Genomic DNA, 50,497 nt, shown 5'->3' with positions numbered 1-50,497 from the left:
CGTGCATGACCGGCAGCAACGGATCAGCCGTGCCGTGCACCACCAGCGTCGGCACGCGCAACTGGTTAAGCAACGCCACGCGGCTCGGTTCAGCGAGGATCGCCATGATCTGCCGCTTCACGCCTTCCGGATTGAACGCGCGGTCATACGACAATGCCGCTTGATGCAGCAATGCCTGGCGGTCATCCGTCACCGTCGGGCTACCCAGCGCCGCCAACAGATCAGCCTGCTGCTCCAGCGCAACTTCGCGATTCGGCGCGCCGCGACGGGATAGCAGTTGCACCAGCGCGGCACTCGGTGCCGGCAGGCCTTCAGCGCCGGAGGTGGTCATGATCAGCGTCAGGCTCTCGACCCGCTGCGGCGCCATCGCCGCCATGTGCTGGGCGATCATCCCGCCCATGCTCGCGCCGAGGACATGAAACTGCTCGACGTGCAGCGCCGACATCAGGCCCAGCGCGTCGTCGGCCATGTCAGTCAGGCTGTACGGCGCCGCCACCGGCAGCCCAAGTTTGTAGCGCAGCACTTCAAAGGTCAGATTGGCCTCAAGCGGGGCCTGGCGCCAAGTCGACAGACCGACATCGCGGTTGTCATAACGAATCACCCGAAAGCCCTGCTGACACAGCGCGACTACCACCTCATCCGGCCAGTGAATCAATTGCCCGCCCAGGCCCATCACCAGCAGCAACGCCGGATCCGACGCGCGACCAATACTCTGATAAGCGATGCTGACTTGTTGCAGATCGACGTGCTCGGTCGGCACGTTGACATCGCAACGCGCTGCCGCCATCGACGGCGCACCGAACAAAAGCGCGGCCAACATGGCCGCGACTGATAAAAACACCTTGTGCATGAAAAACACCGAAACGCAGAACCCCAGTAGAGCGCGAGTCTGATGAAGTTTGTTCAAGCGCGCTGCCACAGTTCCATGACAGTTTGATGAAGAGTGCCGAGCGGTCATATTCGAAACCATGCGATCGTTGATGGTCGGATCGCCGCCCGGAGCATGCGCCGCCAGGCTATGCCAATCGAGTGCGCAACTGTCGTGCAGCGTTCACCATGTGTACCAACGCTGCTTCGGTTTCCGGCCAGCCGCGGGTTTTCAGGCCGCAGTCCGGGTTGACCCACAGGCGCTCGGCTGGAATGCGTTTGGAGGCCTTGCGCAGCAAGTTGGCCATTTCCGATGCATCCGGAATGCGCGGCGAGTGGATGTCGTAGACGCCCGGGCCGATTTCGTTCGGGTAAGCGAAGGCTTCGAAAGCGTCGAGCAACTCCATGTCCGAACGCGACGTTTCGATGGTGATCACGTCGGCATCCATCGCTGCGATGGACTCGATCACATCGTTGAACTCGCTGTAGCACATGTGTGTATGGATCTGCGTTTCGTCACGCACACCGCTGGCGCACAGACGGAACACTTCGGTCGCCCAGTCCAGATAATGCTGCCACTGCGCCTGACGCAACGGCAGACCTTCACGGAACGCCGCTTCATCGATCTGTACGATCTTGATGCCGGCGGCTTCCAGGTCGACCACTTCGTCACGGATTGCCAGCGCCAGTTGTCGAGCCTGCACTTCACGGCTGACATCTTCACGCGGGAACGACCACATCAGCATCGTCACCGGACCGGTCAGCATGCCTTTCATGACCTTGTCGGTCAGGCCCTGGGCGTAGCGGATCCACTCGACGGTCATGGCTTTCGGTCGGCTCAGGTCGCCGAAAATCACTGCCGGTTTCACACAACGCGAACCGTAGCTTTGCACCCAACCGAAACGGGTGAACACGTAGCCGTCGAGTTGCTCGGCGAAGTACTCGACCATATCGTTGCGTTCGGCTTCACCGTGCACCAGCACGTCGAGGCCCAGGCGCTCCTGGATTTCCACCGCGTGGCGGATCTCGCTGTGCATCGCCTCGGTGTATTCAGCGGCGCTCAGCTTGCCTTGCTTGAACGATTGGCGCGCCAGACGAATCGACGCGGTTTGCGGGAAAGAGCCAATGGTGGTCGTGGGAAATGCTGGCAACTGCAGGCGAGCACGCTGTTGTTCAACACGCTGGGCAAACGGTGATTGGCGCCGGCTGTCAGCGGCACTTACCGCCGCAACACGGGCCTGCACGGCAGTTTTGTGAATACGCGGCGACTCGGCACGACTGGCCTCAATGGCATTGCTTTCAGCCAGCGCCGCTCGCACCTTGGGCGCTTGTGGATCGTTAAGCGCGTCACGCAGCACGGCGATCTCGCCACACTTTTGCACGGCAAACGCCAACCAGCTTTTCAGTTCCGGATCGAGTTTGTCTTCGCGGTCCAGATCCACGGGGCTGTGCAGCAGCGAGCAGGAACTGCTGACCCACAGGTTGTCGCCAAAGCGTTCCTGGGCCGGTTGCAATTGCGCCAGCACCGATTCCAGTTCGCAGCGCCACACATTGCGCCCGTTCACCAGGCCCACGGACAGGATCTTGTAGGTCGGCAGGCGATCAAGCACCTGGCCGAGTTGATCCGGCGCACGCACGGCGTCGATGTGCAGGCCTTGCACCGGCAGGCCGACCGCCAGGCCGAGGTTGTCTTGCAGACCACTGAAGTAGGTCGCCAGGAGTTTTTTCAGCGGTGAGTACTGAAGGATGTGGTAGGCGCGTTCGAATGCGCTTTTCCACGCCTGGGGCAGGTCCAGGGTCAGGATCGGTTCGTCGATCTGTACCCATTCCACGCCTTGCTCGGCAAGGCGACTGAGGATTTCGTTGTAGACCGGCAACAGCCGTTCGAGCAGATCGAGCCGGTCGAAGTCGTCGCCCTTGGCCTTGCCCAGCCACAGGTAGGTGAGCGGGCCGATGATCACCGGCTTGACGGTGTGGCCGAGCGCCAAGGCTTCGTCGACCTCGTCGAACAGTTGCTCCCAGCTGAGTTTGAACTGCTGATCGGCGCTGAACTCCGGGACCAGGTAGTGGTAGTTGGTGTCAAACCACTTGGTCAGTTCCTGGGCGTACTGCGCCTGGCCATGCTCATTGCCGCAACAGCTGGCGGTGGCGCCACGGGCCATGGCGAACAGGGTATCGAGGGTCGGCAGGCCGTTCTCGTCCTGGGCGCCGGCAAAACGCTGTGGGATCACGCCGAAGGTCAGGGAATGGGTCAGCACCTGGTCATACCAGGCGAAGTCGCCTACCGGAAGCAAATCGATGCCGGCGTCTTTCTGCAGCTGCCAATGGGTGGCACGCAACTGCCGGCCAACGCTGTGCAGCGCATCCTGGTCGAGGTCGCCCTTCCAATACGATTCAAGGGCTTTTTTCAGTTCGCGGTCTGCGCCGATGCGGGGAAAACCAAGTGTGTGGGCCAACGCCATGGGGAATGCTCTCAATCAAAAGGGGACGTGAAACATGGCGCTATTGTCGACAGACAGGACAACATGAGACAAACTCAACCTTTTCGTGTTGATCACAAGTTTTCCTCATGGAGCTCCCCGGTGCTTGAAATCCGCCATCTGAAAACCCTGCACGCCTTGCGCGAAGCTGACAGCCTGGTCGATGCGGCCGACCGCCTGCACCTGACCCAGTCGGCGCTGTCCCACCAGTTCAAAGAGCTGGAAGAACGCATGGGCATGCCGCTGTTCGTGCGCAAAACCAAGCCTGTGCGCTTCACCAGCGCGGGCTTGCGCCTGCTGCAACTGGCTGATGCGACACTGCCGCTGCTGCGTGGCGCCGAGCGCGACATTGCCCGGCTGGCCGGCGGCACGGCAGGACGCTTGCACATGGCTATCGAATGCCACAGTTGCTTTCAGTGGTTGATGCCGACCATCGACCAGTTCCGCGATGCCTGGCCTGAGGTTGAACTCGATCTGGCCTCGGGCTTCTCCTTCGCCCCGCTGCCAGCCCTGGCGCGCGGAGATCTGGACCTCGTGGTGACTTCGGACCCGCAGGAGCTGGCGGGCATCACCTATGTGCCGCTGTTCACTTACGAGGCAATGCTTGCGGTGGCCAACCAGCATCGTCTGGCGAGCAAGGCGTACATCGTGCCCGAAGACCTGATCAGCGAGACCTTGATCACCTACCCGGTGGAACGCGACCGGCTGGACATCTTCACGCGTTTTCTCGAACCGGCAGATATCGAACCGGCGCAGGTGCGTACATCCGAGCTGACGGTAATGATGATGCAACTGGTCGCCAGCGGTCGTGGCGTGTGTGGCATGCCGCACTGGGCGCTGCACGAATACAGCTCGCGCGGGTACGTGAAGGGCAAGCGGCTAGGGGAAAAAGGTCTGTTCGCCACGCTGTATGCCGGCATTCGCGCGGACATGCTGGATGCGCCGTACATGCGCGATTTCCTGCTGACGGCGAAGGACACCTCGTTCTCGACACTCGATGGTGTCAGTGCCGTGAGGTAGGAGCGAGCTAGGCGCGATGGACGCCAATGATGACGCGGGAAACCTGACACCCCTCGGCGCACTCAGGTTTTTCGCGAGCGAGCTCGCACCTACACGGTTCGGCTGTCATCGATTACGTGGAAAGCTTCACAGCCTGAGCCGTCCCCGGGCTTTTCAGGTTGCCTTACGCTGCTCCAGCATCAAGCGCACCGCCAGCGCCGCCAGCACACCCCCCATGAAGTAACGCTGCATCGCCAACCACGTCGGATTACGCACGAACCACGAAGCGATCCCCGCGGCGAACAATGCGATCAACAGATTGACGGTGAAACTGACGCTGATCTGCGTCAGCCCGAGAATGATGCTTTGGGTGAACACCGAGCCGTGTTCCGGCGTGATGAACTGCGGAAACACCGAGAGATAAAACACCGCGATCTTCGGGTTCAAAGCGCTGGTTAGAAAGCCCATGGTCACCAGTTTGCGCGAAGAATCCGGCGGCAGCTGCTGCGCTTCAAACGGCGAGCGCGCACCGGGTTTCACCGCTTGCCAGGCCAGCCACAACAGGTACAGCGCGCCGGCCCACTTCAACACTTCATACGCCATCGGGACGGCGATGAATACCGCGGTCAAACCCGCTGCCGCCGCGAACATGTGCACAAAAAAACCCGCGACCACGCCAAGCAACGAGGTCACCCCGGCCTTGCGCCCCTGACAGATCGAACGCGAGATCAGGTAGATCATGTTCGGCCCCGGCGTCAGCACCATCAGCAACGCCGCGGCGGCGAATATCAGCAAGTCGTGGAGTGGAATCATGGGCAATCCTTCGTCCGTAAAAGATCAGGCAGTCGCGATGAGCGAAGCTCGATAAAACGGCAGGATCAGGTCCCGTGTCAATGGCGCCAGCAAGACATCGCCCTCGGTGGCCGGGTCGATCCAGATCACCTCCTCGATCTCCGCCGCCGGCGACACGTCAGCCGCAATTGCCAGCTGAAACAGCTCGGCCTGCACGACAAAACCCGGCTCATTGGCGGCCGGGGCGCTGAACTGGCCAAGGTAGGCGGCGTGCGCAGGATCGATCAACAGCCCCAACTCTTCCTCCAGTTCCCGCGCCAGCGCGTGCACCGGCTGCTCCTGGGCTTCGATCTTGCCACCGGGCTGCATGAAGGCGGTAGTACCGCGTTTACGTACCAGCAGCGTGCGCCCGTCCGGGCCGATCAGCAGCGCTGCGGCAATGCGGATAACGCGGGTGGTTGAAGTAACAGCCATGAAGCAAATCCTGCCCTGGATAAAAAACCCAAGGATACAGGTCCGCCTGTCCGTTCCCAATGGATCAGTACAACGCCTATGCCCTCTCCTGCACGTGCGCAACGTTAGCCGACGGGTCCTGCGGGACCTTTACAAAGATGCTGTACTTCGCCCCTCCATGGCTTCAAAGGCGATGAGTTTCTCCACCAGTGCCCCGTTCAACACCTTGCCGGCGTTGAGCAGCAGCATGCCATTATCGGCATTGAGGTTGCGCGCCAGGATCATGCCCGCCGCCACGTCGCGAGTAGTCAGCACCTTGACCGCAGGGTCGGCCAGCGAGACATCGCTCTGGCAGGCGGCGCAGACCTGGATGAAATCTTCTACCATCCCCGGGTCGTAGAGCCGACCCGCATAGTTGCGGATATAGAGCAGAGCTTCATCGCTGTTCATCTGCCGCTCCAGAATCAGCCCGCGTTGCAACTCGATGAAATCCACCGCAAGTTTCAGCAGCCGCGAACCAAAGGGAATGGCCTCGCCCTTGAGCCGGTCGGGAAAGCCGGTGCCGTCCCAACGCTTCCTGATGGTGAAGGATCAGGCGGGCCGCATCCTTCATCGGGTCGAGGGTCATCAGCAACGTCTCGCTTTGTTTCGGATAACCGCGATAACGCTCGCGGTCGTTGTGATGCAGCAAGTCCGCCGGGGCGGTCATCATGCTGTCCGTCCAGCTCAGCTTGCCAATGTTGTAGAGCGCTGCTGCCATGGTCAGGTCGCGACCGGTGGCTTCATCCACCCCATGGCGGTTGCAGTACACCCGCACCAGCTCGATGATCTGGCGATTGGTCTGCTTGGCCGGCGGCAAGCGCAAATTGGCCAGCAGTGAAAACACCTCGGTACCCGTGACGTAGCTGCGCTTGAGCTCTTCGTAGGCCAGGTCGAGCATATCGGCCGTCTGCTGCAATTCGGCAGTGCGCGCGGCCACATGCTTTTCCAGCGTGGCATTGAGTCGCTTCAGCTGCTCGTTCTGCTGATCGGTTTCCTGCACCAGGCGCAGGCGTTCGCGCTCCGAGTGCTGGTAGGCGAGTGATTGGCGCAGGGTGAGCAGCAGCTCCTCATCGTGCCAGGGCTTGCTGATGTAACGATGAATCTGCCCTTCGTTGATCGCCTTGATGATGGCCGCGGGATCGGCGTAGCCGGTAAGCATGATTCGCGTGGTATGGGGATAAAGCTGGTGGACATGCGCCAGGAACGTGGCGCCATCCATATTGGGCATGCGGGCATCGCTCATCACCAGGTCGATGGGCTGCTGCGCCATGATCTCCAGCGCCTGGGCACCACCCGTTGCCAGCAGCACGTCGTAAGGTTGGCCGCGCAGCAGGCGGCGCAGGCTATTGAGAATCGATTCCTCATCATCAACCAGCAGCACTTTGGGTTTATGACTCGAAGTCGTGGGGGGTTGCTCTTCCATGACGTCACCTCGGGTAGTACTGCTGCATTGCCGGGTCCGGGCGGGGTGGACAGCGCCTGAAAGCGGAGTCTGGCCTACAGGCTAGATGAAATTGAGCGCCTTCCGGCAAATGATTTCATTTTGCCAGCGCGAAGCAGTGGCCAGAGGTCTATGCTCAGGTGACTCGGATCCTATATCTGTACGTTCGGCCAGGTGATCAGGGAAAGGATACCCCTCCTATGAGTACACTCCACGAAACCGTTGCCAGCTTCGGCTCGCGTCAATGACGACCCTGCTGGCGCGGACCAACCGGCGCATTCTGATCATCGACGATGCACCGTCGATTCATGCGGATTTCCGCAAGATCCTCGCTCCCGCCATCGACGACGAACGGGCCCTGGCCGACGCCGAGGAAGCCCTGTTCGGCACGCAGCCGGTGGAGCGCCTGACATTCCAGCTCGACTCAGCCTATCAGGGGCAGGAAGCCCTGGCGCGAGTCCAGCAGGCCCTGGTGGAGGGGCGACCTTATGCGATGGCGTTCATCGACATGCGCATGCCACCGGGCTGGGATGGCCTGGAAACCATCGAACACCTGTGGAAGGCCGACCCGCAGCTGCAGATCGCCCTGTGTACGGCCTACTCCGACTACAGCTGGGAAGACATCGCCGAGCGGCTGGAATTCGGCGATCAATTGCTGGTGCTGAAAAAGCCTTTCGACAGCCTGGAAATCCGCCAGATGGCCAGCGCCATGACCTGGAAATGGCAGATGGCCCAGGACGCGGCATTAAAAGTCTTGAGCCTGGAACAGACCATCGAGGCACGGGTGCACGAGCTGCTCAAGGTCTCGCACCTGCTGCAATACGACGTGCTCACCGAATTGCCCAACAGCACGTTGCTGGGGGACCGCTTGAACCAGTCACTGGCCCTGTCCCGGCGTCATGACAAACAACTGGCGGTGATGTTTTTCGGCCTCGATCGCTTCAAGCGCATCAACAACGCGCTCGGCCATCCCGCCGGCGACCAGATGCTCAAACGGGTCGGGCGCAACGTGGTGGCGGCGGTGCGTGCGTCCGACTCGGTGTTCCGCTACGGCTCGGACGAGTTCGTGGTGATCCTCGCCGACATTCGTCATCCCCAGCAGACCAAGGGCATCGCCGAGAAACTCCTGAACGCGATCCGGGCGCCCCAGCACATTGCCGGCCACGAATTGAGCGTCACCGCCAGCCTGGGTATCAGCGTCTATCCGGACGACGGTTTTGATGCGATTTCGCTGATCAAAAAAGCGGAAACCGCGATGCGCAACGTCAAGGAGACCGGCCCGGACAGCTACCGCTTTTTCATCGAAGAAATGAACCAGCGCGCCTGGGACCAGCAAAGCATGGAGACCGGCATCCGCCTGGCGCTGGCTCGCAACGAATTTGTCCTGCACTACCAACCCAAGCTGGACCTTCGCAGTGGCCAGGTGGTCGGCGCCGAGGCGTTGATCCGCTGGCACAAGCCCGGCCACGGCATGGTCTTTCCATCGGCATTCATCGCAGTGGCCGAAGACAGCGGCCTGATCGTGCCGCTGAGCAAATGGGTCCTGGCCGAAGCCTGTCGACAGAGCTGCGCGTGGCGGGCAGCCGGGCTGCCGCCGATCTGCATGGCAGTGAATATGTCAGCCATCGATTTCCGTCAGGCGGATTTTGTCGATGGCATCGAGCAGATCCTCGCGCAAACCGGCATGGAGCCGGCCCTTCTGGAGCTGGAGATCACCGAAAGCGTGTTGATGCAAAACATCGAGTCCACCGTTACCTCCCTGCAACGGATCAAGGCACTGGGGGTGCGCCTGGCCATCGACGACTTCGGCACCGGTTACTCCAGCCTGAGTTACTTGCGGCGCTTTCCCATCGACGTCCTGAAAATCGACCAGTCATTCATTCGCGGCTTGGGCAGCGACAGCAACGACGCAGCACTGGTCAGTGCCATCATCAGCCTGGGGCGCAGCCTCAAGCTGACCATCATTGCCGAGGGGGTGGAAACCGCTGAGCAACTGGACTTCCTCAAGGCCCGGCACTGTGAGGAAGGCCAGGGCCACTACTTCAGCAAAGCGGTGGAGCCCGAGGTATTCGTTCGCTATGTGGAGTCGCTCAGGCCCTCCTTGTCGACCCTCTCGTGAACCCGACCCAACGACACCCAGGCCAAGCGCTAAGGAAACATCAGATGTGGTTCCGCTTTAACTACCGGCTGCTGGTACCCGTGCTCGGGGTATGCCTGGGCGTCGAAGCCGCGCCGCTGGACGAACCCCTCAAACCCCTGCCTGCGGTGCCCCAACAGGATGCGCAACGCGTAGCGCTGGGTCGCCAGTTGTTCAACGAAACCCGTTTGTCGGTCAATGATTCACTGTCCTGTGCCAGCTGTCACCAACTGGCCGGGGGCGGCGCCGACAACAAGGCCTTTTCGATTGGCTTTACCGGTCTTCCGGTTGCGGTCAACACCCCCAGCGTACTCAACGCCAGCCTGAATTTCCGGCAGTTCTGGAACGGTCGCGCAGACTCCCTGGAAGCCCAGATCGGCGAAGTCGTACAGAGCCCCAGTGAGATGGGCAGCAACTGGCAACACGTGGTACAGACCCTGTCCGCCGATACGGCCTACCGCACTTCATTTGCCAACGCCTACCCCGACGGGGTGACCAGGGACAACGTGCAGAACGCCCTAGCCAGCTACGAGCGCACGCTGATCAGCGCCAACTCGCGGTTCGACCAGTACCTGCTGGGCGACACCCAGATACTCAGTCGCGAGGAAAAGTACGGCTATCAGCGTTTCAAGGAATACGGCTGCATTGCCTGCCACCAGGGGGTGAACATCGGCGGCAACATGTACCAGAAGTTCGGCGTCCTGGGCGATTACTTCCAGGAGCGGGGCCACCCTACGGAGTCCGACCTGGGGCGTTACCTGGTAACCGGGGACGAAGAGGATCGCCACGTGTTCAAGGTGCCCAGCCTGCGCAACGTCGCAGTCACCGCGCCGTATTTTCACGACGGCTCGGCCGCGACGCTCGAAGAGGCGGTGGACGTGATGTTCAAGTTCCAGCTCGGCCGTATTCCTTCGGCCGAAGATAAGACCCTGATCATCAAGTTTCTCAAGACCCTGACCGGTGAATGGGAGGGTAAACCCTTATGACACTGTCCTACCGACGCAACATGACGCTGTTGGGCATCGTCGCCCTGATGCTGGCCTCGACGCTGCTGTTCCTGTACCTCAAATCCAGCGCGGACCAGACCACGACCTACGCCGAATCCCGGGACTTGATCGGTCGCATCAAACAGCTGAATGCGCAGTGGGAAACCGAAATCCTCAAGGCCAGGATCGCCATCAGCCACAATTACGACCCACTGGTCTCGCCACTCACCGAGATGACCCGGCTCTGGCAACGATTTGATTCGATGGAGTCAAGCCACGACCGCAATGCCTCGGCCGCCTGGCGCACCAGTCATGATGCCTTCCTCGCCGCCCTCAAGGAAAAAACCCGCCTGGTCGAACAATTCAAGTCGCACAACGCCGTGTTGCGTAATTCACTGGCATTTCTGCCCACCGCCGAGGATGACATCCAGGCGCAACTGGCCGAACTGGTGGACGGCGACAAATTGCAGTTGCAGAACATCGCCACTGACACCTATGACTTGCTGCTCAGCAGCCTGGAGTTCGCCCAGGTCACATCCGATGGCAAGGCTGCCGACATTCTGCTCGGTTTGAACAAGCTGAAGGTCAACAAAGAGCGCCTGCCCGAACAGTTCCACAGCCCGATCGACATTGTCAGCAGCCACATCTCATTGATCCTGCGCGAACAACCACTGGTCAACCGGCTGCTGGAAAACATCGAGGCCATCCCCGTGGCCGAACGCCTGGACGACATTACCGACCTGCTCAACACTGACCAGCACAGGACCGAAGCCGTCGACCAGCGCTACCACTTTTCCATGCTGATATTTTCAGTGTTGCTGGTGCTGTGCCTGGTGTACCTGACCATTCACCTGATGCGCAGTTTCAGGGTGATCCAGCGAGTCAACCAAGCCCTGGAAGCCGCCAATGACGACCTCGAATTGCGGGTAGAAGAACGCACCCGTGAACTGCGCGATACCCAGAGTGAACTGCTCGACACTGCACGCCAGGCCGGGATGGCCGAGATAGCGACCAACGTGCTGCACAATGTCGGCAACGTACTCAACAGCGTCAACATTTCAGCCGATCTGGTGACACGTAAACTGCGCGCCAGCAAGGCCCAGGGCCTGGCCAAGGCGATGCAGCTGATTAACGATCATCCAGGCGATGTGGGCACCTTCCTGACCCAGGACCCGAAAGGCAAACTGCTTCCCGGTTACCTCAATCAACTGGTGGAAGCGATAGCCCTGGAGCAGCAGGGCATGAGCGAGGAACTGGCGCAGTTGAGCAAGAGCGTCGATCACATCAAGGACATCGTCGCCACCCAGCAATCCTATGCGGGCGCCAACAGCCTCATGGAGCCGTTGTACATCAGCGAATTGCTCGAAGACGCCCTGCGCATGAACGCGGGCGCCCTGACCCGACATCAGGTGACGGTGGTCAAGGATTACAGCGCATTGCCGCAAGTCATGGGTGACAAGCACCGGCTGCTGCTGATCCTGATCAACCTGATCAGCAACGCCAAATACGCGATGTCGGATTTGAATAATCGTGCGCGGCAAATGACCCTGGCGGTGAAAATCATCGATGACACAACCCTGCAAGTCAGCGTCAAGGACGACGGCGAAGGCATTGCCGAGGAAAACATCACGCGGATCTTTGCCCACGGTTTTACCACCCGCAAGGAAGGTCACGGCTTCGGTCTGCATAGCTGCGCCCTCGCCGCCATCGAGATGAACGGCCACCTCACCGCCCACAGCGACGGCCCGGGCAAAGGCGCCCTGTTCACCTTGCGGATCCCGCTGCACCTCGTACCGGAGCCAGCATGAGCGAGGGTTTCAATCGGCGCATCCTGCTGATCGACGACACTCCGTCCATTCATGCGGATTTTCGCAAGATCCTCATGCCTCCCCCGGTGCAGACGCAGGAGATGGATGCGATGGAAGCGACCCTGTTCGGCAGCGAGACCGCACCGACCCGCGTGACGGTTGAGCTGGATTCGGCCTACGGAGGGCAGGAAGGTCTGGGTAAACTGAAGTGGGCGCTGGACCAACAGCGACCCTATGCCCTGGCCTTCGTCGATATGCGCATGCCCGAAGGCTGGGACGGCGCCCAGACCATCGAACACCTGTGGCAGGCAGACCCGCGCTTGCAAGTGGTGGTGTGTACCGCCTACTCCGATTATTCCTGGGATGAACTGCTCGACCGCCTGCAGGCCCATGACCGGGTACTGATTCTGAAAAAGCCGTTCGACAATGTGGAAGTGCAGCAAATGGCCAATACCCTGTTGGCCAAATGGGACATGACAGAACGGGCCAGCTTGCAGATGAATCATCTTGAGCATCTGGTGCAGCGGGAAGTCGACGAGCGCAAACAGCTTGAATCACAACTGGTGCAATCGGAAAAACTGGCGTCGCTGGGGCAGCTCGCCGCTGGCGTTGCCCATGAGATCAACAATCCCATCGGCTTCATCTCATCCAACCTCGGCACGCTCGATGGCTACTTCCAGCAACTGCAGGAAATGCTCGATGCCTATGGGCAGGCTGCGACCTTGATCCAGGCCGGTGAGTGGGCCGAACGCCTGCAGCAGCTGCGCGAACGGATTGAACTGGACTTCCTGCGCGAGGACATTCCGCTGCTGATCAAGGAGTCCAAGGACGGCATCAACCGGGTCGGCCGGATAGTCAGGGACCTCAAGGATTTTTCCCGGGTGGACGCCAATCAGGAATGGCAGTGGATCAACTTGCAGCAGGGCATCGAGTCGACCCTGAACATCGTCGCCAACGAACTCAAGTACAAGGCCGATGTGCTCAAGGAGTATCAGGTGCTACCCGACATCGAGTGCCTGCCCTCACAAATCAATCAGGTGTTCATGAACCTGATCGTCAATGCCTCCCAGGCGATTGGCCCGGAACGCGGCACCCTGACCCTGCGCACCGGGCATGCTGCACAGTCGGTATGGATCGAAGTGCAAGACACCGGCTCCGGCATCGCACCGCAGAACCTGCAGAAAATCTTCGACCCGTTTTTCACTACAAAACCCGTTGGCCAGGGCACAGGCCTGGGATTGTCCTTGTCCTACGGCATCATCAAGAAGCATCGCGGAGAAATCACGGTTCGCAGTGAAGTCGGCGTGGGCACCACATTCCGGGTCGAGTTACCCATTCGCCAGAGCAGCCGAGTCGACTGACGCCCCCGCGAGGCTGGCATCAGTGGGTTCACCAGCGCAAAGTCTTGATCGGCGGTGGTTCCTTGACGACGATAAACCCGTAGTCGCCGATCAGGTATATCCGGTAGTACGGCCTGTCCACCAGCGCTGGATAGGCCAGGTACCCTACGCGCGTGGCATTGCGCCGTTCCTTCTCGGCGACCACGTTGGTGATGCCGACGCTGGGCAGGTTCTCGGCCAGCATGTAGAAGTCGATGTTGAGCAGATAATGCAGCACCGGCATCTGCCTGAACGTACCGGCTGCGCCCGTCAGCCAGTGATCGGAATAGGTCACCGACAGATAGATACGCTTGGCTTCGCGCAGCTCTCGATGGGCGCTGATGTCTTGCGCAAGACTGCCCAGGGCCTGGGTGGCGAAGGCCTTCTGCACGGTCAGCACCCGGCCGTAGGCGTAGGACAGCGACAGCGTCGCCAGCAGCGGTAAGGCCAGCAGCAGCGGCAGGCGCGGGTGAAGCCGCGACAATGCCAGGTGGCCGAGGTAGAACAGCAGCACCAGCAGCACGGCGAAGCCCATCAAGGTTCTGGCGCCTTCGTTGAAGTCGCGAAAGAACAACGCCATGCCCGACACAAGCAAGGTCACCAGCGGCAGGGTCAGCAGGCATACCAGGCCGATGCACAAGCGTTTGGCTGCGCTGTCCGGACGCCTGGAAATCTCGCGCCCCAGCCCTGCGGCGCCCGCTATTGCACACAACATCAGCCCGGCCAGCACCCAGGTAAAGCCGCCATGGAACAGCAACTGCACCTTTTCCAGCACGCGGCCGATATTGATCAGCACCTGCAGCCATGGATCGGCGTCCAGGTTCAATAACAGGGTGCGATTTGACTCGGTAAACGGGTAGGCGGTCACGCCGTAGATCAATGCGCCAAGGGCCGCCTGGGCGATTCTGCAGCCGATCAGATCTCGCCACTTGCGCCATTCCAGCTGGTCATGGGCGCCCTTCAGCACTTCAAGGCAGCACAATCCCAGGAACACATTAAAACTGATCTGATACAAGCCCAAACCCAACGCGACAAGACCGGCAGGCACCAGCCACTGCAGGATGCGCGAGGTGTGGTGAAAACTGATTGCGTAGATGACTGCCACCACGCTCAATGCCATGGCGGGGCCGTCGTATTGATAAGACAGGTTCTGCAGGAAAAACGGGTTGTACCACAGCGGCAACACCACCAGGCAGTTGGAGACCCTGGGCTCGCGCCAGTAGTGAAACGTCAGGCTGGTCAGGGCCGATGCCATGGCCAGCGTGGCGATCAACAGCGGCAACGGAAAAATGTTCGGCGCGCCAGGGCTCAAGGTCAGGGCCTTGTACATCAGCTCGGCGAACAACCGTCCCTGACCTGCCCATTCCATGCCGCCCGACAACGCGCGCCAGTTGTCATCGATATAGCGGTAGTCGGCAAGGATCAGCGGCAACACATACACCAGCGTCGCCAGCACAAACAGCCGCCAGGCCTGGCGCCGCCCCAGCTCACGGGTCAGAGCGTCACCCAGTCGGCCCATGTTAAAGATCGCGCCCCTGCCTGGCGCCGACGATGTCCTTTATCACGTAACGCGGTCGATGCTTGGCCTCGATGTAGATGCGGCCGACGTACTCGCCGAGAATGCCGATGCCGATCAGTTGAACACCGCCGAGAAACAGAATGGCGGTCATCAGCGAGGGGTACCCAGGGACGCTGTTACCGAAGAAAATCTTGTCCAGCACCATGTACACCGCATACAGCACGGCAAAGACTGAAATGGCACCACCGATGTAGGTCCACAGGCGCAAAGGCACCGTGCTGAACGAGGTCACGCCCTCCAACGCCAGGTTCCACAGTTTCCAGCCGTTGAATTTGCTGTTGCCGGCCACCCGCGAGGCACGCTCGTACTCCACCACCACGGTGTTGAAACCGGCCCAGGACAGCACGCCTTTCATGAACAGCTGATGTTCCGGCAGCGCGCGAATCACGTCGACGACCTTGCGGTCCATCAGCCGGAAATCACCGACATTTTCTTCGATGCGGGTGTAGGAAATGCGATTGAGCAGGTGGTAGAAAAGTGATGCACTGTGGCGCTTCATGTAGCTGTCGGCGCTGCGATCACGGCGCTTGGCAAGCACCACGTCCGCCCCCTTCAACCACTGCTCGATCAACAACGGGATTACGCTGATCGGGTCCTGCAAGTCGACGTCCATGGGAATCACCGCATCGCCGGTAGCATGTTCAAGGCCGGCGAACAGCGCGGGTTCCTTGCCAAAATTACGCGAAAAATTGATCAGCACGACCTGCTCGTCGACCTGCGCGAGCGCGGCTGCCTGTTCGGCTGTACGGTCCGTGCTGCCGTCGTTGATGAAAACAATTTCGACTTCGGCCTGATCCAGTTTCAGCTCGTTGCGAACGGCCTGGTAAAACAGATTGATGGCCTGCTCTTCATTGAACACCGGCACGATGAGCGAGATTTTCATACCTGATGCTCGCGGAAGACAACGTATTTGGAGAAGAGGAAACCCAGCACCAGGCTCAATGCGGAAAACAGCCCGACCGTGAGCAGGCCATGCAGTCGCCAGACGTCGGCAACATGGCCCACCCCCAGACTCAAGGCGCCCATGGTCACCAGGAATAAAGCATAGTTGGCGACCGACGTTTTGCCGTCGAAGGTGAATTGCGCGTTCATGTAGAAAGAGAACGAGGCGGCCACGCAGAACGCCATGAGGTTACTGACGGCCTGGCTAAAGTCAGCCGCCACGCTGAGCAGGAAAAAATCTGCCAATGGATCAGCGTATTTGCAATCCCGATCACCGTGTAGCTGGACATTCCTTTCCACAAGCGTCTCATGGCGCCCCCTCCGTTGCTGACTACCGTCATCCTCGGCACATAAGGGTTTGAGCCTGGCGACTGTCAGAAATCACAGGCGGGGGTGTTTTTCAGACCGACGGTGAAATCCTGCAACGAAAAAGCCCCGATCGACAGACCGGGGCTTTGGCATTTCACATACGCACAATCAAGGGAGCCGAACGCGCCGCACCCTGCGATACATCCGGTCGGCTGGAGTTTGAACACGTAGAATAACACCGTCAGCAGCACCAGGAAGGCCGGGCCGACATACAGCGCCACGCGGGTGTCGGGGAAGTAGGCCATGAGGCAAACCACCAGCACCAGGAACGCCAGCGCCAGGTACGAGCTGACCGGGAACAGCCACATCTTGTATTTCAGGCCGGCACGTTCGCTGGCGCTCAGGCCTTTGCGGAATTTGAGCTGGGCCAACAGGATCATCACCCACGTCCAGATCGCGCCAAAGGTGGCAATTGCCGTCACCCAGACGAAGACTTTCTCAGGCACCAGGTAGTTGAGCAGCACGCCCAGCAGCAAGGCGCCGATCGACAGCAGCAGTGCGCGACGCGGTACGCCGTTGCTCGAGGTCGTGGCGAAACCGGCCGGGGCCTGGCCATTCTGCGCCAGGCTGTAAAGCATGCGTCCGGTGCTGAAAATGCCGCCGTTGCAGGACGACAGCGCAGCGGTAATCACCACGAAGTTAATGATACCGGCTGCAGTCTTGATGCCCAGACGCTCGAAGGTCATCACGAACGGGCTGCCCTGGGTACCGATTTCGTTCCATGGGTAAATCGACAGAATCACGAACAGTGCGCCGACGTAGAACAGCAGAATCCGCCAGAACACCGAGCCGATCGCATTGGGAATGGTTTTCTGCGGGTTCTTCGCTTCGCCGGCGGTCAGGCCGATCATCTCGACACCGAGGTAGGCGAACATGACCATTTGCAGCGACATCAGCACACCGGTCACACCGTTGGGCATAAAGCCGCCGTGGGCCCACAGGTTGGAAATGCCCAGCGCGACGCCATCGTTGCCGAAACCAAAAGCGATGATGCCGACGCCGCCAATGACCATGGCGATGATGGTGACGATCTTGATCAGCGCAAACCAGAACTCGAACTCACCAAAGGCTTTCACCGCGATCAGGTTGATCGAGCCCATACTGACCAGCGCCGCGAGGGCCCAGATCCAGCGCGGTACATCGGGGAACCAGATGCCCATGTACACGGCCACCGCGGTGATTTCCGCGACGCAGGTCACCAGCCACAGGAACCAGTAGTTCCAGCCAGTGAGAAAACCCGCCAATGGGCCAAGGTAGTCTTGCGCGTAGCGGCCGAACGAACCGGCCACCGGGTTGTGCACGGCCATTTCGCCGAGGGCGCGCATGATCACCAGGATCGCCAGGCCACCCAGAATGTAGGAAATCATGATCGCCGGGCCGGCCATTTCAATGGCTTTGGCCGAACCTAAGAACAGACCGACGCCGATACAGGCACCGAGCGCCATCAGGCGAATATGCCGTTCGCCGAGTTCGCGTTTAAGCGGACCGCCCTGAGCGGTGTCGCCGTGAGGCAGGTGATTGCCGACTGGCATGGGGGTGCAACCTCGTCTTGTTATTGGATATGACCACCGAGTGTCGCAGCGATGGCGGATAAGCCTTGGCTGCCGTGAAACCGCGCCGGCCTCGTGGGCGAACGCGTCTTGTAGGACAAAACCTGCAAGATCAGCGGGGCGTGCAGTATAAAAAGCTTACGACAGGGTTTTTCACTCTATAAACCACAACATTCAGCGACAACTCTCGGCAAAAGCCCGGTTTACGGAGAGGCATTACCTGCGTTTCGTAGGAATTTTCGCAGCTAAAACGGCGCGGAGTATTGCACGCTATTGGTGCGTCGTCATGTCCCTACTTAGGCCTAATTTACGCGTGAACGGCTCTATCTCAAGGCTGCAGGGCAGATACTCGCGATCACTTGAATTCCAACTTGTAGGCGCTGACGAGTGAAACGAGGCTGCGATCTTTTGATCCGTTTTTTTAAACACAAGATAAAAAGATCGCAGCCTCGTTTCACTCGTCAGCTCCTAGGGGCTCCTACAGGCTCCTGCGCACAACAAGTTCACAATTTTTTCACCAGCGCCAACCACCGTCTAAGCTTCAGACAAGTCCGATCAATCTGCGTGAATGGATCAGTCGACTATGGGCGCTTTGTGGCAAACCGATTCGAGTAAAACCGTGGTCCAGACTGAAGCTGTGGATGAAGCGCCGTCACCTGAAAAACCCCGTGGTTCGAAACATGGGTGGAAGGCTTTTTTCCTGTTGCTGTTGATTATCCTCATCGTCGTCGGCTTGGCGGCCGCCAAGGAAATGCGCACCTCGAAATTCCAGTCCAGGGAGGTCAGCAAGTACGCTGCGACGCTCAATTACGACCTGCAACCCGGTCCCAGCGATGCCATTCGCTATCCCGGCGCGGGACCTTTTGACCTGCGCCTGGGCTACAGCTCCCTCGGGGAATTTCTACCACGCCTGATCAAGCGTGATTACGTGGTGAAGTCGCAAACCCGTTTCTCCCAAGCATTGATGGACTACAGCGACAAAGGCTTTTTTGTCCCCTACGCGGAAAAAATCCAGGCCGGGCTGTCAATCACCGACTGCCGGGCGGCCCCCTTGTATCAATACAAATACCCGCAACAGTTGTACGCAAGCTTCGATGCGATTCCGCCAGTGGTGGTCAGCAGCCTGCTGTTCATCGAAAACCGCTTCCTGCTCGACCCGCGCCAGCCCCATGCCAACCCGGCGGTGGACTGGCCACGCTTCGGCATGGCGGCCTGGTCGCAAGTGGCGAAGTTGCTGCATCTGCCCGGCCAGTCGGCGGGCGGCAGCACGCTGGCGACACAACTGGAAAAGTACCGCCACTCGCCTGACGGCCTGACGGTTTCCGGCGCCGAGAAGATCCGCCAGATGATTTCCGCCAGCGTGCGCGCGTACCAGGACGGCCCGGACACCCTGGTCGCCCGGCAAAATGTAGTGCGTGACTACCTCAACAGCGTGCCCCTGTCCGCCGTACCCGGTCATGGTGAAGTGCACGGCATGGCCGAGGGGTTGCGCGTCTGGTACGGAGCCGATTTCAACCAGGCCAACCAACGCCTGGCTAGCACTCAAACGGATCCGCAAAGCCTGGCGGAGAAAGGCCTCGCGCTGCGCGAAATGCTCTCGCTGATGATCGCCCAGCGCCGCCCTTCGCATTACCTGACCAAGGGTCGCGAAGAACTGGCCAGCCTCACCGACAGCCACATTCGCTTACTGGCGCAGAATGGCGTGATCGACGCGCCGCTGTCGGCCGCCGCGCTGGCCAGCAAGGTCACTTATCGCGACTGGCAAACCCAACCGACCATTCAGCCAATCGAAACCAATAAAGGCATCAGCGTCGCCCGTAGCCGCTTGGCAACGATGCTCAACCGCCCGCTGTATGACCTCGACCGCCTCGACCTGTCCGCCACCAGCACCCTGCAAGGCGACCTGCAAATGCAGGCCACCGAGTACCTGAAAAAACTCGCTGACCCGGCCTTCGCAGCGCAGATCGGTTTGATGGGCGAACGTCTGCTGACCCCGACCAGCACCACCCAAGTGCGCTACAGCTTCACCCTGTTCGAGCTGACCCCGGACGGCTCGCGCGTGCGCATCCAGACCGACAGCACCGACCAGCCGTTCGACATCAATGAAGGCAGCAAACTCGAACTCGGCTCCACGGCGAAAATGCGCGTGCTGACCACCTACCTGCAAATCATCTCCGAGCTGCACGATAAATACGCCGGCATGAGCGTGCCGGAACTGAAGAAAGTCGACGTGCCGGATCAGGATCGCCTAAGCCAATGGGTCATTGATTATCTGGTGCAGAACAAGGATCGCGATCTGCGAAAAATGCTCGGCGCTGCGCTCGACCGTAAATACTCGGCCAGCCCCGGCGAAGCGTTTTTCACCGGCGGCGGGCTGCACGTGTTCCACAACTTCCGCAAGGAAGACAACGGCCGCATGCCGAGCCTGCGCGATGCTTTGCGCGAGTCGATCAACCTGCCGTTCATTCGCCTGATGCGCGACGTGGTGCGCTACGTCACCTATTCCGGCCCCAACAGCAGCGCCGAACTGCTCAAGGACGATCGCGATCCACGCCGCCAGGAATACCTGGCCGGTTTCGCCGACCGCGAAGGCACCTCGTTCCTGCTGAAGTTCTGGAAAAAATACAAGAACAAGGACACCCAGGCACGCCTGGAAACCTTCCTCGACAGCATGCGCCCGACCCCGATCCGCATGGCCGCCGTGCACCGTTATCTGTTGCCGGATGCCACTCAGGAAGACTTCAACACTTTCGTGCGCGCGCACCTCAAAGGCGCCAAGCTCACTGAAAAACTCACCGATGATCGGCTGATCCGCCTCTACGACTCCTATGGCCCCGGCAGCTACGACCTGCCCGATCAGGGCTTCATCGCCAAGGTTCACCCGCTCGATCTGTGGCTGATGGGCTACTTGCTGCACAACCCTGACGCGACTTTCAGCCAGATCGTCAAAGCCAGCCAGTTCGAGCGTCAGGAGGTGTATAGCTGGCTGTTCAAGAGCAAGCACAAAGGCGCCCGTGACAGCCGCATTCGCACCATGCTCGAAATCGAAGCATTCCTTGAGATTCATCAACGCTGGCAGAAAGTCGGCTATCCGTTCGACCACCTGGTGCCATCGCTGGCGACCGCGATCGGCAGCTCCGGTGATCGTCCGGCGGCGCTCGCCGAGCTGATCGGCACCATCCTCAACGACGGCGTGCGCATGCCGACACTGCGCATCGACAGCCTGCACTTTGCTGCCGGCACACCGTACGAAACCCGCGTGACCAATGACCCGCATGTCGGCAAACGGGTTATGCCAATCGAAGTTGCCAGGGCCATGCGCGAAGCCCTGTCGCAGGTGGTGGATGCCGGCACGGCCAAACGGGTTTCCGGCAGCTTCACCCTGCCAGACGGCAAGCCGTTGGCCATGGGCGGCAAGACCGGGACCGGCGACAACCGCATCGAAGCCATCGGTTCGGGCGGACGGATACTCAGTTCAAAATCGATCAACCGCACGGCGACGTTCGTGTTTTTCATCGGCGACACCCACTTCGGCACCATGACCGCGTTCGTACCCGGTCGCACGGCTGAAGCGTTCAAGTTCACTTCGGCGCTGCCGGTGCAAGTGCTCAAGGGCATGGCGCCGATTCTGACCCCATACCTGCAACCGGGCAGTCATTCGCAGTGTCAGCCACTGGCGGTTTCCCGGCTTTCGGCGCACTAATCCCGATGGCCTTTGGCAAAACGATCGATCCTGTGCGCGACCGTTATCAACGCCGTCAGGTAATTGAAATACGCCATCTGGCGTTCGACAGGATCGGGGCTGGCGATAGCAATGGCAGTGCCTGCGCCCGTCAGGGCTATGGCCACTTCATCCATCCCGATCAATTGCTGACGCGTCAGTTCTAAAAAGTGAACTCACGCTCCAGATCAAGCCCTTGCATAAAAAGATTGTGGTAGTCGTCTCGCAGGCGAATAGCGAAGTCCAGAGCTCGCTGATAGCTACCTTCAGCAACTGCGGTCTCGTTAAAAAGCGCTTCCTGGGTCTGCTGCATCAGGATGATATCGCTCTCGATTGGCGTGCACCCTGGCGCACGTTTATGCCTTGACAGGCTGCGGGGCAGGCAATTGGCCAGCGAATCCAGACTGCTGGACAACTCACCTACCGTCCGTGGGCGGAAGCCCGGGCCTTCGGCAGGCGGAACTTCCAGGGTTTTGCCTTTGAGATTTTCCGTGTTTATCAATGCCAGCTTGTATTTTGGAGACTTAGGCAGGTTCCATGCGCAATATTGTGCTGCCAGGGACACCGTACCAATGGTGCCGTGCATCGCCGTTGCCAGCAGGTCGATCGAGGGGTAAACAAAAAAGCCGATATTCGGATCATAGAAATAGAAATTGTTCTCCCCAAAAATATCGAACGTGACACCGATCAACATCGAATGTTTTTGCGAGTCCATCGCGAACATACTGTTTTCTTTAAATGTTGATAGATACGTGAGAATTTTTCCAACACTACTGGGCGCTGCGTTCAATTTAGGGATGATGAAATCATTCACATCCAGTTTGCGTATCTGGTCAATCGCCCGAATAATTTCATTGTGCGAGTGATCGGTTTTTGCTGCTGAGCGCATTATATTCATAAAGAAATTTTCAGCACTGTATTCTATGACAGCCACTGCTGCCGCCATTACCAACGGGTAACAACGTCCTCTCCCGTCCGCGGCGCGTCTGCTGCACACAGCCAAAAAGACTGCGGGGCAATGATCTGCCGGTAGCTGCCGTTCTTCAATGGTTTTGCATATTTAGCCGCGACGTAAATGCCCGAATGAATAATCCGATGGGAGCGGGTATTCTCAATTTTACCACTCAGCGCTCCAAGTTGCATCACATCAGCGGTGCCGCACCATTCATTATAGCGAGTTGTCAACACCAGTTCAGAATCGGTTTTTTCACACCGGCGACCTCAAACCCCTGGTGATGTCTTTTAGCAAAATTAAAATCAGCCGCTCTTTTCCCTGAAGCCATCACTTTGGCATGGTGCTCGTAACGCTCGCGCTTGGTATCAAGTTCAGCAAGCTGTTCAAGCGTCAGCACCGATGTATTAAGCCCCACATCGTTCGGACGTAACGCTTTGGTTTGCCGAATAAAGTCATTGAATACCTGGGTAAACCGGGCCGTCAACGCGCCGATTTGAGCAGTCGTCAATATCTCCCAACTTGTATCGTCAATCTCGCCAGGCTCATTGATCACGGCATAATCAAAGTTATTTAATCGAACGGTCCGAGTTACTGAATCATAAACAACCCCTGAGAAATTTACCGCTCTGTAATACACCCCCATATCGCGCAACAGACTCACGAGCCCCTCTACCACAAGGGATCTATCCAGGATACGTACACCCTCCATCGCGGTACGATCATCCTCGGCCAAGATCGCACTGAGTGTTTTCCCCGACGACGATGGCAGCAGAGTCACCACCGGCCCTTCTCCCGGAAAATAAAGGACTTGGGCCTTACCCGTTTCCGGGCCGCCGTATATACGATTGTACGCAAGGCTATTATTACTGGCTTTGCGTATTCGCAGAGACTGGTCTCCGTCGCGTTCCGACCTGAACTCCCGTACCACATAAGAGTCTTGCGAATTACTTAGCTTGTAAACCGTGTAGCCATCCCCTGCCTCGATAACATTTTTTGCATCCAGATAATCCAGATCATCCAGGCACTTATACTCCAACGATCTGATCTGGCGGCGTGTGACCAGCGCGCACAGTCGGTGATCAATGGAATATTGCGTGCGGTTTTCAATGCGTTTCATCACCGGTAGCTTACGGTCCAGTGGGGCCGCCAAGGCCAGGCCCTCTGCAATCACCTCTGGGGGCGTTAATGAACTGTTACGCAAAACGATTATTTTATGAGGTCCGATCAACACTCGAGTGGTTGCCGCCAAAGCCGTCAGTTCTGCCTGCACTTGTGTCGGTAATGTACTGAGTGAATCGCTGGGCAAGGCGTTCAGCGTCGAAATCACCGAGTCTGCAGTCGCATAGGCGTATTGAATATAAGCCCTGATGTGTTTACTCGCACGCATGATGCCTTTGACACACAGCTCTGCCGGCAGCGGGGAGACCACGTCAAAACCGATGTAGGCGGCATACGTAAAGCCTTTTAGCCCCAAGCCTGCAAATTCCGGGTTCGTCATCAACCCCAGCAGTATTTGCCGGGTGACGACCTTAAATGATCGGCCTGCGGCAAGGCCATGCATACCCTCGTTGAGCAGTATCTTGAAGGTGGTGCGGCCGAGCTGAGTCATCACACCGAGGGCCGGCAGTATTGAAAGAACGATCCCTAACACGTCCCACATGATGCCATTGCCGTCGAGTCGGTGATCCGCATCTGCATAGACATCCCGCAGCTCGGTATAAAGCGGCAGAAAGCCGAGTACAACGCCCCAGAAATCATTATCCTTGTGGGCGGTTTTCAGCAGCCCGACCCACTGACTCAAATTCTCTCGCATCACCTCATCAGCGACATTCATTAATGGCTGACCCTGCCTGGGATGCTGGCGCTCCAAATGGTTTCGCTCCCACCACCCCCTGAATTTACGCGGTGCCTTTAATATCGGGTACCCACTTTTGCCAATCAGCGCGTCGGTCTCAAGCCCCATGGGCCGCAGCACATCATCAATCAGTTTCCTGCCCTCCAGCTCCCCTACCGTACCGCGATAAGGGATGGCCATCAGGCTGTGGATTTTACTCAGTACTTGACTGGCGCTAACGGATGACGGCTCAAACAGCTTCACCGTCACGTTGAAATCAAGTCCTGCCAGCGCCAATATCCCACCGTTGGCTAGCGCAATAAACCCTATGGTTCCAGGCACTTCGGTCGGGCCATTGAGCATGTTGTGAAATTTATCGCCCAAGTCCCTGGCGGCGCCGCTATTTAAAAGCTCATCTATTTGAGTGCTGGCATTTGAATAGACAACCAGATCGGCATAAACGATCTTTTCAGCTTGCAGTTGACTAAGGCGATAATCAGTCAAACCTTGATTGGCCATCGCGCCATACGACATTTGCCTGGCGTCGAAATCAATGTACTTTTCCCGATACTGGATAAATTGATCGTAATAATCGACCCATGTTTCAGATTCGCTACTTTTCTTGAAGGTATCAAGGCTCCTGTAACCAGCAGGCCTGTCTTCATAAAGACGCTTGAAGTATTCGGTGGGCGTAGACGCTTCAGCAAAACTGACCGAAAGCGCGTTGGTCCACCTCTTGTACTCCCTGGCCTGGACATCATTGGTCATCATGAAAAACGCCAAAGCACCGGCCTTATTTAAATAGGCCTTGACCTGATCAGAAACACCATCCTCGCGGGAGATCTGATAAAAGCCCATAACTTTATCATCGTCATCCAACGAAGCTACGTCGACCGAAAATTTTTCCAGCACCAATTCAACCGCGATCTTTTTTGCCTCAAATACCGCTTGTGTTTTCGAGTATTTTTTCGCAATGGGCCGAGATTTCTTAACTGTTTGCATATGGCATAACTATCAACCTCCTCGATAAAAGCATTGGCCAGGTGAATTTTACGCATCTCGAGGGTCTCGACATCCACCGTACGTTGCAGCAGTGTTGACCCCGTCTTGTCTCCCTCTTTCAATGATTCATACAGCTTGGCGCCGAGCAACTCCATGCGGAGCTTCAGAACATTAATAAATAAATCCGGCAACGCTTCAAATTGTTTCAAACCAACATATTTATCTATTAGTTCTTCAAATTCACGCTGTTCGACCACCAGTGCGGAACGCCATAGTTTTTGAGTATTTGAAAGGTCGGGGGCTTGCAGATAGTCGGTATCAGATGGCTGTATCCGGGCCTGGCGTTGCTGGAAGTAAGTGTCGGCCTCTCGCTGCTCTATCCTGAACGCCCGATTCAACAAGCTCAGCGTTTCACGTCGCGAATCGTGACGCCAATCCTGCCAATACCTGGTGTTGGCGGTAGAGGAGTGTTGCTGCACCTCCTCTGCGGCAGCGGCCAGGCTGGCCATCCAGACCACGGACTTGTGATACTCCGAATGAATCCCCGCTCCGGCCTTTTTCAGGTTATCCAGAGTGGGCAGAATCAGCGCCACCTGTTGAATCAACGCATGATGAAACTGTGTCAGATACAGGTTCTTCTTTTGCTCAATGTTCAGGCTACTATCGTGATTCAGTGTTATCGAGTTGTGCCATAACCGATTCAACTCGCTGGCCACCAAGTTGTCGTTCTTTGAAAAATCAAGTGCGCGCCGCGCCAACTGCACGACGGGGTCCGAATAGGTCAGGGAGGCCGTCTGCCCATCCTGCGAAACCACAACACGCTTAACCCGCTCGGAGCGCCGGGGAAAGTCGGCCAGAGCGCTGGTGTCGCGGCCCAGGCGTCTGGCCAGCGGTGCCGTTGGCGAGCCTTCGACCACCTCCAGGGCACAGGCCAGCAGCGCATTGACGTAGGGCGTATAAACCGGCAAATCAAAATCCGTCTCGCGCGCGTCACCGGTCTCCATGCACCTGTCCGCTGGCGCTTCGCTGTAAGCCCAGCGATACAGCAGGAACCCGCCCGTTGCCATCGCAGCGAGCCCCAATAGCAGCGAGGCTTTGTGATCCTGCAATCCACGGCCACCCGTCCGCGCTGCGCCGCCCATCAGGCCCGTTTCAGCTTCTGCCAGCGGTGCGCCGGCATTGCCGGCTTCGCGTGCCTGCCACACTGCATAGCCGATAGCCCCCAGCGCCACGGCCTCCAGGCTGATGCCGGCAAGCAATAAACCATGGGAGCCCAGAACGGCAGACAAAGGTTTGAACGGACGGCCCACAGCCCCCGAAGTCGAAACTGCTGCCGCGCCCGGCGGGCCCATTGGGAACTTGCTCATGGCTGCCACCAAGGCATCCGCCAGCCAATGCTCCACCTGCCGGGACAACCGTCGGTGCAAATCCATGGCGCTGCGCTGACTGCTGGCGCTGCTGGCCAGCGCGTTCAGCCACTGACTGCCCCAACCGAGCCAGCTGTCGGCGTTGAGCTGTACACTCACACTGCGCCGCGCCTCCATCAGCAACGGCAACAAGGGCAACAGGTCGATCAGCGGTTCCAACTGCGGGTAGCTCTTGACCACCTGATACTCTTTGAGCTGGCGCGCAAGTTGGCGCAGCCGGTCTTCGGTTTGCAACGGATCGCCACCCGCGCAGGCCTGATACACCTGCCAGACCAGCAGCGCATTCAGATACTGGCCGTAGGCAAGCTGCAGCGCCAGGTCGCCTGCCGGCGCGTGGGCGACGAACCATTGGCAGCTCTGCTCCCAACCAGTATGGGTTTTCAATGCCTCGGCATAACGCACGGTGGCAGCGGCCAGCGGGTGGCCCATCAGCGCGCCCAGGGCATAGGGCCTGGCAATCTCCATGACACTCTGGGCGATGCGCCTGGCCAGACTGGGCCAGCTCTCGTCGGGCGTACCTTGCCGATAGAGCGTTTGCAGCGCTCGCAGCCCCTGCACCGCATAAGCCGGCAAGGTCTGCCCGGCCACCAGATGGGCAACCGGCAACGCGAGCGCGGCCAGTAAATCCTTGAGCAGCAACAGCCCGCCATCCCGGCTCTGCCTCAGACTCAGCAACCGATTCACCAGGCTGAGCGTGGCCGGGTCGGCGCCCAGCACCCCGTGGCATGAGGTCAGCCAGGCGTATGCTTCATCGTCGCCCACGTTGTGCTTGAGCAGGGCAAGCAGACAAAGTGTCTGATCGACCAGCGTACCCTGCACCGGAAACAGGCGCAGCGACTCGACAACCTGGCATAACGAAAAAGTTGTTCCACCCGCAGCCGACTGCCCAGCAAACGCTCCAGAGGCCCCTGCAGAAGATCGCGCAATGCTGGATCACCCAGGGTAACCAACAACCAGACAAGCTTTTCCGGCAGCGTACCCTTATCGGGATACCCCTTGTGCACCTGCCCCAAGCCTCGTCCCAATTGCTGCAGCGAGTCCGCCAGCGCCTCACCCAGCAAAGGATTGCCGGCCAGTAGCTGCACATAATCGCCCAGGCCCGCACTGCCGGGCAGCGCCTGCCAAAGACGTGCGTGCGTCAGGAGCTGATCGATGCTTTCCAGGCGCTGATCAAGCTGTCCCACCAGCCCCTTACCCACCAGCACCTGGAGCTGTGGATCAGTCAGAAAGCGCCGGGCCAGCACTGACAGGTCCGCCGCCTGTTTCAGAAATTCTTGCTGTGCAGTGCACTGCTCGACAAGCAACTCCAGCGTCAGCCACTGTTTACTCAGACTGCTGAGCCAAGGGCCGACCGTGCCCAGACAGGTCCTCAGCTGGCGCCAGTAAGGTGTCAGCCTGCCTGAATAGTTGGCTAGCCTGGATGCGAAGCGCGTCAACTCGACACTGAGTTTGTGCAGTGTTTCCTGCCGGGTAAGATTGCCGTCAAGAATGCACCGACACTCGACATACACCTCCTTGAAGTCGTGCGTGACCGGCTCTGCCTCGAAAAAAGCTGGTCCAGCGCGTCAACCAAGACCCGCCAGGCGATATCGCTTATCAGGCGGTTAAACGCCTGGCCCCCGGACTGGCCCAAGGATAACGAGTGGGTGACTGGCGACGGCTCGCACGGCCCAGGCGCGGCGCTACCGAGTGGCGGTGATGACGGCCGGAGGTGTATCACGCGCCGCTCTTGAGACGGCTCGCTAAGCCCGCCCCCACCGCCTGCCTGGCGGCCATTGCGCCGTCGCAGGGTGCAGCCCGCTGAGAGTTCGATGCCAACCAGCTCGCGGCTTATTAGCCCTTGGCCAGGGCCTTGGCAAGGGCGGTTGGCAACGGCTGGCCTCTGAGAGGCAGCATGAACATCCATAGCTCAAAGGACTTTTGACAGTGGAGGGACACCAGCATAGGCATATCTCGCGCAGTCACCCTTGCACAAAACGCTCAAGCCACGAACCGACGAGCAGCCTTCACCAGCGCCTTCAAATAGTTGAGATACACCACCCGATCTTCCTCTCGGGTACAACCTGGAACGGCTGACATCGCATGAAGGCGCCCACCCAGCTGCTTGCGTGCCCGCCGTCAGCGGCCGCTTGTCGGCCCTTGAGTTTGCTCGCGACCATCGGGCAGTCGCCGCTTAAAAAAAGCTTCCAGAGTCCCTTACCACAGGTACGGTGGTCGTCCTTAAGTGCTCAGCATTGACCGTCGCGCTCGTTTATACCGCGGCATCCCACAGCACCGTGATCGTGCCTGAATACCGGGTGCCCGATTTCATCTTTGCGACCTTGTCTGCTGGTATCTCAAAATGCAGCGTCGATGCTCCATTACCCGCATTCTGATCTGGGTAATACGTCTTCCCTAACAGTGGTGATAGAGGGTCGCGAGAAACTCGCTCGCCAGCGGCATTGGTGATAGCGAGCGCATGAGAGACCAAGGTGACAACCTCGACACTGTCACCCTCCGCACTTTTCAGTGCGCAGTTTTTTATCAGGGAGTATTCACAACGCAGTTTCATCGTAAATGCACCCGAGGCTGACTGAAGAAATTTCAAGTCACGGTACAAGCGCGTGGGGGGCGCCCTTTGTCTGTCCAGGCCTGCCAACCGCCCGCAGGCTCAAGCACCGCTTTGGTGCCATCGAGCAGAACTGCCCGCAGCGCGTGCCTTACGGTGAGCGCGACCTGGACTGAGAATTCAGTTGCACCAATGGGTCGAAGATAGCGTCCCGGGTCGAAGTCACCGGCCCAACGCGTGGTATACACAGCCGCTCCGATGTAGCGACCCTCAGCCATCGTGTAGGGATTGGGTGTATCCAACTCGTAGGAGAAATCGAGAAACTCGTTGCGCAGATGCATGGTTCTCTTCGGCGTTTTACCACAGAGCGCACCTGGCGGCCCATTCCAAAAGTAACGGTACTTGTGTGGAAGCGACGCCATATCCAGATGCCCCTTGTAAAAACTCTTGCACGGCGCGCCTACATCCGCAAACGAACCGTCGTTCCATAGCGCCTCGTGCCCTTCTCTTGAGGTGGCGGCTCCCGTGAGTTCCATCACCGTCAGTGGCTCGGTGTTATAACGAGAACCGACACCTGTTATGCGAAGCGTCACTGGATAACTGTGCCTTCTACTACGCACTTCAAAATGTTTAGCATTGGGTATCCTGAACTGAACCGCGTTCGTTTCAAAGGAGGGGACAGGAAAGTCAGATTTGAAACTGATTCCGACCTGCGCCGTCTGTAAGCGCCCGCCCGCACATATGGACGAGAAGTCCGCGCAGAAACCGGTCGAGGGCGTCACAATGACGAACTTCCTCTGACTCCCATCACCGTCAAATTCTGCTTCGATCTCAACCTCAGCCGCCCAGACCAAACCAACAAGCCCACTGTAAAAAAAACATGCTAACAACCAGCAAAGCCTTTTAAAAATCAAGATAATTGAGATCTCCATAAACTTACCACTCCTAGACACTTCAGCTAAAACAAGTAACCACGCCGCCTATTCTCTGAGAACCTGTCGTCGACACTTTAAATACCAGGCCGATACGCAGTGGCGGACGTGGGGCTCGCTTGTTCTCAAGCAAGAAATTATAAACGCTCGCAATCCACCCCGCTCGAAAAAAACCAAGTAAAAAATATCTTTATATAATGTAGGACATATACTACAAGAAACCAGGCAATTATAAATAGCCGTAAGAATAGGACTACAAAACAACTTTTTTGAAGAAGACGCACAATAGACAAGTCCTGCGCCCCAGGAAATATAGCGCTATTTCACTGATAGCCTTCAACCAACGTTATCGGGCATCTCACCCGACCGATAACACTCCGGCTTCGGGCGATGTTAATCGCGTCTTACCCAGGCGACCGTTTGTCGACCGCCATTGCCTCTCCATAAGATATATCTTACGCTCTATCTAAACACGACAGAGAGAAGAAAAATGAGAGAGCCTCATTCCCCCCACCGCGAACATGGCGATGGCCGCGACGGGTTCGAAAAACGCCCTGGTCGCGAGCGCGGCGGGCGCGGCCCACGGGTGTTCGCCCCGGGCGACCTGAAGTTGCTGCTGCTGGCGCTGATCGCCGAACAGCCCTGCCACGGCTACGACCTGATTCGCCAGATCGAAGGCATGTTCGATGGCGCCTACAGCCCCAGCCCCGGGGTGATCTACCCGACCCTGACCTTCCTCGAAGAAAGCGAAATGATCGCTGGCGATGCCGAGGGCGGGAAAAACGCTACAGCGTGACCGACGCCGGACGTATGTCTTTAAGCGAGCAAGCGATTGCCCTGGACGGGGTGCGCACGCGCATCGATGTGAGCAAGCGCTCGCTGCGCGGCCATGATCGTCCACCACAGATCCACGAGGCGGTGCATAACTTGCGCCACGCCCTGCAATTGCATCACGGACGCTGGAGCGAACAGGAGATCCAGCGCGTCAGTGCGCTGCTCAACGACACCGCCAAAGCGATCGTCGATGGCCCCGCCGTTCAACCCGTACAGGAGAAAGCCGAATGACCGCAGTTGATACCCAAACGATTCACCGTGTGATGCATGAAATCAAACGTCGCCGTCTGGAAGTCCTGCGCGTAGTGGACCTGACCCCGAGGATGCGCCGCATCACCGTGGGCGGGCCTGAATTGGCAGGGTTTGTCAGCCTGGGCGCCGACGACCACGTCAAGCTACTGTTTGCGCAGAACGCTGCCGAGCAGTCGGCCATGGAGACCTTGGTGCTCGGCGCAGGCAAGGACAACGGCCCGATGCCGGCCATGCGTGACTACACCCCGCGCCGCTACGACCTTAATGCCCTCGAGCTGGATATCGACTTCGTCCTGCACGGCGACGGCCCTGCCTCTACTTGGGCCGAGCAGGCCAAACCGGGGCAATTCCTGCACATCGGCGGGCCACGGGGTTCGATGATCGTGCCGGACATCTTCGACAGTTACTTGCTGATCGGCGACGAAACTGCCCTGCCCGCCATTGCAAGGCGACTCGAGGGCCTGGCGGCCAATCGGCGGGCACTGGTGATCATCGAAGTGGAAAACGGCAAGGAGCAGCAAGTGCTGCAGAGCGCCGCCGAGATCAATGTGATCTGGGTGCTGCGCGAGGGTGGCAAGGACCACCTGCTGAGCACTGTGCGGCAGATCAAGGTGCCCACCGGCAACCTGTATGCCTGGGTCGCAACCGAGAGCAAGGTGTCGCGGCAGATACGCCGGGTGCTGCTGGATGAGCACGGGCTGGACGAGCAATTCGTCAAGGCGGCGGGCTACTGGCGGCTGGACGACACGGTTGATGAATGAAGTTCGCGCAGGGCGACAGATAACCCCGTCATCAAGGCGTCGCTGACCTGTTCAGCCCTACCGGGGATTGCTTCCGGGGCGCAAGAAAAGATTGTCCTCATGTATCCGGCATTTCTCCAGCCAATCCTGCCCCGCGCCTGCTATGCGCTGCCTGCAGGCCAACCGTGGCGCCCGGCCTGGATCAGCAGGCCGCCTGCGACCCGCTCAATGCGCGCTTTGTGCAAGTCGTCGGCTCATCAGCAAGCGATAACCCCGGCGCGCGGCAACCTCGCCGCGACCTGAGCGCTCCTCCCCTGTCACGCAGGGGTTGGCGAATTGAGCACGCCTCAGGGTCAGAATTCCAATCAATGGAGAAGCGCCGCATGGGTAGTATTTCCGCCTTAGGCCCGAGCATTCCTGTCGCAGAAATAGCCGCCACCGTCAGCCACGGCGTCACCAGGGCCTACACCAGCGTGGCGGCGGGTTTGCAAGGCATCCGCGAGCCCGATCTGCAGATGGAACCGCTGGTGACGACCAGTCACGGGGAGTCGTGGTCCCCGCCGGCCCCAGGGCGGGCACGCGAGGGGCTGGTGGTATTGCTGCTGACGCCGGACTTGCACCCGCATCTGCAATCGACGCTACAGGCCCGTGTCATGGCGCATTTGCAAGCCCTGCCGCACACGGCGGGGCAGCCCCTGGCGTTATCGAAGCGATGGCCATGACGCTGCACAGCGGGCGGCCCCTGGAAGAGGCTTACGGCTCGCTGACGCCAGCCCAGCGCGATGCGGTGTGGCAGGCCGGACCTTACCGCGACGGCGATCCGGCCAGCGACCTGTTGCTCAATTACCTGACATTGATCCAGGGCAAGGTGATCGAAATGGAGGTGAACAGTCGCCAGTATGGCTGTACCGATCACCGGCAATTACCCGCGCTGTTCGACCCGAAACAGGCGAGCCTGGAAGACTGGTTGCGACAAGTCGAAACGTCGGCGTCGGCCAGTGGAAAATTGATTCCGTATCACCAGCTCAATCAGCGGCTGTATCTCCAGGAGTGGTTGGTGCAGCTGCCTGTCGGTATGGCGCAGCACATCGGCCATTGGTTGTTGCACTGCAGCCTGCCGTCCACGGCGGTGGCCAGGCAACTGCGCAATTATTGCCAGGGACCGGTCAGTGCGCAGGCCCTCGGTGAACACTGGCCGTCGATTTGGTCCCAACTGCAACAAGCCTCCACGGTCAGCGAGTTTCTCGAGGGCGTCAATCAAGCGCTGGAACAGGGGGTGCAGACCCCGGTCGCGGTGTTTTACGGCTGAGCAACCTCTGCGGCATGGCGACGCCGTTGATTCCAGTGAGCCTCATGGCTGCGGCGGCGCTCGACTGGGGTCAGGAAAAGTTCGCCGGCTGGCTACGCGATTATGTCGGCAGCCCCTCATCTGAGGCCACGCGCACCCTGCAGGAGCTGAGTCGTCTGGCGAGCAACTGCGCAAGCCTCAAGCAGTACACGCAACCGGCGCTAGGTTCGCTGGATGATTGGTTACACCATGCGTCCGTGCCGCCCGAGATAACGCATGCGGTTGATAACCCTGGTGCACGAGCGCGGAGCAATACCGACAAGCACTGGCTCGAACAAGGCGGCATACGGCGCAGGGGGCACGACTTGACGCCTGGCGTTACCGAGCCGCCAGCCACCTCGGCCGTGACGCGGCCGACGGGCATCCTGCAGGCCGTACAATACGCTGCTCGCCATGTCGTCAGCGCTACCGTCAGCTTGCTCTGCAAAACCAGCTCGCCCGACGTGCACGAGAAGACAGATGTCGAGACGCCGCTTTATCCAGACCCCAGCGCGGTGTACCAACCGACCACCGCGCCAGTAGCGGCAGAAGGCCGGCACTGGCCAGCAGTGGGGACCGGCCTGGGCATTGGCGCCGCCAGCATCGCCCTGGTCACGGGCGCCAACGCCCTCTACCAGTCCATGACCGGTGGTCCCGATCTGATTTCGCCCGCCAGCGAGCCGGGCTTCGCACCGCGTCCACCCCCTGTACAAACCTTGCTGGATGAGCTGAAAAACCATTGGCACCTCACACCCGAGGGTGAGCTGATGTCCACCTGGGACGCGCTCATGGCAATGCGTGCCGCCCCCGATGCCCATGCGCGACAAGCTCGCGTCAGCGCCCTGCTGCACCAGGATTTTGGCGAGTCGCTGGCGCGGCTGGTGGAACTTGCTACGCCCACGGTCGACGCTGACTTCGACGAATTCGATGCCCTTGAAAAACACGCGCCTGTGCGTCAACGGCGCGCCGCCGGGACGGGCCCGCAGACAGCAGAGAGGGTCCTGGCCGAGGACGTCATCGCCTTGCTCGATCAGGCATCGGCGGGTGCGCAACAGCAGGATCAGTGGTTGCAGCAAGCGGTCTTGGGTGATCTGTTGAGCAGACTGCCGGCCGGGCACTGGCTGCACAACGCAAGTGCCGGCGAACAGGCGCTGTGGATGACAACCGCGCAGACCCTGACGGGGTATTACCAGCGCCTGGCTGACCTGAAGTATGACTCGCTGGCGCAGTTCGAAGCGCAACGGCCCGCGCTGCAGCAAGCCATGGCCGAGATCAATCAAAGCGAGCTGCAACTGGCCGTGCTGAAAAGCCGGCTCAAGGGTGATTTGAGCCCTGGCAGCTCGTACATGGGCGGACTGGCCGTGATGATGGCGGCCCTCAACAACGAACCGCAGGTGGTTGTCGGCAGCCTGCAACTGTCCATCGGCGAGGGGGGATGCCGTCTCGGTGCCATTGGCGCAATGGCAGTTATTTGTCCGACGTGATGCCAGGGGCGAGGAGGACGGAGTGGTGCTGTACCGTCCAGCCGAGCATCGGGTGCAGGCGTTCAGCTCACAGCAGGAAATGTTCCAGTACCTGGATCTCAAGCGTATGCGCCAGTCCCTGTACGCCGAGGTCCGGCCACCGGCAACGCCAGGCCCTGTACGCTCCGCCTCTCCCATGGGCCTTCCCACGCAAAGGCAACTGCCGGAGCTGGCCCTCAAGGCCGCTCCGCCCGCACAGCGGCGCGCTTTACAGCGATCCTTCGCTACATTGGGGCAGCGACCGGATCAGTGGACACCTGAACACTTGCAGGTCCACACCTACCCCGGCGCCAGCCTGCAAGACAAGCTTCGAGGGTGGGCCGGGGCGCGGCTGGTCAGCGAGCAGGCACGGCTGCAAAGGCTGGCCGCAAACCCGGACCTCGCCGCGCAAACGGCCGCGCTTGCGCTCACCCAACAGCAGGTAACCGCCTTCGTCGACGAGTTCGTACCGCCGCTGCGCACCTTCACCCGGCGCACCGAAAGCAAGGCAGTGACCGAGCTCCTGCAGGATAAGGGCGGGCTGGCGACCAATGTCACCGTCGATGCCGACGCGGTCCTGATTACCTTCAATGGCCAGACCCTGAGCTGGACAGACTGGGTTCTGGAAGGCTACCGCAAACACGGCGACAATGTGTTCGGCGCCAGCAACAACTTCCTTGCCGATGCCCGCTTCGAGCATGACGATCCAGCCGTGGTCCGGGCACTGGGCACCCCGGGCCTCAATCAAGACGTCCAGCAGCGTTTTCGCGGCACCTACACCGGCGATCAGTACCTCAAGGGCCTGGAGCAATGGCTTGGGCCCGACAATAAGATCGGGCAGCGATTGCGCGAGCTGAACGTCCAACTGTACCAGCAGCAAATTCAGGTGGCAGTGGCCCAGGCGCGACTCGACGACTTACTCGACCCGTACACCGCCCAGGCGTTCAAGGCCTTGGTGGACGGTGTGCTCACGAGCACGGTCACGGCTCAGGCCATCCTGCAGGCCTTCCAGGTCAACGGACGGCGGATTCCTGAGGTACTGGTATTGTCGCTGCGCCAGCGCGCCACGGCGCAGCGATTCTCTGCAGCACTGCGCAGCGATTACGTGTGCTTGCTGGGGCCTTACGGCCTCGAACTGCACAAGCTCTCGGACTACCTGCAACTGATAAGAACCCCCGGCCTGTACTACGACGATTTGCAGGCACGCGCCCTGATTAGGGACAAGCAGATCGTCGAGGCGTTTCAGCGCGGCCAGCGCGACACCGGGGAGCCCAGCGTACCCATCGACGATTTTAGCTGGCACGTCGGCACTCAGTGGTTACAAGACGGCATCGACAATGTTCGCGAGGCCACCACCAGCCGCAAAGAGATGATAACCGAGCAAGCGCTCAAGGGCTTGCAGGGCGCGGCCGGCGGGATCTGCATCGCGAGCAGCATGGGAACCGCGGCGGTGCCCTGCGCCGCGCTCACCCTGGGCCTGATGGGGCATGACGTTGGCAGTGCGCTGCACCACCTCGAGCGTGGAAGGCTCGACGACGCTTTGATGGACGTGGCGTTCCTGGGTCTGGATGCACTGGATGTCGGCGGGGGCCTGGCCGCGTCCAGGCTTACCCGGCTGTTGAATTGGGCCGGCAAGTCGCACTTCAGCAGTGCCACCGAGGTGCATGAAACTGCGCGGGCCATGGCCCAGCAACACAACACGGCCTTTACCACCGGTGGGCGGCTCAACGAGATCCTGGCGCGCAAAGACCTGACGGCGTCGCACCTGTCAATGCTGCCCCAGCGCCCGGGCAAGGCCCCGGCCGGCACCTTCTACAGCCATGACGGCGAGCACTATATCCAGGATCGCTACCAGGACCAGGTCCAGGTATACGAGGTGTATTCGGACAATGCCTGGGCGACGGTGCGCGTGCGTGATCCGCAACGGCCTCAGGGGCAGGGCGCACCGGTGCGCTATCACGACGGGCACTGGCGGGCCGATGAGGGGGCTTGCTGGGCGGCGGCAAGAAGCAAAGCAAGGTCAAGGTCGCTGACACTGCGCCTGATGCCCCCCTCAATCACTGACCGTTGAAAACTACGAAATGCCGGCCGAGTCCATAAGTACCTTACATGCGTTGTTGGTCGACAAACACGGCCTGCATGAAGACTATGGAACCGAGAAGGTGAAGGAGGAAGCCGTGCGCACTCAGTTCTTCAAACTTCGACGCCAGGTGCAACAGGACGCCGAGGCGATAATGTCCATTGAGCTTCCCCACGCCCGACGCTACCTGCCATACCATCACAAACCAGCCTCGCCGACTTTCTGCAAAAACTGTATGACCACACCCATGGTGTGGTTATTGGCGAAACGCATCATTCGGTTGCCAGCAAGAAATTCATTATCGATAACATGTCCTGGCTTGGTCAACATGATGTGAAGACCCTATACATGGAGCACTTACTAAGCGATATGCACCAAGTGGATCTGGAAGGTTTCTTCAAGAACGGGCGCATGAGCGACTCCTTGCGTGGTTACTTAAAGATGCAGGACAAGGGGCACAGAACCGATCCTGCCGGGATCTATACCTTTGAAAAACTAGTGTTCGAGGCGCAGAAAAACGGCATTGAAGTGCGCGCCATCGATTGCGCCGCGAGTTATAGACTCGAAGGCTTTCCAGGCCAGAAACCCACAAGTCGCCAGCGAATGATGAATTACGTCGCTTCCCGAATTATCCAAAAACATCAGGCAGTCGCGGGCCACCACAGGTGGATTGCGCTGGTGGGCAATAGTCACTCCAATACTTACCAAAACGTGCCCGGCGTAGCCGAGTTGAACGGGGGCATTGGCGTGCGTGTGACAGACGTGCAGTCGGGAATGGAGAGCTCACCCGCGTATGACACGGGTGAGCTCCTGAGTGTAGCAACGGGGGGCAGTAGGAAGGAGATTCTCCTCAAGGGCGACTATCTCTTGCAGTTGGCAACTGCTCCAAGCAATGCGTTGAGGCAGGCGCAATCGGCGCAGTCTATTGAACAGAAACTTGCATATGCCGGCCAATTCCTGATCGAGCAAGGGCAGGATGGAAAACAGGTGATCGTACATCGCTCCAGGGACCAACAGATTTACCGCACGCCGGTAATGCTCGATGCTCAAGGCAGGTATTATGTGAGTCGTGCGACCTGGAATTCGGCGAACGGACAGCGTTACGAAAGTTTGGACGCGTTGATCCGGGCGCTGAAGGAATTCAAGATGGAGCACATACAATGACAGAGTGTTTCCCACAGATCCGAGTGATGGACGAACTGTTAGTTAAATTTTTATCGCTGGGAGTGCTCGTGTCTGGCACAAACTCAAAATCAATATCAACGTTGGCCGCTAGCGACGCCGATCCAACCACAAAACGATCAAAGCGCCCCCCACGAACCCGGCTAATACTCCACAGGCGTTGATCAACACTTGTGGATAACCCAACGCGTCCACATTGATGAACGGATAGGGATACACCGCCAACGCATGTCCGCGAAACAGCACATACGCGAAGTAAATCATCGGGTAAATCACCCACAGGCCAATGTGCCGCAGGCGCAACTTGCCTTTGGGCACGCAGAACCACCAATAGGTCAGAAACAGCAGCGGCATGATGTCGTGCAGCAACTCGTCGGCGAGCAACTGCCAGCCTTCGGGATGCCAGAGATGGCGCAACAAAAGGCTGTAGGCGATACCGACCACGGCGATGCTCACCGCCACCCCGCTGCTGACCCACGGCTGCAAAAACCAGCGGCGGGCCGCCGACTCGCGAGACGTCAGTTCACAGGTCAGCACCACAGCCACCAAGGTATTGCTCAGCACCGTAAAATAACTGAAAAAACTGATCAGCCCGCCCACCAGGCTGGCACCGAGGCTCCAGCGTGAGCCGAGAATCAGGTACAGCTGAACGCTCAAACCGACCCAGCCCAGCACCGCCGCCACGGCCACACAACGGCGCCTCGCGGCAGATCCCGGCGTCGATCGGCCTGGCATGTTCAGAGCGGTCGCTTGGTGCGCATCAACTTCACATACAGACGCTCGACCTTTTCGCGCGCCCACGGGGTTTTGCGCAGGAACGTCAGGCTCGACTTGATGCTCGGGTCGCTCTTGAAGCAGCGAATATCGATGCGCTCGGCCAGCCCCGACCATTCGTAGTGCTCGACCAGTGCATTGAGGATCTGTTCAAGCGTCACGCCGTGCAGCGGATCGGGGGTTTGTTCGTTCATGCCAGGCCTTTGAGCGAAGTGAAAATGCAGAAGCCGCGCACCTTAGCCGAGGGCTTCGATTGGTGAAAGCACTCAGTTAACTGTAGGCCAGCCAGAAAAGATCGCAGCCTTCGGCAGCTCCTACGGTTTTGCGTACTCGCCTGACTCGCGATGCGCCGGGTGACCGCATCCGGTGCGGATACCAGGGCCTGGATATATCTGAGCAGCGCTACCTGCAGGGTATGTTTTGTGCCTGTTTAATTCCTGCGACGAGGGGTCGCACACGACTGTTACCAAATCCGAAAGGCTGCATCTCAGCAAAAGCGCTTTCTCTATTTGTAACAGAACATTATCCTTATGCCAGTCCCGGCTGAAACGCTTCCGCTGCCTGCTCAACCCTTGCGCTTTTCAGTTCATCCCCAGAAAAAGATCAAAGAATTTTTCCCATGCCCGATTTGCACGTTTCGCAAGACAGCGCTGTCTGCACGCCTGTTGCGCGCCTGAAAATGCTCCACCTGATCGGCGGCTGCACCGCGCTGGGCCTCGCCACCTGCGCTCAAGCGGCGCCCGCGTTCGACAGTGACTCACCGTGGATGCTCGGTGACTGGAACGGCACGCGCACCGAACTCTCGGAAAAAGGCTACGACTTCAAACTCGATTACACCGGCGAAATGGGCAGCAACCTGCACGGTGGCTACGATCACGACCGCACCGCGCGTTACAGCGATCAGTTTGGCCTGGGCACTCACCTGGACCTGCAAAAAATCCTCGGCTGGGACGATGCAGAATTCCAACTGACCATCACCAAGCGCAGCGGCAACAACATCAGCAACGACCGGATCAACGATCCGCGCGTCGGCGGCTTCACTTCCGCCCAGGAAGTCTGGGGCCGTGGCCAGACCACGCGCCTGACGCAGATGTGGTATCAGCAGAAATTCTTCGATCAGAAGCTCGACATCAAGGCCGGCCGCTTCGGCGAAGGCGAAGACTTCAACAGCTTCCCGTGCGACTTCCAGAACCTGGCGTTCTGCGGCTCGCAGGTCGGCAACTGGGTCGGCGGCATCTGGTACAACTGGCCGGTCAGCCAATGGGCGATGCGCGTCAAATATCACCTGACCCCAGAGCTGTACGCGCAGGTCGGCGCCTATGAGCAGAACCCGTCGAACCTCGATCGCGGCAACGGTTTCAAACTCAGCGGCAGCGGCACCCAGGGCGCGATCCTGCCGATCGAGCTGGTGTGGACGCCGAAGCTCAATGGTTTGCCGGGCGAATACCGCGCTGGTTACTACTACAGCAACGCCAAGGCCACCGATGCTTATAAAGATCAGAATGGCCAACCGGCCGCCCTCAGCGGCGAAGCCTACCGCAGCGCATCGAGCAAACACGGCGTGTGGCTGGGCATTCAGCAGCAAGTCACCAGCGTCGCCAGCGACAACTCGCGCGGTTTGAGCGTGTTCGCCAACGGCACGATGCACGACAAGAAAACCAACGCCATCGACAACTATGTGCAGGCCGGCATTACCTACAAAGGCCCGTTCGATGCTCGTGCGAAAGACGACATCGGTTTCGCCCTCGCCCGCGTGCACGTCAACCCGGCCTACCGCAAAAACGCCGAAGCGAGCAATCAGGCCCACGCCGTTTACGACTACGACGATCCGTCGTTCCTGCCGCCGCAAGACACCGAATACAGCGCCGAACTGTATTACGGCGTGCACGTAACGAACTGGCTGACCGTACGCCCGAACCTGCAATACATCCGCCACCCCGGTGGCGTGAACAACGTCGACGACGCCCTGATCGGCGGGATCAAGATCCAGTCCTCGTTCTAAACAACACCCTAACCCCACTGCAGGAGCGAACTTGCTCGCGATGGACCTGAGAACACCGCAGGGCACCAGGCACCCAGCGTCATCGTTAACGACCATCGCGAGCGAGCTCGCTCCTGCAGAGGGCCGTTTTTTATCTGAACCATGCCCACGCCAGATCGTCATCTACAGTGAACTTGCGCGGGACTACTTAAAACGTCACGGAGAACCACACTATGAGCACTGATGGTGCTTTGAGTCGAAGCCGTCTATTGCCGACTCTGCTCGGCATTCTGCTTTTGCTAATGGGCCTGGCCATGCTGGCCGGGGAATCAAGCTGAGCATGCTGGGCGGCTCGCTTTACTACCTGCTGGCCGGTATCGGCATGACGCTGACCGGCGCGCTGCTGATCGCTGCACGACGTGCTGCGCTGAGCCTGTACGCACTGGTGCTGTTCGCCAGCACCGTCTGGTCGCTGTGGGAAGTGGGCCTGGACTGGTGGCAACTGGTGCCACGCCTGGCGCTGCTGTTTGCCCTGGGCATCGTGATGTTGCTGCCGTGGTTCCGCCGTCCGATGTTGCGCGAGGGCACGGGCCCCATGACCACCGGCGTTCTGGCCGTGGCCGTGGTGATCGCCGGTGCAACCGCACTGGCCAGCCAGTTTACCAACCCGGGTGAAATCAAGGGCCAACTGGACCGCGACAGCGTGCCGGGCATGGCCAACACCGCCCCGGCCATGCCAGACGGTGACTGGAACTCCTACGGCCGTAGCGCCCACGGTGATCGTTATTCGCCACTGGCGCAGATCACCCCGGAAAACGCCCACAAACTGGTTCCGGCCTGGGAATACCGTACGGGTGACATCCCGGGGCCGAACGATCCAGGCGAGACCACTGCGGAAAACACCCCGCTGAAAGTCAACGGCATGCTGTATGTGTGCACGCCACACAGCCAAGTGATCGCTCTGGATCCGGACACGGGCAAGGAAATCTGGCGTTTCGATCCGAAGCTCTCCACGCAGAACGCGGCGAACTTCAAGGGTTGGGCGCACATGACCTGCCGCGGCGTGTCGTATCACGACGACGCCGTCTACGCGTCCGAGCAAAGCCCGACCGGTACTGCCAGCCCGGCGCCGGCCAGCAACGCCTGCCCGCGTCGTCTGTACCTGCCCACCGCTGATGCTCGCCTGATCGCCCTGAACGCCGACACCGGCAAGATCTGCGAAGGCTTCGGTAACGGTGGCCAGGTCGACCTGAGCGCCAACATCGGCGGCTTCAATGCCGGCGGTTACTACTCCACTTCGCCACCCGCGGTCACCAAAGACCTGGTGGTGATTGGTGGTCACGTCACCGACAACGTTTCCACCGACGAGCCAAGCGGCGTGATCCGCGCGTTCGACGTGCACACCGGCAAGCTGGTGTGGAACTGGGACAGCGGCAAACCGGACGACACCACACCGATTGCCGAGGGCCAGGTCTACACCCGTAACTCGCCAAACATGTGGTCGATGTTCGCGGTCGACGAAAAACTCGGCATGCTCTACCTGCCAATGGGCAACCAGACCCCGGACCAATTCGGTGGCGATCGTACTCCTGAGTCGGAACTTCACGCTGCCGGCCTGACCGCACTGGATATCGCCACTGGCCAGGTGCGCTGGCACATGCAGTTCACCCACCATGACCTGTGGGACATGGACGTCGGTGGCCAGCCTACCCTGATGGACCTGAAAACCGCTGACGGCGTCAAGCCAGCGGTGCTCGCCTCCACCAAGCAGGGCAGCATCTACGTACTGGACCGCACCAACGGCAAGCCGATCGTGCCGATCAACGAAGTGCCTGTACCGCAAGGCGCTGTTGCGGGCGACCATACCTCGCCGACGCAGCCAAAATCCGACCTGAACCTCATGCCACCACCGCTTCAGGAACGTGACATGTGGGGCGTGACCCCGTTCGATCAACTGATCTGCCGGATCGACTTCAAATCCATGCGCTACGACGGCCCGTTCACGCCGCCATCGCTGCAGGGTTCGATCGTCTATCCAGGCAACTTCGGCGTGTTCGACTGGGGCGGTATCTCGGTGGACCCGGTGCGCCAGATCGCCTTCGTGAACCCAAGCTACATGGCGTTCAAATCGAAAATGATCCCGGCCGCCGAAATCGCTGCCCAAGGCCCGCGTAAAAGCGAAACCGAAGGCGTGCAGCCAAACAAAGGTGCGCCATACGGCGTCGTCCTGGAAGCCCTGCTGTCGCCAATGGGCCTGCCGTGCCAGGCACCGGCCTGGGGCTACGTGGCAGCGATCGACCTGACCACTGGCAAAGTCGTGTGGAAACGCAAAAACGGCACCAGCCGCGACAGCTCGCCAATCCCGATCGGCTTCACCCTCGGCGTGCCGAGCATGGGCGGCTCGATGGTGACTGCCGGCGGCGTCGGCTTCCTCAGCGGCACCCTCGACCAGTACCTGCGTGCGTACGACGTGAACAGCGGTAAAGAGCTGTGGAAATCGCGTCTGCCTGCGGGCGGCCAAGCGACTCCGATGACCTACACCGGCAAGGACGGCAAGCAATACGTCCTGTTGGTTGTGGGTGGTCACGGTTCGCTGGGCACCAAAATGGGTGATTACGTGATTGCCTACAAACTGCCGGAATAAGCGTTAGCGGCGGTAAACGAAAGGCGACCCCTGTGAGGGGGTCGCCTTTTTTGTGCCCCGGTAGCCATGTGAGGCCACTGAAGTTCTACTGTAGGAGCTGCCGAAGGCTGCGATCTTTTGACCCTGAAAGAATTAACAACAAGATCAAAAGATCGCAGCCTTCGGCAGCTCCTACGGGGGTTCGTCCGGCATTCGAAGATTCCATGCTGTCAAAACCCTGAACATACAAGCAGAAACATCCCCTCCCATTGAAACCACCCAAAGCCTGCCCCATCTAAGACCCATACTCCATTGCGCAGGTGCCCCATGAGCGACCAGCAAGAATTCCCGGACAACCCAGACGACTACACCGAAGCCGAACACATCGAACACACCTCTTCAGGCAAAGGCCTCGCCCTGCCCGGCCAGAACCTGCCGGACAAGGTCTACATCATCCCGATCCACAACCGCCCGTTCTTCCCGGCTCAAGTCCTGCCGGTCATCGTCAACGAAGAACCCTGGGCCGAAACCCTCGATCTGGTGAGCAAATCCGACCACCACTCCCTGGCCCTGTTCTTCATGGACACGCCCCAGGAAGACCCGCGCCACTTCAATACCGGCGCACTCCCCGAATACGGCACGCTGGTTAAAGTCCATCACGCCAGCCGCGAAAACGGCAAACTCCAGTTCGTCGCCCAAGGCCTGAGCCGCGTCCGTATCAAGACTTGGCTGAAACACCACCGTCCACCGTATCTGGTGGAAGTCGAATACCCGCACCAGCCGACCGAGCCGACCGACGAGGTCAAGGCCTACGGCATGGCGCTGATCAATGCGATCAAGGAACTGCTGCCGCTCAACCCGCTGTATAGCGAAGAGCTGAAGAACTACCTCAACCGCTTCAGCCCCAACGATCCGTCGCCGCTGACCGACTTCGCCGCCGCGCTGACCTCGGCCACCGGCAACGAGCTGCAGGAAGTGCTCGACTGTGTGCCGATGCTCAAGCGCATGGAAAAAGTCCTGCCCATGCTGCGCAAGGAAGTCGAAGTCGCGCGCCTGCAGAAAGAAATCTCCGCCGAGGTGAACCGCAAGATTGGCGAACACCAGCGCGAGTTCTTCCTCAAGGAGCAGTTGAAGGTCATCCAGCAGGAGCTGGGCCTGACCAAGGACGACCGCAGCGCCGACCTCGAACAGTTCGAACAGCGTCTGGAAGGCAAAGTCCTGCCGGCGCAGGTGCAAAAGCGCCTTGAAGAAGAAATGAACAAACTGTCGATCCTCGAGACCGGCTCGCCGGAGTACGCGGTCACTCGTAACTATCTCGACTGGGCAACCTCGGTGCCGTGGGGCGTCTACGGCGAGGACAAACTCGACCTCAAGCACGCTCGCAAAATCCTCGACAAACACCATGCCGGCCTCGATGACATCAAGGATCGCATCCTCGAGTTCCTCGCTGTCGGTGCGTATAAAGGTGAAATCAGCGGTTCCATCGTGCTGCTGGTCGGCCCACCGGGCGTGGGTAAAACCAGCGTTGGCAAATCCATCGCCGAATCCCTTGGCCGGCCGTTCTATCGCTTCAGCCTCGGCGGCATGCGTGACGAGGCCGAGATCAAGGGCCATCGTCGCACCTACATCGGCGCGCAACCGGGCAAGCTGGTGCAGGCGCTCAAAGACGTCGAAGTGATGAACCCGGTGATCATGCTCGACGAGATCGACAAGATGGGCCAAAGCTACCAGGGCGACCCGGCCTCGGCGCTGCTGGAAACCCTCGACCCGGAACAGAACGTCGAATTCCTCGACCACTACCTGGACTTGCGCATGGACTTGTCGAAAGTCCTGTTCGTCTGCACCGCCAACACCCTCGATTCAATTCCCGGCCCGCTGCTGGACCGGATGGAAGTGATTCGCCTGTCGGGCTACATCACCGAAGAAAAGATCGCCATCGCCAAGCGTCACCTGTGGCCCAAGCAGCTGGAAAAGGCTGGCGTGTCGAAGGGCAGCCTTTCCATCAGCGACAGCGCGCTGAAAGCGTTGATTGATGGCTACGCCCGTGAAGCCGGGGTGCGTCAGTTGGAAAAACAACTGGGCAAACTGGTGCGCAAAGCGGTGATGAAGCTGATCGACGATCCGAAAGCGGTGATCAAGCTCGGGCCGAAAGACCTCGAAGCGTCACTGGGACATCCGGTGTTTCGCAACGAGCAAGTGTTGTCCGGCACCGGCGTCATCACCGGACTGGCCTGGACCAGCATGGGCGGCGCGACCTTGCCGATCGAGGCGACCCGCATCCATACGCTCAACCGTGGCTTCAAGCTCACCGGGCAGCTGGGCGATGTGATGAAAGAATCGGCTGAGATTGCCTACAGCTACGTCAGCTCGAACCTGAAGTCTTTCGGCGGCGATCCGAAGTTCTTCGACGAAGCCTTTGTGCACCTGCACGTTCCAGAGGGCGCCACGCCCAAGGACGGCCCGAGCGCGGGTGTAACCATGGCCAGCGCCCTGCTGTCCCTGGCGCGCAACCAGCCGCCGAAAAAAGGCGTGGCAATGACCGGTGAACTGACCTTGACCGGGCACGTGCTGCCCATTGGCGGGGTGCGCGAGAAAGTGATTGCGGCGCGTCGGCAGAAGATTTTCGAATTGATCTTGCCGGAACCTAACCGTGGGAGTTTTGAAGAGTTGCCGGACTATCTCAAAGACGGGATCACCGTGCACTTTGCCAAGCGTTTTGCGGATGTGGCGAAGATATTGTTCTGATCATCCAGTAGCGCCTGCAACACCGTCATCGCGAGCAAGCTCGCTCCCACAGGGATTGCAACCAACCTGTGGGAGCGAGCTTGCTTACGATGCGTCGGCAGCGACGCCGCCCTCTTCCTGGTCGCCTCCGAGCGACTGTCACACTTTGTCTCATCTTCAGTTATGCTCGCCGTTCGTCGTCACCGCCGGAGCTGCTGACCTTATGTCCCCGATTCGCCTGCTTGTTCCCATGACCCTCGCTCTGCTTGCCGCCTGCTCCTGCAACCGGGCCAGAACCTGACCGTGGAAAAACAGAGCCAATGCCCGGCCAAGCTGCATAACGGGCAGAACCTGATTGTGACGCTGCCAAGCAACCCAACCACCGGCTATCGCTGGGCCATTCAGGACTCGGCTGGCGGTGTATTGCGCGCACTCAGCCCCGAGGTTTACAGCAATCCGGAAGATGCCGGTGTGGTCGGCGCGGCGGGTTTGTCGACCTGGCGTTTCCAGGCCTTCGCCCCCGGTACCGGGCGTCTGCGACTGACCTCGCAACAGCCATGGGCGCCGGAAGTGTTGCCGGTGGAAACCTTTGACTGCGCCATTTCGGTGAACTGATCGTGGGCTGGCTGATTCTGGCGCTGATGGGCGCGGTGACGTTTCTCTACGGTGTCAGCACCCATGCGGCGTTGCTGTGTCTGCTGGTCAAGCCAATGCCAATACTGGCGTTGCTCGGCTGGCTGCACGATGCGCCGCCCAGCGACTATCGCCGCTGGATCAGCCTCGGTCTGATTTTCTCGCTGCTGGGTGATGTGTTGCTGGCATGGCCGGGGGATCTTTTTGTATTCGGGCTCGGCGCATTTCTGGTCGCGCATCTGGCTTATCTGAAGGCTTATCTGAGTGACTGCAAGCGTCTGGCGGTGTTGCCATTGGTGCTCGCGCTCGGTGTTGGCGCGGTGTTGCTTGGGCTGCTGATTACCAGTGGTTTGGGACCGTTGCTGGTGCCAGTGATCGTCTACGGCACGGCAATCAGCGCGATGCTCTGGCGCGCCCTCGCTCGTCTCGGAACCGATGTGCCGCGACGTTCGGCCCTGCTGGCGGCGGCCGGCGCCGTGGCGTTCGTATTTTCCGATAGCGTGATCGGCATCAGTCGCTTCGTGATGCCGTTCGAGGCGGCGCCGTATGTGATCATCCTGAGCTATTGGTTGGGGCAGTGGGGGATTGCGGCTTCGGCGTTCGCTACCGAACCGCGCCGCGCCTGAGAAAAAGATCGCAGCCTGCAGCTCCTAAAGGGGTTGCGTTCCAGGGTAGGAGCGGCCGAAGGCTCGGGCCGCGTTCGGACGATCTTTGATTTACGGTTTATCAGACAACCCAAGCATCCCCGCGCCCTTTTGGCTAAAATGCCGGCCTTTCCATTTACACCGCCGGAACCGCCGTGAGCAAAGAACCCGATCGTCTTTTCGCCCAGCCGTTGGCCCAGGTGCCTGACTTCGCCTTCAACGAGGATGTGGTGCGGGTTTTCCCGGACATGATCAAGCGCTCGGTGCCGGGTTACCCAACCATCGTCGAGAATCTCCGGAGTGCTCGCCGCGCAGTTTGCACAGCCCGACAGCGTGCTCTACGACCTCGGTTCATCCCTCGGCGCGGTGACTCAAGCGCTACGCCGACATGTCCGCACTGACGGTTGCCGGGTAATCGCTGTGGATAACTCGGCGGCGATGGTCGAACGCTGCCGCGAGTACCTCAATGGTCAGGACTCGATGTTCCAGGAGTTGCTGCCGGTCGAGGTGATCGAAGGTGACATTCTCGCCCTCGACTTCCTGCCTGCTTCGGTGGTGGCGCTGAACTTCACTCTGCAATTTATCGCCCCGGATCAGCGCACCGCGTTGCTCTCGCGCATTCGCCAGTCGCTGCTGCCGGGCGGCGCGCTGATTCTCTCGGAGAAGCTGCGTTTCAACGATGCCGAAGAGCATGCGCTGCTCACCGATCTGCACGTCGCTTTCAAACGTGCCAACGGCTATAGCGAACTGGAAATTGCCCAGAAGCGCAGCGCCATCGAAAACGTCATGAAGCCCGACAGCCTCGAAGAACACCGCGAACGCCTGTTGGCCGCCGGGTTCTCAAAAGTCGTGCCGTGGTTCCAGTGTCTTAACTTTGCCTCGTTGATTGCCTTGCCATGATTGATCTGTCCCCCCTCGCCCGCCGCCTGGCCGGTACACCGCTGGCCGAATGGGCCAACACCCTGCAAGCGCAACTCGACAAAAAGATGGAGAAAGGCCACGGCGACCTGGAGCGCTGGCAAAGTGCGTTGGACGCCTTGCCGAAGATTCAGCCGAGCGAGATTGATCTGCTCAACGGGCTGAAACTCGACACCGATTGCGACGATGAAACCCGCGCGCAGATGCGCACGGCGTTGATGGGCCTGTCGCCATGGCGCAAGGGGCCGTTTGATTTGTTTGGTGTGCACGTCGACACCGAATGGCGCTCGGACTGGAAATGGTCGCGCGTCGCCCCGCATCTGGATCTGAAGGGCAAACGCATTCTCGATGTCGGTTGCGGCAACGGCTATTACATGTGGCGCATGCTCGGCGCGGGCGCGAACAGTGTGATTGGCGTTGATCCGAACTGGCTGTTCTTCTGCCAGTTCCAGGCCGTGCAGCGCTATCTGTCAGAGCCGAACGCCTGGCACCTGCCGTTTCCGTTCGAAGACCTGCCGCCGAACATGGAAGGTTTCGACACCGTGTTTTCGATGGGTGTGTTCTATCACCGTCGCTCGCCGATCGAGCATTTGCTGGCGCTGAAGGATTGCCTGGTCAAGGGCGGTGAACTGGTGCTGGAGACGTTGGTGATCGAAGGCGATCAGCAACAGGTCTTGGTGCCGGAAGATCGATACGCGCAGATGCGTAACGTGTGGTTCCTGCCGTCAGTGCCGGCGCTGGAATTGTGGCTGCGTCGCGCAGGCTTCACTGATGTGAAATGCGTCGATGTCAGCACGACAACGGTCGAGGAACAGCGCGGCACCGAATGGATGAAGTATCAGTCGCTGAGCGACTTCCTTGATCCCGAAGACCACAGCAAAACCATCGAAGGCCTGCCAGCGCCGATGCGGGCCGTGATCGTCGCCCGCAAATAACCAGACCTCCGTACGCCGAATAACCCTGTGGGAGCTGGCAAGCCAGCTCCCACAGGTTTGGTGTTGTTTTTAGATTGCAGGCTTTGCCCGGCGCGCCTTGAAGAATTCGGTTAGCACTGCGCCACACTCTTCGGCCAACACCCCACCTTCATACAACACTCGATGATTCAAAAAGCCTTGGGTAAAAAACTGCCCCTGGCTCTGCACAATCCCCGCCTTCGGCTCCAGCGCCCCATACACCACCCGCGCCACCCGTGAATGCACGATCAGCCCGGCGCACATGCTGCACGGCTCCAGCGTCACGTACAGCGTGCTGCCCGGCAGACGATAGTTATCCACCGCCTGCGCCGCCGCACGGATCGCGACCATTTCGGCATGAGCACTCGGGTCGCTGGCACTGATCGGGCAATTGAAGCCACGACCGATGATTTCACCGTTCTGCACCAGCACCGCACCGACGGGCACCTCTCCCAATGCCGCGCCCTGGGCCGCGAGGGCCAGCGCCTCGCGCATGAAATCCTGGTCACGGCTGCGATCGATGATCGCAGCAGGACGAATCTGGCGCATCACTTCACCTCGATGGCGGCCATCAGGCCGGTTTCCATGTGGTCGATCACGTGGCAGTGAAACATCCACACACCGGGGTTATCCGCCACCAGCGCCACTTGCGCGCGCTCGTTCTTGCCCAGCAGATAGGTGTCAGTGAAATACGGGATGATCTTGTGCCGGTTCGACGACAGCACCTTGAAACTCATGCCGTGCAGGTGGATCGGGTGCTGATACTGGGTCATGTTTTTCAGTTCGAAGATGTAGCTCTTGCCCTTTTCGAGCTTGGCAATCGGCCGGTCGGCGCAGGTTTTATCGGTGATGTCCCAGGCCTGGCCATTGATCTGCCAAAGGCTCGGCGGCTTGCCGTTGTCGACGTTCACCGACACCGAGCCCACCCATTCGAAATTGAAGTTGAGTTTCTCGGCATTGGCCAGGTCCGGCTCGGCCACCGGGTTGGCCGGCAGTGCGGGGGCCATTGGCCCGGCGTGTCGGCGTTGGCCACCGAGCGCAAAGTTCCCAGGCGGACCGGGCCGTTGCGCAGGGATAACTCTTCACC

The 50,497-nt window shown here is 59.5% G+C and carries 34 protein-coding genes and 8 pseudogenes; 21 read left to right on the top strand and 21 right to left on the bottom strand.

Annotated features, from left to right (window positions below; all coding sequences use genetic code 11):
- Together JFT80_RS22505 and metE are read right to left on the bottom strand one after the other, a co-directional pair.
- On the bottom strand, window positions 1-850 hold an 850-nt coding region (locus JFT80_RS22505), incomplete at its 3' end, for an alpha/beta fold hydrolase (protein WP_201149521.1).
- A gap of 166 nt (window positions 851-1,016) precedes the next feature.
- Window positions 1,017-3,329, bottom strand: coding sequence for a 5-methyltetrahydropteroyltriglutamate--homocysteine S-methyltransferase (gene metE / locus JFT80_RS22500; RefSeq protein ID WP_201149519.1), 2,313 nt, complete (start codon window positions 3,327-3,329; stop codon window positions 1,017-1,019).
- A gap of 120 nt (window positions 3,330-3,449) precedes the next feature.
- Between metE and metR the strand changes: the two genes are divergently transcribed.
- Window positions 3,450-4,367, top strand: a complete 918-nt coding sequence (metR, locus tag JFT80_RS22495) for a transcriptional regulator MetR (protein WP_201149517.1) — start codon at window positions 3,450-3,452, stop codon at window positions 4,365-4,367.
- A 153-nt stretch (window positions 4,368-4,520) separates the two neighbouring features.
- On the opposite strand, the gene JFT80_RS22490 is transcribed toward metR, so the two are convergent.
- The 3 genes and pseudogenes from JFT80_RS22490 to JFT80_RS22480 form a co-directional block, all read right to left on the bottom strand.
- A complete protein-coding gene (locus tag JFT80_RS22490; protein WP_201149515.1) occupies window positions 4,521-5,159 on the bottom strand; it encodes a LysE family translocator in 639 nt (212 codons plus the stop codon).
- A 24-nt stretch (window positions 5,160-5,183) separates the two neighbouring features.
- Window positions 5,184-5,612, bottom strand: coding sequence for an NUDIX domain-containing protein (locus tag JFT80_RS22485; protein ID WP_201149513.1), 429 nt, complete (start codon window positions 5,610-5,612; stop codon window positions 5,184-5,186).
- Between the two features lie 76 nt (window positions 5,613-5,688).
- Window positions 5,689-7,056: pseudogene (locus JFT80_RS22480) on the bottom strand (HD domain-containing phosphohydrolase).
- 262 nt (window positions 7,057-7,318) lie between these two features.
- Here JFT80_RS22480 and JFT80_RS22475 point away from each other — a divergent pair.
- From JFT80_RS22475 to JFT80_RS22460, 4 genes are read left to right on the top strand one after another with little or no spacing between them, the layout of a single operon-like run.
- Complete coding sequence (locus JFT80_RS22475; RefSeq protein WP_122840053.1) at window positions 7,319-9,193, top strand: bifunctional diguanylate cyclase/phosphodiesterase; 1,875 nt, start codon at window positions 7,319-7,321, stop codon at window positions 9,191-9,193.
- Between the two features lie 44 nt (window positions 9,194-9,237).
- On the top strand, window positions 9,238-10,197 hold the full coding sequence (locus JFT80_RS22470) for a cytochrome-c peroxidase (RefSeq protein WP_201149512.1): 960 nt from the start codon (window positions 9,238-9,240) through the stop codon (window positions 10,195-10,197).
- Window positions 10,194-12,005: a DAHL domain-containing protein gene (locus JFT80_RS22465; protein WP_201149510.1), complete on the top strand. Its 1,812-nt coding sequence runs from the start codon at window positions 10,194-10,196 to the stop codon at window positions 12,003-12,005. The genes JFT80_RS22470 and JFT80_RS22465 overlap by 4 nt, the downstream gene beginning before the upstream one ends.
- Window positions 12,002-13,366, top strand: a complete 1,365-nt coding sequence (locus tag JFT80_RS22460; RefSeq protein ID WP_201149508.1) for an ATP-binding protein — start codon at window positions 12,002-12,004, stop codon at window positions 13,364-13,366. The genes JFT80_RS22465 and JFT80_RS22460 overlap by 4 nt, the downstream gene beginning before the upstream one ends.
- Window positions 13,367-13,394: 28 nt before the next feature.
- On the opposite strand, the gene JFT80_RS22455 is transcribed toward JFT80_RS22460, so the two are convergent.
- The 4 genes and pseudogenes from JFT80_RS22455 to JFT80_RS22440 form a co-directional block, all read right to left on the bottom strand.
- Entirely contained in the window at window positions 13,395-14,903 is a 1,509-nt protein-coding gene (locus JFT80_RS22455; RefSeq protein ID WP_201149506.1) for a glucosyltransferase domain-containing protein, read from the bottom strand.
- A gap of 1 nt (window position 14,904) precedes the next feature.
- Window positions 14,905-15,846, bottom strand: a complete 942-nt coding sequence (locus tag JFT80_RS22450; RefSeq protein WP_122840048.1) for a glycosyltransferase family 2 protein — start codon at window positions 15,844-15,846, stop codon at window positions 14,905-14,907.
- A pseudogene (locus tag JFT80_RS22445) lies at window positions 15,843-16,216 on the bottom strand (GtrA family protein). Before JFT80_RS22445 ends, JFT80_RS22450 begins: the two are co-directional and overlap by 4 nt.
- Window positions 16,217-16,368: 152 nt before the next feature.
- Window positions 16,369-17,806, bottom strand: a pseudogene (locus JFT80_RS22440) (amino acid permease).
- Window positions 17,807-18,407: 601 nt separating this feature from the next.
- Between JFT80_RS22440 and JFT80_RS22435 the strand changes: the two are divergent.
- Window positions 18,408-21,527 carry a transglycosylase domain-containing protein gene (locus JFT80_RS22435; RefSeq protein WP_201149504.1) on the top strand — a complete coding sequence of 1,040 codons (3,120 nt, stop codon included), beginning with the start codon at window positions 18,408-18,410 and terminating at the stop codon, window positions 21,525-21,527.
- Window positions 21,528-21,532: 5 nt separating this feature from the next.
- Entirely contained in the window at window positions 21,533-21,712 is a 180-nt protein-coding gene (locus JFT80_RS22430; protein WP_201149503.1) for a hypothetical protein, read from the top strand.
- Here the strand turns inward: JFT80_RS22430 and JFT80_RS22425 are convergent.
- The 7 genes from JFT80_RS22425 to JFT80_RS22395 form a co-directional block, all read right to left on the bottom strand.
- Window positions 21,709-22,479 (bottom strand): hypothetical protein, encoded by a 771-nt coding sequence (locus tag JFT80_RS22425; protein WP_201149501.1) that lies wholly within the window; start codon window positions 22,477-22,479, stop codon window positions 21,709-21,711. The genes JFT80_RS22430 and JFT80_RS22425 overlap by 4 nt on opposite strands.
- An 11-nt stretch (window positions 22,480-22,490) precedes the next feature.
- A complete protein-coding gene (locus JFT80_RS22420; RefSeq protein WP_201149499.1) occupies window positions 22,491-22,730 on the bottom strand; it encodes a hypothetical protein in 240 nt (79 codons plus the stop codon).
- The gene (locus JFT80_RS22415) at window positions 22,727-25,336 is read right to left on the bottom strand and encodes a hypothetical protein (protein WP_201149497.1); all 2,610 of its coding nucleotides are present in this window, start codon (window positions 25,334-25,336) and stop codon (window positions 22,727-22,729) included. The genes JFT80_RS22420 and JFT80_RS22415 overlap by 4 nt, the downstream gene beginning before the upstream one ends.
- A complete protein-coding gene (locus tag JFT80_RS22410; RefSeq protein ID WP_201149495.1) occupies window positions 25,219-27,525 on the bottom strand; it encodes a hypothetical protein in 2,307 nt (768 codons plus the stop codon). The genes JFT80_RS22415 and JFT80_RS22410 overlap by 118 nt, the downstream gene beginning before the upstream one ends.
- Window positions 27,495-28,067, bottom strand: coding sequence for a hypothetical protein (locus tag JFT80_RS22405; protein ID WP_201149493.1), 573 nt, complete (start codon window positions 28,065-28,067; stop codon window positions 27,495-27,497). Before JFT80_RS22405 ends, JFT80_RS22410 begins: the two co-directional genes overlap by 31 nt.
- A gap of 947 nt (window positions 28,068-29,014) precedes the next feature.
- Window positions 29,015-29,314, bottom strand: coding sequence for a hypothetical protein (locus JFT80_RS22400; protein WP_201149491.1), 300 nt, complete (start codon window positions 29,312-29,314; stop codon window positions 29,015-29,017).
- A 32-nt stretch (window positions 29,315-29,346) separates the two neighbouring features.
- On the bottom strand, window positions 29,347-30,243 hold the full coding sequence (locus tag JFT80_RS22395) for a hypothetical protein (RefSeq protein WP_201149489.1): 897 nt from the start codon (window positions 30,241-30,243) through the stop codon (window positions 29,347-29,349).
- A gap of 490 nt (window positions 30,244-30,733) precedes the next feature.
- On the opposite strand from JFT80_RS22395, the pseudogene JFT80_RS22390 reads away from it, so the two are divergent.
- The 6 genes and pseudogenes from JFT80_RS22390 (at window position 30,734) to JFT80_RS22365 (ending at window position 36,969) form a co-directional block, all read left to right on the top strand.
- Window positions 30,734-31,308: pseudogene (locus JFT80_RS22390) on the top strand (PadR family transcriptional regulator).
- Window positions 31,305-32,090 carry a siderophore-interacting protein gene (locus JFT80_RS22385; protein ID WP_201149488.1) on the top strand — a complete coding sequence of 262 codons (786 nt, stop codon included), beginning with the start codon at window positions 31,305-31,307 and terminating at the stop codon, window positions 32,088-32,090. The pseudogene JFT80_RS22390 and the gene JFT80_RS22385 overlap by 4 nt, the downstream one beginning before the upstream one ends.
- A 362-nt stretch (window positions 32,091-32,452) precedes the next feature.
- Window positions 32,453-32,791, top strand: coding sequence for a hypothetical protein (locus JFT80_RS22380; RefSeq protein ID WP_201149486.1), 339 nt, complete (start codon window positions 32,453-32,455; stop codon window positions 32,789-32,791).
- Window positions 32,788-33,378, top strand: coding sequence for a hypothetical protein (locus JFT80_RS22375; protein ID WP_201149484.1), 591 nt, complete (start codon window positions 32,788-32,790; stop codon window positions 33,376-33,378). The genes JFT80_RS22380 and JFT80_RS22375 overlap by 4 nt, the downstream gene beginning before the upstream one ends.
- Window positions 33,379-33,392: 14 nt before the next feature.
- Window positions 33,393-34,880: a hypothetical protein gene (locus tag JFT80_RS22370; RefSeq protein ID WP_201149478.1), complete on the top strand. Its 1,488-nt coding sequence runs from the start codon at window positions 33,393-33,395 to the stop codon at window positions 34,878-34,880.
- 25 nt (window positions 34,881-34,905) lie between these two features.
- Window positions 34,906-36,969, top strand: coding sequence for a hypothetical protein (locus JFT80_RS22365; RefSeq protein ID WP_201149476.1), 2,064 nt, complete (start codon window positions 34,906-34,908; stop codon window positions 36,967-36,969).
- 34 nt (window positions 36,970-37,003) lie between these two features.
- Here JFT80_RS22365 and JFT80_RS22360 read toward each other — a convergent pair whose 3' ends face one another.
- Complete coding sequence (locus JFT80_RS22360; protein ID WP_201149474.1) at window positions 37,004-37,177, bottom strand: hypothetical protein; 174 nt, start codon at window positions 37,175-37,177, stop codon at window positions 37,004-37,006.
- A gap of 53 nt (window positions 37,178-37,230) precedes the next feature.
- Here JFT80_RS22360 and JFT80_RS22355 point away from each other — a divergent pair, with 53 nt between their 5' ends.
- Window positions 37,231-38,142, top strand: coding sequence for a membrane-targeted effector domain-containing toxin (locus JFT80_RS22355; RefSeq protein ID WP_201149472.1), 912 nt, complete (start codon window positions 37,231-37,233; stop codon window positions 38,140-38,142).
- 108 nt (window positions 38,143-38,250) lie between these two features.
- On the opposite strand, the gene JFT80_RS22350 is transcribed toward JFT80_RS22355, so the two are convergent.
- Window positions 38,251-38,895: a Pr6Pr family membrane protein gene (locus JFT80_RS22350; RefSeq protein ID WP_201149470.1), complete on the bottom strand. Its 645-nt coding sequence runs from the start codon at window positions 38,893-38,895 to the stop codon at window positions 38,251-38,253.
- A gap of 2 nt (window positions 38,896-38,897) precedes the next feature.
- A complete protein-coding gene (locus JFT80_RS22345; protein WP_201149468.1) occupies window positions 38,898-39,128 on the bottom strand; it encodes a VF530 family DNA-binding protein in 231 nt (76 codons plus the stop codon).
- Window positions 39,129-39,553: 425 nt separating this feature from the next.
- On the opposite strand from JFT80_RS22345, the gene JFT80_RS22340 reads away from it, so the two are divergent.
- The 7 genes and pseudogenes from JFT80_RS22340 to cmoB all read left to right on the top strand — a co-directional run bounded on the left by JFT80_RS22340 (window position 39,554) and on the right by cmoB (window position 49,392).
- A complete protein-coding gene (locus JFT80_RS22340; RefSeq protein ID WP_201149466.1) occupies window positions 39,554-40,936 on the top strand; it encodes a carbohydrate porin in 1,383 nt (460 codons plus the stop codon).
- 212 nt (window positions 40,937-41,148) lie between these two features.
- A pseudogene (locus JFT80_RS22335) lies at window positions 41,149-43,559 on the top strand (glucose/quinate/shikimate family membrane-bound PQQ-dependent dehydrogenase).
- Window positions 43,560-43,865: 306 nt separating this feature from the next.
- Window positions 43,866-46,283: an endopeptidase La gene (lon, locus tag JFT80_RS22330; RefSeq protein ID WP_201149464.1), complete on the top strand. Its 2,418-nt coding sequence runs from the start codon at window positions 43,866-43,868 to the stop codon at window positions 46,281-46,283.
- Window positions 46,284-46,485: 202 nt separating this feature from the next.
- Window positions 46,486-46,877: pseudogene (locus JFT80_RS22325) on the top strand (protease inhibitor I42 family protein).
- A gap of 2 nt (window positions 46,878-46,879) precedes the next feature.
- Window positions 46,880-47,521 carry a lysoplasmalogenase gene (locus JFT80_RS22320; RefSeq protein ID WP_201149462.1) on the top strand — a complete coding sequence of 214 codons (642 nt, stop codon included), beginning with the start codon at window positions 46,880-46,882 and terminating at the stop codon, window positions 47,519-47,521.
- 173 nt (window positions 47,522-47,694) lie between these two features.
- Window positions 47,695-48,439, top strand: a pseudogene (gene cmoA, locus JFT80_RS22315) (carboxy-S-adenosyl-L-methionine synthase CmoA).
- Window positions 48,436-49,392: a tRNA 5-methoxyuridine(34)/uridine 5-oxyacetic acid(34) synthase CmoB gene (cmoB, locus tag JFT80_RS22310; protein ID WP_201149460.1), complete on the top strand. Its 957-nt coding sequence runs from the start codon at window positions 48,436-48,438 to the stop codon at window positions 49,390-49,392. The pseudogene cmoA and the gene cmoB overlap by 4 nt, the downstream one beginning before the upstream one ends.
- Before the next feature lie 69 nt (window positions 49,393-49,461).
- Here cmoB and tadA read toward each other — a convergent pair whose 3' ends face one another.
- On the bottom strand, window positions 49,462-49,959 hold the full coding sequence (gene tadA / locus JFT80_RS22305) for a tRNA adenosine(34) deaminase TadA (RefSeq protein ID WP_201149458.1): 498 nt from the start codon (window positions 49,957-49,959) through the stop codon (window positions 49,462-49,464).
- Window positions 49,959-50,497: pseudogene (locus tag JFT80_RS22300) on the bottom strand (multicopper oxidase domain-containing protein); the annotation flags it as partial. The pseudogene JFT80_RS22300 and the gene tadA, both read right to left, overlap by 1 nt.

This window comes from Pseudomonas sp. TH10, assembly GCF_016651255.1.
Classification (GTDB): Bacteria; Pseudomonadota; Gammaproteobacteria; order Pseudomonadales; family Pseudomonadaceae; genus Aquipseudomonas.
This window is presented reverse-complemented; position numbering and strand designations above follow the sequence as displayed.

Bases quoted from the DNA above. Each gene is read 5' to 3' on its own strand.
- JFT80_RS22370 (WP_201149478.1), top strand. From the start codon at position 33,393: ATGGCGACGCCGTTGATTCCAGTGAGCCTCATGGCTGCGGCGGCGCTC.
- JFT80_RS22395 (WP_201149489.1), bottom strand. From the start codon at position 30,243: ATGGAGATCTCAATTATCTTGATTTTTAAAAGGCTTTGCTGGTTGTTA.
- JFT80_RS22380 (WP_201149486.1), top strand. From the start codon at position 32,453: ATGGGTAGTATTTCCGCCTTAGGCCCGAGCATTCCTGTCGCAGAAATA.
- JFT80_RS22475 (WP_122840053.1), top strand. From the start codon at position 7,319: ATGACGACCCTGCTGGCGCGGACCAACCGGCGCATTCTGATCATCGAC.
- JFT80_RS22415 (WP_201149497.1), bottom strand. From the start codon at position 25,336: ATGCAAACAGTTAAGAAATCTCGGCCCATTGCGAAAAAATACTCGAAA.
- JFT80_RS22430 (WP_201149503.1), top strand. From the start codon at position 21,533: ATGGCCTTTGGCAAAACGATCGATCCTGTGCGCGACCGTTATCAACGC.
- metE (WP_201149519.1), bottom strand. From the start codon at position 3,329: ATGGCGTTGGCCCACACACTTGGTTTTCCCCGCATCGGCGCAGACCGC.
- JFT80_RS22485 (WP_201149513.1), bottom strand. From the start codon at position 5,612: ATGGCTGTTACTTCAACCACCCGCGTTATCCGCATTGCCGCAGCGCTG.
- JFT80_RS22340 (WP_201149466.1), top strand. From the start codon at position 39,554: ATGCCCGATTTGCACGTTTCGCAAGACAGCGCTGTCTGCACGCCTGTT.
- JFT80_RS22455 (WP_201149506.1), bottom strand. From the start codon at position 14,903: ATGGGCCGACTGGGTGACGCTCTGACCCGTGAGCTGGGGCGGCGCCAG.
- lon (WP_201149464.1), top strand. From the start codon at position 43,866: ATGAGCGACCAGCAAGAATTCCCGGACAACCCAGACGACTACACCGAA.
- tadA (WP_201149458.1), bottom strand. From the start codon at position 49,959: ATGCGCCAGATTCGTCCTGCTGCGATCATCGATCGCAGCCGTGACCAG.
- JFT80_RS22460 (WP_201149508.1), top strand. From the start codon at position 12,002: ATGAGCGAGGGTTTCAATCGGCGCATCCTGCTGATCGACGACACTCCG.
- JFT80_RS22470 (WP_201149512.1), top strand. From the start codon at position 9,238: ATGTGGTTCCGCTTTAACTACCGGCTGCTGGTACCCGTGCTCGGGGTA.
- JFT80_RS22490 (WP_201149515.1), bottom strand. From the start codon at position 5,159: ATGATTCCACTCCACGACTTGCTGATATTCGCCGCCGCGGCGTTGCTG.
- JFT80_RS22400 (WP_201149491.1), bottom strand. From the start codon at position 29,314: ATGAAACTGCGTTGTGAATACTCCCTGATAAAAAACTGCGCACTGAAA.
- JFT80_RS22465 (WP_201149510.1), top strand. From the start codon at position 10,194: ATGACACTGTCCTACCGACGCAACATGACGCTGTTGGGCATCGTCGCC.
- JFT80_RS22350 (WP_201149470.1), bottom strand. From the start codon at position 38,895: ATGCCAGGCCGATCGACGCCGGGATCTGCCGCGAGGCGCCGTTGTGTG.
- JFT80_RS22360 (WP_201149474.1), bottom strand. From the start codon at position 37,177: ATGGTATGGCAGGTAGCGTCGGGCGTGGGGAAGCTCAATGGACATTAT.
- JFT80_RS22375 (WP_201149484.1), top strand. From the start codon at position 32,788: ATGACGCTGCACAGCGGGCGGCCCCTGGAAGAGGCTTACGGCTCGCTG.
- JFT80_RS22345 (WP_201149468.1), bottom strand. From the start codon at position 39,128: ATGAACGAACAAACCCCCGATCCGCTGCACGGCGTGACGCTTGAACAG.
- JFT80_RS22435 (WP_201149504.1), top strand. From the start codon at position 18,408: ATGGGCGCTTTGTGGCAAACCGATTCGAGTAAAACCGTGGTCCAGACT.
- JFT80_RS22385 (WP_201149488.1), top strand. From the start codon at position 31,305: ATGACCGCAGTTGATACCCAAACGATTCACCGTGTGATGCATGAAATC.
- cmoB (WP_201149460.1), top strand. From the start codon at position 48,436: ATGATTGATCTGTCCCCCCTCGCCCGCCGCCTGGCCGGTACACCGCTG.
- JFT80_RS22450 (WP_122840048.1), bottom strand. From the start codon at position 15,846: ATGAAAATCTCGCTCATCGTGCCGGTGTTCAATGAAGAGCAGGCCATC.